This window comes from Rhodopirellula sp. SH410 (assembly GCF_055811895.1).
Genome location: NZ_CM147949.1, coordinates 4,955,686 through 5,013,356 on the forward strand (window position 1 = coordinate 4,955,686; position 57,671 = coordinate 5,013,356).

Below are 57,671 nucleotides of genomic sequence, written 5' to 3' on the forward strand. Positions count from 1 at the left end.
GTTTGAAAAAGAGTTGCTCGAGTTTGTTCACAACAAGCACGAGTCGCTGATTACCGATATGACTCAGAAGCCTGAACTGACGGACGATATCGTCAAACGAATTGTCACGGCAGTGAAGGAATTTAAAACGATCTACCAAGTCGGCGAAAGGTAATCGGCCATGGCCAACGCACGTGCTCTCGACAAGCGACGTAAATCGATTCGCAATATCCGCAAGATCACGCGGACCATGGAATTGATTGCCACAGCTCGCTACAAGAAGGCGATGGATCGGGCAGCGGCTGCGACCGCGTACACCGATCAAATCACCAAGATCGTCAAACGCCTCGCTGATGCGGGTACTGACGTACAGCATCCGCTGCTCGAACAACGCGACCAAATCAACGCGTCACGAGTGTTGGTGCTCGCCAGTAACCGTGGTTTGTGCGGCGGATACAACGCTTCGATCTTGCGAACGGCCATGCCCCACATCCGTTCCCTCGGTGAGGAAATTGGACAGGTTACGGTGGACGCATCAGGCAAGCGTGGTGTGAACGGACTGAAATTTCGTGGCATTGATACCGACAAGCGGTTCCTGCAGTTTGAAGATCAGCCAGCATACGACGAAGTTGAAAAGATCGCTGAGGACTACTTGGCACAGTACATCACTGGAAAAATCGACCGGCTCGATGTGATTTACACGAAGTTCATCAGCACATCGAAACAGGTTGCGATGATCGAAACGCTGCTACCGCTCGGTTCGCTCGCGAGCGACGCGCCGAGCGACGCATCGGATTCGGGAGCATCCGCAGGAACCAACTCGCAGTACGAATTCCTACCTTCGGCTGAGAGTATTCTCGAAGAAGTTGTGCCCACGAGCTTTAAAGTCAAGCTGTTCAAATGCTTCCTGGATTCCGCGGTGTCCGAGCAAGTCGCTCGAATGATTGCGATGAAGGGAGCCACCGAGAGTGCGGGTGACATGATCAAGCAACTCTCAAGGACCTACAACCGTGCACGTCAAAGTCAAATCACGGGCGAAATCATGGAAATCATCGGCGGCGTCGAAGCTCTCGAAGGCTAACGCCGGGTGGCTATGGGCTTCGAGCTTCTAGCTTTTTTGAACTCCGACTTCAGTCCGATTGAACCAAACACTTAGCGCTCCTTCGGGAGCCGAAACATTCCTTATTTTCCGAGCTAGAAGCTAGCGGCTAATAGCTAATAGCTAATTACGAAGAGTTTTTCCCATGTCCAGTGCAACTGAAACCCAAGCTGTCGGTCGTGTCTCTCAGATCATCGGATCGACGTTCGATGCCGAGTTCCCCGAGGGTCAATTACCGAAAATCTACAACGCCTTGACGATTCGTAGCGAACACAAGGGCGTCACGATTGATCTCGTTGGCGAAGTCCAGCAGCACCTCGGTGGCAGCCGCGTGCGAGCGATCGCCCTGGGTAGCACCGAAGGCATGATGCGGGGAATGGACGTGGTCGATACCGGCAAACCGGTAACGGTGCCCGTCGGTCAAAAGACGCTCGGACGCGTGTTCAACGTACTCGGCGAACCGATCGACAAACGCGGCCCCGTCGAAGCCGACGATTTCTGGCCCATTCACCGTCAAGCTCCACCGCTCAACGAGCTGTCGACGAACACCGAACTGTTCGAGACAGGCATCAAGGTCATCGACTTGCTGACGCCGTTCGTTCGCGGTGGGAAAGCAGGGTTGTTCGGCGGTGCGGGACTTGGCAAGACAGTGATTCTGACCGAGTTGATCGCTCGGATCGCTAGCAGCCACGGTGGTTACTCGGTGTTCGCCGGAGTCGGCGAACGAACCCGCGAAGGCACCGACCTGTGGTTGGAAATGCAGGACACCGACATCGGCTCGACCGGCCGCAAGGTGATCGAGCAAACCTGCATGGTGTTCGGACAGATGAATGAGCCACCAGGCTCGCGGCTCCGTGTCGCTCTCTCCGCCCTGACCATGGCTGAGTATTTCCGCGACACGACGGGCAAGGACACACTGTTGTTCGTCGATAATATTTTCCGGTTCTCGCAAGCGGGTTCGGAAGTGTCGGCACTCCTCGGCCGGATGCCTTCGGCAGTGGGTTATCAGCCAACGTTGGCAACGGAAATGGGTGCTCTCCAAGAACGCATCACATCGACCAAGCAGGGTGCCATCACGTCCGTGCAAGCCGTTTACGTTCCTGCGGACGATCCAACGGACCCTGCCCCCGCAACGGCATTCGGCCAGCTCGACGCGTTCATTTACCTCGAACGCTCGATTTCGGAAAAGGGAATTTATCCCGCAATCGATCCGTTGGCATCGAACTCGCGGATCCTTGACCCGCAATACGTCGGCGACCGTCACTACACGATCGCCCGCCGCGTCCAAACGATCTTGCAGCGCTATCGCGAACTGCAAGACATCATCGCAATTCTCGGTGTTGATGAACTCAGCGAAGAAGACAAGACAATCGTTCACCGAGCACGTCGGATCGAACGATTCCTGTCCCAGCCCTTCTTGGTTGCCGAAGTCTTCATCGGCAAGCCAGGGGAGATCACATCGCTGGCCGATACCATTCGCAGCTTCGAAGAAATCTGCGACGGCAAGTGGGATCACCTTCCCGAGCAAGCCTTCATGTATGTTGGTGCGATCGAGCAAGCCGAAGCGCAAGCCAAGAAGATGGAGTCGAAATAAACGATGACTATTCGATGTGTCGTGGTCACGCCCGAACGAACGGAACTGGACCGGGAAGCCGAGTTTGTCGCTTTGCCTATGCATGACGGTGAACTCGGCGTACAGACCGGCCGTGCTCCCATGATCGGGCGACTTGGCTATGGTGTGCTGCGATTGCAGACCAGTGAGGGGATGAAACGATTTTTCGTCGACGGCGGTTTTGCTCAAGTCGAAGGGGACGTCGTCAGTGTGTTGACCGCGCGAGCGATCGCAGTGGATTCGCTCAGTGCGGAAGAGGCTGGCAAGACCCTCAGCGATGCGTTGGAATTGCCCAGTGAAACGCCCGCGTTGGCGAAGATTAAAGACACCGCTGTCCACCGCGCCCGTGGCCAATTGCGGGCGGCCCGGTAAACGGACGTCCGTCGAGACCCAAGACAGCACATAGCCCTGGGACATCCGTCCGGGGCTAGAAACCATAGACTGCGAATTTGAAACGTTGAATGATCGGAATTGCGTTTCGAGCCTGTACCGCGAGGTCAGCCAGGCTGCGCTTTTGGGCTTGGTCATCAACCTGCTGCTGGGCGTGGTGAAGCTTGTCGGTGGCATCGCGGGCAGTTCATTTGCCCTCGTTGCTGACGCAGTCAATTCCATTGGCGATGTTGTGACCACTCTCGCCGTGCTGTTCGCCTTGCGTGTTGCGCAGCGTCCAGCAGATGCCGAGCATCCCTACGGTCACTCGCGAGCCGAGGGCATCGCCGCGTCGAACGTGGCACTCCTGATCATCGTCTCGGCCCTGTTGGTCGGCTGGGAGGCATTGCATCACTTCGGGACCCCACACACCGTCCCTCCTGCGTGGACGCTGTGGATTGCCGGCGCGAATGTGATCATCATGGAGAGCCTGTATCGATACAAAGTGCGTGTGGGCAAGCGAACCGGCTCGGCATCAATCATCGCAAACGCCTGGGATCATCGCAGTGATGCGTTATGCGCTCTGGCTGTGCTAGTCGGCCTGGCCGCGGTTCGCATCGGTGGCCCTCGCTTCATGTGGGCAGACGAAGCCGCCTCGCTGGTCGTCGTGATGGCGATCATCTGGACCGGGGTCCAACTGTTTCGAGCCAGCGCCAGTGAATTGATGGACGTGCAGGCTGACTCCGAATTCGTGGATCGGATCCGTGATGCGGCAGTCTCCGTCGACGGTGTCGAAGATGTCGAGACCCTGTGGGTGCGGAAGTCGGGACTCGAATATTTCGCCGATATTCACATCGAAGTCGACCAGGACATGACCGTCGCGGACGGGCATCGCATCGGCCACCGCGTCAAGGACCACTTGCTCGCGGAGTTCATCAGCCTGCGAGACGTCCTTGTCCACTTAGAACCCTATCCGGGAGAGTCCAATACTCCGGGCTGACACTCGTTCTCTGTTTTTTGCATTTTCATTCCACGCGAAGCAACGCAGCTATTGGAATCAAGATGCGTTGCACCAGTCAAGCAACTTCTGCCAGTCATCGCTCGCCGAGAGGATGTCCTTTGGAATGGCAATCATGCTGACTTCGCCGGTGAACCAGATCACGTTTTGATCGGGGATCGGCTGGATGAGAAAACACGAAAGGGGGCACCGTGACGCGTTGCCCTCAGATTCAATCAATAGCTCACCCTTGCTGACCCATCCGGACTGGGTGATCGTCTGCAACCTCACGCCTTGACGAATCAGTCGCCACGTTGCAAAGACGGCCCACGAATAGAGGATCGTTGCGATGAGCGTCGTCAGCATGAAGCCATTCAGACGACCGGGCTCGGAAGCACATGCACCGATCAAAATGATGATCGCGATAGCCAGTTGAACCGTCAGCGACCATGCTTGTTTACGGTTGGCAGGCGTGTCCGTGGGCACTTGCAAACTCACTTGGCCGGAAAAGCCGACGGCATCGGCCGGCGGCATGCCGAGTTTGGTAGTGCAGAGGATTGGATGCTCCGCAGGGGGCATCGACGCGGCTTGGCGTCGCCACTGTTGTACCCATGACTTCAGTCGCTGTGCATCAAAGTCATCGAAGAGTCGCATAGAAAGTGCGAGGTAGTGATAGGGGTCCTGGGCCAGTTGAACGCGAATGCCGGACGTCAATACGCATGACTGTCGCATCGCGCTGGCGGCAAACCAGTGTCTCCGTAACCCATCGTCGAGCAGCATTCCCTCATCACTGATGCTGCCCTGGACCGTCCCCAACAAATCAGGACGCCGCCGCAGAATTCTCCCCGACCGCTTACCTGCGAGCAATTGGTAGATGCCGATCGGCATCCCCAGCAGCACCGCCCCACTGGCGAGAAACACCGGGAGTGTCCAGGCATTGCCGTTGAACTCGCGCAACGCCGCTGCAATGGCCGCCAGAGCGCAGATCACACACACTGGGGTAACGAACACGAGGAGCACGCGGACAAAATTGCGGTGCGGAATCATCGCTGCGAAGTCCTGCGGGGTGATCACTCCACCAAACGCAATCTCATCGGCTGCGCCCCGATCGCCATTGGCCACCATTTCGGTGCCCGAGCGACTCGGCTGATAGGGATTCACGGGCAACGCCATTGGCGTCGAACCGATCGCCTAGGCATCTGATTCCGTTGTCGAAGTCGTTTTCGTACGATCCCAAAAGGCGACTGCGAAGAGGACAAAGATGACAGACGCCATGATCGCCGGCGACAACCAAAAATTTCGCCACTGAGCCATGGTTTCCGCCAAGATTGCCGGGTCGAGAGATTCCGGCAAATGGCGTGAGAACATCTGCGTGAAGGATTCTAAAAATGACACCGGCTCTGGTTTTCCCCGAGCCGCACTGAGCGTCTCAACATACAGTGGCGCCGCGGTGACTTGATCGCCGTACGTTCCGAAGGTGAGATTGAGCGGGATGAATCCAAATAGATTCCCACCTGCCATGATCCGATACCCAAAAAACATGCCCACTCCCTGGGTCAGGAAGACAAGCAAACCCTGGGCTTGGCCGCGGATCTCTTTGGACGCCTTGGCATCGGTGTACATGAATCCGGTGACGAAGAAAAAGTCGTAACAGAGCCCATGAAGTGCCACGGCGAGCAGTAACATCCAGGTCGTTTGATCGGTAGCGCCGTACGCGAATAACAGATAACGGGCCACCCAGCACGCCATTCCGATCAAGATCATCTTCTTGACGCCCAAGCGGCGGAAGAAAAACGGGATCAGCAACATGAAGAAGATCTCGGACATCTGGCCAAGCGTCATCGTGGCCCCGGGTTCAATGAACCCCGTCTGATTGAGATACGTCGCCGTCATGCCGTAGTAATAGGCCAGCGGAATGCAGATCAGTGTCGAGCACACCGCAAAGACAAAGAAATTCCAGTTGCCGAGCAATTTGAACGCGTCCACCATCAACAGGCTCCGCAGGTTCATCGCTTGGCCCCGTAGCGGTGGCGGAGTATTTGGCAAAAAGAAGCACAGCACCCCGAGCGTCAATGAACTGGCGGCCCCTAACCAGAAAATATTGTAGGAGGCCGACCAGCCGAGGATGCCGAGTGTCAGTCCCGCGGCGATCCAGCCGATTGTGCCCCACACACGGATTTTGGGAAATTGATCCTGGCTGGGAATGTGCGTGAATGCGATTGTATTGCCCAGACCAAGCGTCGGCATGTAACACAGCAGGTGCGCTAGAATCAACCATACCAACGCCTTGCCCGACGTGTTCTCAGCTGACTGCATCTCCAAAAACGCCTGGGCTTCGAAACTGCCGTCGGCACGCATCTTCGCAGCGGACTCGGCCGCGAACGTCGACGCCGATTCAGCGAGTCCCGGGATGAACAACATGATCACCCCCCCTAACAGCATCAACGCTCCCATCACCTTTTCAGAGGCGAAGAACCGGTCGGCGACCAAACCGAGGAACAAGGGCGCGAAAATGGCGGCGATCGGCGCGGCCTCGTAGGCGCCGCCAATGAAAGCACCGAGCAGATGCGTGTCCATCGCGGCACTGAGGGTCGCAAACCACGACCCCCACGCGAAAAACTGCAGGAACATCATTGCGGATAGCAGCATCACAATCGTTGACGGTGAAAGCGAGCTCAGGGGAGCTGTGGTCTCATTGCCATTCGATGAAGTGGCCGAATCATTCGGAGCGTTGGGCATGGATCGATCGCGTGGAGGGAAGGAGGGAGCAGGTCACCAATCCAAAAGCGACCGGGCCGCTATTGTAGCAAGTCGATCCGATGCGCTGGTTGTCGTGCCGATCGTCTAAGCCGCCTTTTTTCCTAATGGAAACTCGATGGCTCCTGTCGCAACGCTGCGGCCGATTGGGGTGCCTCGATCGGTCCCTTGAGTGGTCTCTTGAGCGATTCCGTCATCCACTTGCAGGAATTCGAGGATTCGAATGTCCGACGTGGATTGCCGCTCGGCACGCAATCGATTGTATTGACGCTCTCGGGTGTAGATTTGGCAGACCTTTTCGATCACCCGTTGCTCACTCGCTAGATTTCGCACCACGTGTCCGGTCGCGGCGAACTCGTCGATGATGGAGAGCACTTTTTTTCGTTCGAGACGGTGTTCGATGCGCCGCACCAAACACTGCATCGGCATGCGCAGTCCAGCGGAGAACGTGGCGAGTTTGATCCCCGGACGAGGCAGCTCCTGATCACGGGCTCGTTCGGCATCTTCGGCGGCACGTTCCAAAACACGCGCCCAACCGGTAATGCAAAGGCCGATGAGTTGCGACAAACAGTCTCGCGAGACTTCATCCAAGCCCGCCGCTGGGTTCGACCGAGCGGCCTTCAGGTTGTAGTGTGCCAATAGCGTGCGGTAGTTATCGTGAGCCACACCCGCGGCAGTCAAAATGGCCTCCCCCAGCCATCCGGGGCTGTTCGATAGCTGAAACACGGTGCGATCACAGTCCTCCTGCCACTGCGTCAGCAGTGATGCGTAGGACTTCGTCACGCTCCATTCCATCGGCCGGTGCAACACCCGCTCGACGGGCGACTGCACGGTATGCAGCGGTTGGATGGGGTCCGTGAAATAATGGCTGAGCACGCCGGCTGCGTGTGCGGCGTCACTCCAGCGATCCGTCCGCAGGTAGCGCTGCAGTCGCTCATACCATTGATGGGCAACTCGCGGAGCCCCGCCCCAATAGCCATCATCGACGTGGATCACGTGATTATGAAAGTCGCGAAACCGGAGATCCGGATCCTTCGCGCCCGCCAGATAGCGGCGATGATGGCGCAACAGATGGCCAACCAAGCGCTCACCCGCAGGCGTGCGGACGAGCGGAATTGCGTCGATGGCGAATCGATGATGCGTGCTGCGGCAATGCGCGGCGCGGAGGATCGAAAGCATCCGATTTGTTGGCCCATATAACATCACTTAGCACTCCTTCGCGTCATGCCGCACGACGCTGCTCCAGGTGCGCCGCCTGGTACGTCACTCCGTAGGCGGCCGCTTGGCGAGCCAGGCGTTCGCGAAGTGATCGTCCGATCTGGCCGCTGTCGAGCAAATCGTAGTGACGAACACGCTGCGTGAAAGATTCACGGCACAGGGGTCGGAATTCACAGTGTCCTGCCGGTGGGGCGTCCGCGCCGTAGAGCGATTGCAGCCGAAAGGCATGATCTTTTTCAGCAATCGCATAGTACAGGTCGTAGATCTCGTCGACGGTGAACGACGAAACGTCCATGAGAGGTCCAATGGCCACGGGAGCATCCTTGCTTGTAGCGGGTTGCGGGAGAGGGAAGAGTCTTGGCGTTGGCTCCAAACAGCCGACCCACGACTCGATTGGGCATCCGGTACAGCCGAGTATCTCAAACCGGCCGGAGCGGCGGCAAGAGGGAAAATGCCGGCGCTGCTCGCGGGTTCGCGGGATTTGCGATCCAATCGACTTGCCTTGTGATGGCCCGTTCGATTTGTTAACGATGGCCGCGAGCGGCTCGCTCACAGCTAAGCACCTGTGGCCCAGTAATCGAGCGAAAACGTCGTTGAACCGACTGCCCAGCGGGCTGCGAAATCAACGATGCCAGCGTGGGGCGATCGCCCCCGCGGTGAAACGAAAACTCTTCCGCCGGGGTGCTTACCGGACACCAAACTACCCACCAGCCCTGTAGACAACATGAAGATCGCTCTCGCATTCTCGGGCGGTGGAGTTCGCGCAACGGTGTTCCATCTGGGCGTGCTGGCTCGACTTGCGCGGCAAGACTTGCTGGGGAATGTCAAAATCATCTCCAGTGTTTCGGGCGGCAGTTTGGCCGCGGGGCTGGTATTTGCCTCGGCGGGTTACCGCTGGCCGGGCAGCTCGGAATACCTGCATGATGTGGTGCCGCGGGTGCTCTCGCTGCTGACGACTCGGAATCTGCAGTGGTCGTTTGCCCTGCAGTCTCTGCTCCTGCCGTGGCGGCTCGCCTCGGGGCGAGCGTCCGTTTTAGGAGACGCGATTGAACGTCAGTGGGGCATTCAAGGCTCCTTAGCCGATCTGCCGGAAGCCCCGAACTGGATCATCAATGCCACGTGTTACCAAACCGGCAAGAATTGGCGATTCCAACGCGACCTGATGGGCGATTACCAAACCAAATACATTACCCAACCGGATTTTCGCTTGTCCCACGCCCTGGCCGCTTCCGCGGCCGTTCCAGGTTTGATCGGACCACTGGTCGTTCGCTCGAGACGATATCAATGGAGTGAATATCGCGACAACGAGTGGCAATCGATTGCACCGAAGTACAAACGTCTGCATCTTTGGGACGGAGGGGTGTACGACAACCTGGGTGTCGAATCACTATTCAAACCGGGCGAGGGACTTCGCGAGGGGACCGATTTCTTAATCGTTTGCGATGCCTCACGGCCGCTGTCCAGTGATCTGCGGCAATCGCGTTGGAGCCCCGCCTATCTACGAGCTTCGCTGCGACTGGTGGACGTTGCGACCGATCAAGTTCGAAGTTTGCGGACGCGTATGCTGATTCAGCATTTCAAACAGAATCCGGGAAGTGGAGCCTATCTCCGTTTGGGACTCGCGACCAAAAAAGTCTACGCTCGCAATCAGCTCGACGGCAAACCAGCCCTCACCGACGATGAAGTCAAGCGAGTTGCCCTGATTGAAACGACGTTGCGGCGGTTGACCCACAGCGAATTCAGCATGCTGTTTCGCCACGGCTACGAAGTCGCCGATGCAACCCTATCGACCTACGGCAGCGAAGTCATCAAATCGGTTCCTCACAGACGTGTCCTGTTCAAGGCAGCTTGAACAGACACTTCGAAATCAAATCCCGTTGAAGTCCTCGTTCTAGGCTGCTCCGCAAGCACGGCGTGCCACATCCATGCGCCGTCCCCAGGGGAACGTCGGGGGCGCGAGCCGTCGATTTTGCCGAAAAATGGGATCACGTTAGACCAGCGTGGAGGGATTGTTCCATCCAGTCCATGGTGTCGCACTGCGGCCCATGTGTCGCCTGCGGCCCATGGTGTCGCCTGCGGCCCATGTGTCGCACTTGCGGCCCAGGGTGTCGCACTTGCGGCCCAGGCCAACCCTGCTAACGCGTCGCTGGATGACTTTCGATGTGGCTGCCGCTACGATAGATAGCTCGACGAGTTCTGCAGCGCTGATTTCCGGGCGTTGAACCGTTCCCGCCTCCGTGAGTTTTGTTGATGCCGAAATTTTTGTTTGTGCTGCTGCTGTTCCTGCCCACTCCTTGTGTTCTCGGTGCGGAGACACTTCGCCAAGCGGTGCCCTTGGTCAAACAGCTCGAGGCGGCGCGGCCCGAGTACCTGGCAGAGCAAGCGAAACAGCGAGGCGACGCGAAACGCGGGGCACTTGTGTTTTTTAAGTCGGCGGCAAATTGCGTGGGGTGCCACGCCAGTGGCTCGGACGAGTCACCTTTGGGCCCGAACCTCGCAAGCCTCGGCTCCCAGGTCACGGGCGTGGATGTTGTCGACGCGTTGCTACGCCCTTCCCAGCACCTCCAGCCCGGCTACGAGACTTACTCGGTCATCACGACCAGCGGCCAGGTGCACGTCGGACTGCTCTCACAACAAGCGGAGGAGTCCGTCACGCTGCGATTGGCACAGTCGCTCGACCAAGATTTCGTGCTCAGCAAAGATGACATCGAGGTGATGCAGAAGAACTCGAAATCCATGATGCCCGATGGCTTGATGGGCGCGTTGAAATCTCAGGCCGAGTTCCTGGATCTGGTGGCCTACGTGCTCGAAGTTGCCAACGGCGGCACCGAGGCAGCCAATCGCTTGCGTCCCTCGGCGGAACAATTGGCGGTCCGGGACGACTCAGCCAACCTCGATCATGCCGGTATTTTGGGACGCATGAGAAAGAGTGATTTTGAAGCGGGCGAAAGGTTGTTTCAGGGTGACTGTGCAAGTTGCCATGGCGCCAGCGGCGACACCCCTTCGCTGGCGACCGCCCGCGCCTTTGGAAATCAAAAACTGAAGTTCGGCTCGGATCCCTACCGAATGTTCATGACCTTGACTCACGGTAATGGACTGATGGCACCGATGACGTACCTCACGCCGTTCGAACGCTACCAGGTCGTGCACTACATCCGCGAAGCGTTTATGAAGGATCGCAACCCGGATTATTTTAACGTCGACCAGGAATACCTCGCGTCATTGCCCACGGGCACCGAGGATGGCCAACAGATTGAGGTGGTGGAGCGAGACTTTGGCCCCGCATTGGGATCCCAACTGCGCACGGACTTCCCCAGTGTGCTGAACATTGCTCTGGATGACATGACCGTTGCGTTTGACTTGCACACGATGGGCCTGGCCGACGTTTGGACAGGCGGCTTCTTGGACTTGAGCGAGACCCAACATATTCGGCCGCGGGGCGAAGGGACTGCCAACCCGGTGGGCGAATCGTTGCCGTCATTGGCGGCCTGGAAATGGGGACATCAGGGCGTACTCGATTACTCGCGTGAAGGCCTGCTGCCCAGAGGACCGCTGCCGCCGCGTTGGATGGACTATCACGGATATTATCTGTTTGGCCAGGACGCCGTCCTGAGCTACAGCATCGATGGACGTGAGATCCTGCACCGAGTGGAATCGGGCGGCCCGAACTCGTTGATCCATCACTTGGAAATCGCCCCTGGTCCGCCCTTAGTTCTGCGTGCATGCGAAGCCGCCGATGACACCGAGACAGAAATAACGAAATCGCTCGCAGTCGCCCGCTCCGATCCCTCACAGGATCAAGACCGTAGCCCCTTCACGGTCGCTGAATTTTCGGGTGATGTCGATGGGGTCGCGTGGCAGACCGATGGGCGCGCACCGTTTCAGCTGACGATTCCCGCTGGAGTCAACAAGCGAACGATTCACGTTGCCGTGGGGGTCGGCACGGGCGACTCTGAACTCGAACGCTGGCAACACGAAACCCTCGCGGCGACCCAGGCCAGCGACGCCACACCGCTGAGTGACCTCGTGCACGGTGGCGATCTGCGTTGGAGCCAAGAGCTGCATACCGTCGGTTATCCAGGACTGGAACAGACCGGCTATGCGTTGGACACACTGACACGTCCCTCATCAACACCGTGGAACACATGGTTTCGCACATCCGCCCTCGACTTCTTTCCCGATGGCCGCATGGTGGTGGCAACCTATGGTGGGGACATTTGGGTCGTTTCGGGAGTGGACGAACAACTGCTCGACCTGACCTGGAAACGCTATGCGAGCGGGCTATACGAGCCCTTTGGTGTGAAAGTCGTCGCTGGCGATATTTTCGTTACCTGCAAAGACCGACTCGTGCGATTGCATGATCTCAATGCCGACGGGGAAGCTGATTTCTATGAAAGCTTTAGTGCCGACACTGATGTTTCGGCAAACTTCCACGCATTCAATTTCGATTTACAGACCGATGATGAAGGCAACTTCTACTACGCCAAGAGCGGTCACGGCGCAAACTTTGCCCTGCCGGGGGCGGTGTGGAAGATCTCACCCGACGGAAAAAAACGCGAAGTCGTCTGCACCGGTTTTCGTTCACCCAATGGCATGGGCAGCATGCCAGGCTCCCGGATCACGGTCAGCGACAATCAGGGCCAATGGATCCCGGCTTCGAAGATCTGCTTGATCAAGCCTGGGGCATTCTTCGGCTGGGTGCCCACCTATTCGGCTCCGCCGAGATGGGCGCCCGACGGTGGCCAGATTGATATCACCAAAGTGGTGCCGCCTGAGACCTCAGACCAGCCTCTGGTGTGGATGCCGCAATCTTTCGACAACTCCTCAGGAGGGCAATTATGGGCCGGTGATCCACGCTTCGGTCCGCTTTCGAACCATTTGCTGCACATGAGTTTCGGCAAGGGCTGGATGTCGTACTTGATGATTCAAGATGTGGGTGAAACATCACAAGCGGCGATTGTTAAACTGCCGTTCGATTTCTCGACTGGGATCATGCGTGGGAGCGTCAATCCTGTCGATGGCCAGGTCTACGTTGCGGGCCTACAGGGCTGGAACGGCGGCGGGCGAGCGGGACTGGCCGATGGCGGTGTGCAGCGACTTCGCTATACCGGAATTCCCTCGCACATGATCACCGACGCGCGAGTCACTCCAGGCGGCCTGGAACTCGATGTCAATTTTAAAGTTGACGCGGATTCAGCGAACGAGGTTTCGTCCTTCGTCACCGAGCAGTGGAACTATCACTGGTCACGTGCCTACGGTTCGGACCAATACAAGCCCAGCACAGACGAAAAGGGAACCGAACCACTCGAGGTTACCAATGTGCGACTGGAACCACTGAGTCAAGGCTCAGTGGAGGGCACACGCATCCATTTGAGCACTCCCGCGATCCGCCCCGTCGACCAATTGCGAATTGTGATGCAACTGCGAGATGAGGACGGTGAGTCGTTTGAGGAGGAAGTTTACTGGACAATCCACGCGATTCCAGCAAGCGAATAGCGATCGGCGAGGGAGCGACAGTTCCAACGCACGATTGATTTGCGAGCGATGCTATTTCTCTGATTCGTCGTCGTTTGTCGTCAGCTCGACGGGAGCTGCCACCTGCCAATGGGCGGGCTCTCCCTTGCGTTGCATGGCAAGCCAGTTCAACGCAGCGGGAGCGACCATTTCATGGCCGCCTTGGAAGATCGTCACGCGTGTGTTGCCCGAGGTCTTGCGAAAGACCACCGGCCTCGTTCGGTACAACGGATCCGGCTGGGCAGGTTTGTATCCTGCGGGCAGTTTTTGATGCTCGTAAAATTCCTCGATAAACGCGGGTTCTAAACGGTCGGCCTCAGGCACCACTCGATTGAACGCATGGAGTGAATGCGTGAAGGGAACGCTGCCGCCTTGGTGACCGTCAGCGACACCAGCGTTGATGTCCAGATTCACATGCGCGGCGTTTTGGAGATAGGTGATCGCTGAGCGTTGGACACACTCGTCGGCGGCCTGTTCATCTTGATCGGGTTGTCCGCCCACGGACCGCTCGATATCGACTGCGTACTTTGCTTTTCGACCAACGCTTTTCTGCTGCCACCAGGCACGCAAATCAGAGATGGGTACCCATGCAGAGACTCCTGCCCAACGCTCGGGCGCACGTCCCGCCATCAGCAACGCCGCGTACCCGCCACCGGATTCGCCGACCAAGTAAATCCGATCGGGATCGACTTGGTAATGCGTCGTCATGAAATCCACGGCATCGAGGATGTCCTGGACCGCTTTTTCAGAACCACATGCATCGGGAGTCCAATTGGGGCCTCGGAAGTCCGGATGAATGAAGTGCCAGTCATTCTGGATGCACCAACGCGCATAGACCGGCTCACCGGCGACTTGGTCGTACCCTCCTGACCAGGTATGAAGTCCAACAAGCAGCGGACGTTTTTCCGTGCTCTTGGCGGTGCTCATCAGCATCGGTTGCTGTGTACCATCGATACTCGCGGTATAGCGAACGGTTTGGACGGCGTCGGGCCAGCCTGCGGGCGCCGGGCTCTGCGTCGAAGGTTGATCAACCGTCTGCGTCGAAGGTTGATCAACCGATGGTTTCTCAGCAAACGTCGAGTTGATGCTGAGGACGAGGCATGAAACAGCGGCACCCAAAAACAGCTTCAAACCAGTGAATTTCATCTTCATGACGCTTCTTTTTCAGATGGGTAAGCGGAAGAACGTGGGATCACGGTGAATGGGAATCGCGACCGAAAACGAGTTGATTTCGATTCGAATCGGTGCCGACGAGCAACCATTGCCCGGTCTTCCACACAGGCGGGGTGCATCGCCACGATTGGGACTACGCCAGGTCGTATACCACGGCGTAGCGCTGCCGCAGGCTGGTGATGAGCGGCTTGGCGGATAGCGGTTTCCCCGTCGCGTTCTGGACCAACTCGTCGGCGGTGTACTTGCGACCGTGGGCGTGGACGTTCTCACGCAGCCAATTCAGCAACGGTGCGAAATCACCTTGTTCGATGGATGTATCGAGACCACCGAGGGCCGTGTCGGCGGATTCGTAGAGCTGGGCGGCGATCAGGTTGCCCAGCGTATAGGTGGGGAAATAACCAAACAGGCCTGCGCTCCAGTGAACGTCTTGCAGCACGCCGTCGGCGGCCGAGGGGGGGCTGATGCCGATGACGCTGGTGTACCGCTCATTCCAAGCAAATGGCAGGTCGCTGGTCGACAACTCGCCCGAGATCAATGCCTGCTCGAGTTCGAAGCGGACGATGATATGCAGGTTGTAGGTCGCCTCGTCGGCTTCGACTCGAATCAACGAAGGCTGCACGCGACTGAAACAGGCGTGCCATTGCTCAGGCGTGGCCGTTTCAGAAAAAGTCTGGTTGATCAGTGGCGTGAAGCACTTCCAAAAGGCAAGTGATCGACCGACCAGGTTTTCCCACAGTCGTGACTGCGACTCATGCATCCCGAGAGAAACATAATTGCCCGGCGGCAGCCCGTACCAATCCTGGGGCAAGCCCTGCTCGTACATCCCATGGCCCGCTTCGTGCAACGTTCCGAACACGCTGCCGGGGAGCCAATCCTCATCGTAGCGAGTCAGGATCCGGCAGTCGGAAGGCCCCAAGGTGGTGCAAAATGGATGCGATGTCTCATCGAGTCGTCCGCGTTGGAAATCGAATCCAATTGCGGCTGCCAATCTCTGGGACAGCTTGCGTTGGCCGTCGACGCTGTACTTTTGTTTCAGCAATCGATCGTCGACTTGGCGTGGCGAGGCCGTAATTTCGCCGAGCAGTTTGACGAGTTCCTCGCGGAGCCCGGCAAACACGCGCGTCAAATCGTCCACTCGGGCATCGGGTTCGTACTGGTCCAGCAGGGCGCCGTAGGCGGATTGGCCGGGGTCCGCGAGCAGTTCACCGGCGCGACGCTGGAGCGTGATCATTTCGTCGAGCGTGGGCTGGAACTGGGCGTAGTCGTCGTTGCGACGGGCATCGTCCCAGCGAGCTTGGCCGCGGACGGTCGCGCTGGCGATCGCCTCCACGAGTTGCCCCGGCAAGCGCCGCTGCTTCTCGTAGTCCTTCCGCGTCAAGCGGAGGGTGGCTCCGATATCACTGTGTGGATCCGCCGCGGCGGACCACCCCTCCAGCTCATCGAGCCAACGTTCGATTTGGTCACTCGTCCGCATCGCGTGCGCCCGACCGCTAAGGTAGGCGACTTGCTCGGCGCGAAACGCTGTCGCCTGGGGTGGCATCATCGTCCGCTCATCCCACTGCAGCAACTCGGCGGCCGAGGCAACGAGGGCCGTTTGATGTAGATGATTACGAAGGGCGGCAAACGTTTGTGCGTGATCGGTCATGGGTGTTCGTTCGTTGCTGATTGGAAGGTGGCTGCTTCACTCTCCCCCAAGTGTCTCGTTGTCTGAGGGCAGCCCTTGGTCCTAAAATAAATGATGCCGGTGAGCGGCCCGGCGACTGCTGGGGGCGACTCACGCGGTGACGTTTTGAGCGCGCCGCCGCCACCCCGCGATCATGGCCACCACAAAGGCGACCGCTGCCAAGGCGGCAAAGCCGATCGTCTTGTGTTTCCAGGCTTCCTTTTTGAGTTCCAGAGTGCGGTAGTGCAGCGGGTTGGGGATGTCGACGCCAAATTCGATAATGTCCTCATACTCCCGAATCAATTGAGCTGAACTCGCCGTCTCATAATGTTCGGCGAAGGCATCGAGATGCCCTTGGGTGGTGATGGGAACCTCGGTAGTGGCCCAGTTCACGCCGCAGAAACCGGCCCCGAGGAGGCTAAGGAGGCATACCAGGCTTAGCGTGACGAACACCAGGGAGCGGCCGCCCGAGAGGCCCACGGCCGCGTTGGCCGCGGCGATCGCTTCACTGCTCTGGCCCGTCGTTGGCAGCTGGCGGAGCTCGCCAAGCTTCGGCACGCGGATGGATGCGTGGCAGGCGTGGCAAGCAATCTCGCCACCTGCCTTCGCAGTGGATACCTCGTTGGTTGCCTCGCAGTGCGGGCACGTAAGTTTGTACATCGTCGAACCTGAGCCAATTGGAAAAAAACACGCCGCCGGAAAAGGTCTACTTTTGGAAAATATTCTCGTCTACGTCCAGAAATTAGACGCAGCTTGGGTAGACCCGCCGTGCGGACAGACTACCATTGCTATGTGCTGAGGTTAACACACGACCAGTCGCTCCCGTCAGGTGGACTCACCCGACCGGACATTTGCAAATGATTCGCGACACTTAACACAACGAACTGTTGTTCGTCTTCGCGGCCCAAAGGGATTGGGTTCGCGCCACCCACCGGTACGTGGTTCCTCAGAGCAGCCAGGACGGCCCGCCGGAATAACCTGCGCCGACATCGCAGGTTGCGACGTGAACTGTATTTTTGGGGAATGTATCCTTTGAAAGTGGACTCGCGCCGGAAATTTTCCCGAGACTGCAAGTTCCCCGTAATCGGGAAGTCCAGCTAACCGGAATGTTTTTCCATTTCGCAAGGTACTTGGGATAGGCTAGTAAGCGGGTGGTAGATTGACATTACAAGAAGATGCTGTCGTCGGCAATCCGATCGGAAACTTTCGCTTGCACCCCCCCGCAGGATCAACCGACAGGACTCGCCAGGCACAAAGGTGAGCATAAGGGGCATTTTTTTGACGTTGGCCAGAATCACTCCTCGCTTACGACTAAACTCTCGCAACTTGACTCGTTTTACCGCTGCGGCCAACTAAACTCGCCACAACATCGCGAAATAAAATAGACATTTATACTTTGAAGGAGTTACTACTTTGTTCGATCCGATGATGGATGATTTTGACGATGTATCGGCGCAAAACACCGAAGTCGTCTCGCAAGGCTTTCGCAAACTTCCCGTTGATGACAATGAGGATGATAACGGCGTCAACGTCGCCGACCTCAGCGACGGCCAAGTTCAGCTGGAGAGCCCGGATGAACTGATCACGATTGATGAGTCGGAAACCTGGTCGGATGACCCCGTCCGCATGTATCTGACGCAGATGGGAGAAATCCCGTTGCTGACCCGTCGTGAAGAAATTGAACTGGCCAAGCGGATTGAAGAGACCCGCCGTCGCTTCCGCACCAAACTGCTCGAAAACCATTACGTTCTCGTCGAAGCCTACAAGACACTCAAGAAGGTCTACCGGGGGCAACTGCCGTTCGACCGGACAGTCCAGGTCAGTGTCACAGATCGTCTGGAGAAAGAGCAAATCGTAGGTCGGTTGCCGCACAACCTCCGCACCCTGCAGACGTTGCTTAGCCGCAACCGGCATGATTGGAAGGTGGCGATGAGCAAGAGCACCCCAGGCCGTCGTCGCGCCGAAGCATGGCGGGCACTCGCCCACCGTCGTCGCCGCGCCGTGAGGCTAATCGAAGAACTCGGTCTGCGGACCCAGCGAATCGAAACTCGAATCGGGATGCTGGAAAAATTCTCCTGCCGACTCGATGAGATCGATGCTCAGATCAGAGACCAGAAACGCACCAAGCATGGCCGCGAAGTTCGCGATCAATTGCTCCACGAACGTCGCCAAATCCTGACCGCCTGTCAAGAAACACCGACTTCGCTCCGCAATCGCTGCACCATGCTCGGCCGTGTCTACAGCGAGTACCAGCAAGCCAAGCGTGAACTCAGCGAAGGTAACCTGCGGTTGGTCGTTTCGATTGCCAAGAAATATCGCAACCGGGGATTGTCGTTCCTCGACCTGATCCAAGAAGGCAACGCCGGTCTGATGCGAGCGGTTGACAAGTTCGAGTATCGCCGCGGATTCAAATTCTGCACGTACGCAACCTGGTGGATTCGCCAAGCGATCACGCGTGCGGTTGCCGATCAAAGCCGCACGATCCGGATCCCCGTCCACATGGTCGAGACGATGAGCCGCGTACGCAACGTCGCTCGCACCCTGCTGCAAGAACTCGGGCGTGAACCTTCGATCGAAGAAACCGCACGCCGTGCCGATGTCACAATCGAAGAAGCACGCCGGGTGCTCACAATGAGCCGCTTCCCAATCTCGTTGGACCGGCCCGTCGGAAACAGCGAAGATAGCCAATTCGGTGACTTGCTACCCGACGGAACCGCCGAAAGCCCTCAAATTGGGGCCACCCAGGAGATGCTTCGGCAACGGATCACCGGTGTGCTGAAATCATTGTCCTACCGGGAACGTGAAATCATCAAGCTGCGTTACGGGCTGGGCGATGGCTACAGCTACACGCTCGAAGAAGTCGGACATATTTTCAAGGTGACCCGTGAACGGATTCGTCAAATCGAAGCCAAAGCGGTTCGAAAACTGCAGCAACCCAGCCGCAGCCAAGACCTCGTTGGGTTCCTAGATTGATGCCGTCCGTTGGCGAAGTTCTGCAGCAGGGCTGGCAGGTTCACCAAAGTGGAAACGTTGACGCCGCGATGCAATTGTATCGCGGCGTTTTGCGTCAGGTGCCTCATTCAGCCGAAGCGTGGGTGTATCTGGGCATCGGCCAGTTCGATGTGCGAGATTTCGAGGGCTCGGTTCAATCCTATCGGAAGGCCTTGAAACTCAAAGATCACTTCCCGATCGCATGGAATAATTTAGGCAATTCCCTGCGGATGCTCGGCCGGGTCGACGAAGCTGAACGCTGCTTCAAGAAATCGCTGATGCAGCAGCCCGGCTATCTTTCGGCGCTGAAGAATCGTGGCACCCTGTGGGTGTGGAACGGTGACGTCGAGCGCGGGCTGAAATGGTATGAACGCGGACTAGAGGTCGACCCCAACAACGCGGAATTACACCGTAACCTCGGCGTGATCTCGCTGCTGATGGGCGACTACCGAAAAGGGTTTGACGAGTTTCGGTGGCGCTGGCGGATGCCTGGCCTGAACCGATCCGCTCTGACGGCTGCCTGGCAGGCGGCCGGTATCAACGTTCCCATTTGGTCGGGCCAATCGCTCACCGGCCAAACCATCGTCATCTATCCCGAGCAAGGACTCGGTGATGCAATCCATTTCATTCGCGTGGCGGCGGCGTTGAAGTCCAGCGGCGCACACGTCATTTTCGCATGTCCCCCGAACCTCATCCCGCTATTCCGCACGGCTCCCGGAATTGACGAGATCGTGGCCGAGGTGCTCCCGAGCGAAACCGGCGGCGACGGCGTGGCCGCCGGCATGTCGATGCTCCAGGGCAGCCTCACGCAAGCGAGCTTCCAGGGTTCGCTATTAGAGATCCTCGACGGTCTATATCAACGTGACGGCCAGATGTACTTTGGCGACGACCTGTTTGCTGACGGGCAAACGGCCGAGAACCAAGGCTACCTCAGTGTTCCCGATGAAGTGATCCAACGCTGGAGATTGTGGCTGGCGGAGAATCGCAATCCATCGAGTGCAAATAAAAAACTGATTGGAATCAATTGGCAAGGCAATCGCCAGCACCATGCGGATGTGTACCGCAGCGTGCCTCTCGAGGTCCTTCGTCCCATCGTCGAAGCGGACGATCTTCAGATTGTTAACATGCAGTTCGGCCATGGCATCGAACAACTCGACGCGGCAAACTTCGCCGATTCGGTGCTGCGACTGCCTGCGTCCCTGGATCAGACGACGGGCAAGTTCATCGATACCGCTGCGGTTTTAAGCCACCTCGATGCCTTGGTGACGACGGACACCGCGATCGCGCACCTGGCCGGTGCGTTGGGCGTCCGGACTCACCTTTTACTTGGCCGCGTGCCGGATTGGCGATGGCTGACCGAAGGCGAGAGTACCGCCTGGTATCCAAACACGATCATCAGCCGCCAGACCGAGTTTGGCCATTGGCGGGAACCGGTTGAGCAGATTCTGCAGCAGCTCAAGTAGACCCCGATCCATCTTGTTCCCCAACTGCTTGAGTCGCACTGTCTTGGAGGCTCCGCCTCCCCATAAAAGTGGCAGCAGGCAGAGCCTGCGGCGAAGTGCGTTTCCAGGCTGAGCCTGGGCATGAAGTGATCTGCACGGCCAACGGGCCCAAGTGGTGCTGCCGTGCCTACGTTACGAGGGAAACGGGACAGCCCCTCAAATATTCAGTTCGATATGGTTGGGACCGCTCGCCGACACCTCAGCACTGAGTCCTTCGACTGTTTTCGGGCCACCCGAACTGCGTCGGCCCTTCTTCGGTCCACCGATTGGTTGCAGCGTTCCTTCGGCGGCCTCGGCACCTGCCAGTGCTGGGGGCGTGACAGTCGTTCCACCACGCTCACCCTCGACCCGGCCCCCAATCACCGTCACCTTGTGCTTATCGACGGCCGCACCAGGTTTCCCGGTGGAATATCGGAGTACAAAGTTTCCTTCCTGATCGGTCGTCCCATAGGATGCCGCACCCATCGTCGTCGGATAGAACTCGACCTGAGCATCGGCAACCGGTTTGCCTGCTTTCATCAGAGTTCCCGTTACTTCACTAAGGTTGGGGGTGTCGTCGTGCGAGCAACCTACACTCAGACAACTTACCAGCATCATCACGAAACTCGTGCTGGTCTTGAAAAGCGGGTTTCGATCAGACTTAGTAGGAACATTCATGTTTGGATCTTTCGGTTGGTGAAGGTCAATTTGCGTGCGTGAGTCCCACGCGGGATATGCGAATGGTGTCATGACTAGAAGTCTCCTGAGATCACTTCTTGGTCGGCGCGGTTTGTCAACAAACTCAAGATGTCAAACCGAACGTTTTCCGTCACGAATCGAACGGCTCCGTCGCCCATCACAAACTGGGCACCACCAATGTGAGCGGAGTTAATGATCGAGTGTCGACCGGGGCGACCGTACCAGTACGGACCGATACCGTGTGGGACGTAGCGACTTTCTGGCGGTGCGAAATTGATTCCCACACGAGTCGAGGTAACGTTCATCCAGTACCCTTCGGATGTGTTGCTCAGGTCGCCACCGCCACCGGACCAAGCACCACCCCACCAGTTACTTGCTCGTTGGTCGTAAAAATCAACTGTCCCATCGGCTTGTAACAGACGGATATTCATGCCTTGCTCGCCGACCGCAAAGGTATTGGATGTGCCATCGAGGATCGAAGCAAACTTGACTGCACCACGGTTATGGTTGTCGACAGCGACGATGACACCGTTGTAGTCACTCATGCCGTGGTATCCATTCCACTCCGAATTGGCTTCGTTGAAATCGCCGTTGATACCAACGTAGTTTGCCATTTGCACTTCGATCTGATCGGGTGCGCCCAAAGCTCGGGTAGCAGCACTCGTGTCGTCCACTCGCGTCGTCGGCAGCGGACTTGAAGGGCAATTGAACCCCGGAACGACTAGGCCGTCGTACACCTCCCAGTTCCGATTGATCCCCGGGTCTCGGTTCGAAAAATCGGTGCCCGAAAAGGTCGTTTTGCTGTACGCCGCATTTTGCTCAAGAAACGGCAAAATTCGCACCATCCAGGATGCGGGCCGATCATCGGGGCTCGTTTTGAGCATCGTTGCCGGCGGCATCGCATTGTACGAATCATGATACATGTGGATTGCCAATCCGATCTGTTTCATGTTGTTGGAACATTGCATTCGGCGGGCCGCTTCTCGAGCGGATTGGACTGCCGGCAACAGCAATCCAACCAACACCCCAATAATCGCGATCACCACCAATAACTCGACGAGTGTAAATGCGTTGCGACGCATACTTACCCCATGACGTACCATAACCATTTTCCTGAATTTTCAAAAAGCAATTTTCTTACGACGGCTGTCGAGCTGCTGCTCATCAAGGTGCCGTCCTTCGGAAAGTGAGATCGCAAAGCAGATGCCAGAGAAGCCGATAATGGCGTAGGCGACCGACCGAGACTCCTCAAACATACGTCAAAACGGGACTCAACCAAACAGACACGAGCAGATAGCGTGACTATCCACTCCTTAAGTGAACTTGCATTTTTTATTGAATTTCAGCTTTAAAAAAGCCGAGGCCGACGTGGGAGATGATCAACCGGGGCGGATGCCTCGCTGATGTGCACGTCCTGCTTAAGTTTCAGGCAGTATCTGGCCACCATTCGAGCCATTAGCCGAATCAAGGATGAGGGACAGAGCTTGACCGTGAGGTATTTGATTTATCCCAACAGGAGGTATATCCTGAATTAGGTGAGTTTGCCGGTTCTCTTCCCTCGAGAGGTGTGAGATGGTTCGCTTGGCGCGGAGTGAAGTGTTTGATCCTGATGAGGTGGTCATCGGGCATGTCATTTCAAGGACATGCCGTCGCTGCTACCTCCTCGGAAACGATGAGTTTTCCGGGAAAAACTTCGATCACCGCAAGGTCTGGATCGAAGAGTACTTGCAGCAATTTGCCGCCTGTTTTGGGATCGACCTGCTGGCGTTCTCGATTCTTTCGAACCATTTTCATCTGATTTTAAGATCCCGGCCCGATGTGGTGGCGACTTGGAACGATGAAGAGGTGGCGCGGCGGTGGTTGATGCTCTGTCCCCATCGCCGGAAAGCGGATGGTTCCCCGATGACGCCATCGCAGCCCGAGGTCCAATCGATTGCAGGGTGTCCTATTCGACGTGCCGAAATTCGCAAACGTTTGAGCAGTTTCAGTTGGTGGATGCGGTTGCTGTGCCAGCGTGTGGCAATGCGGGCAAATAGGGAGGAAGAGGAAAACGGGAGGTTTTTCCAAGATCGGTACCGGGCGACCCGGTTGGCCGATGAGGCCTCGCTGCTGGCCTGCGCTGCCTATGTGGACTTGAACCCGATCCGGGCAGCGATCTGCGAGACGATCGAGCAGAGCGATCACACATCGGTACAAAGACGAATCGGTGCGTTGGCGGAAGCGGTACCCGAGGAGAATCCGGGGCGGGTAGAAGACGGTGGCGGTGGGGAGACTCGGGACGGGCGGAGTCGTCGGCCGACAATGCTGGGCGATGAGTTTCTGTCGCCGCTAACGATCGACGAGGCATCGGATCCAATCGGTCCGTGTGCGAGCGAGTCGGGCAAACGGTGTAGCGACAAGGGATTCTTGGCGATGCCGCTGGAGAGATACCTGGAGCTGCTGGACTGGACGGCGAGACAGGTGGCCCCTGGCAAGAGTGGTTGCACGCCGAAGACGCTCTCACCGGTGCTGGTCCGCCTGGGGCTCGATGCGGAGACCTGGTGTGAAGTGGTCCGAGATTTCGGGAAGTTGTTCTGTAGCGTGGCCGGACGGCCTGAGTGCGTCGATTCGATGCGCTGTCATCGGACGCAGCGGCGGTATCATCTGCGCCGCCGAGCCCGCGAGTTGCTGACGGCCGCGGATTAGTCGCGACCCTCGATGCCTCCGAAGTGGTGGTTGCGATGGCCCAGCGATGAAGGTGCGCACCCGGTGGGCTGTTTGGGCACCTATTCGACGTCAATGGCGATTTGAGAACGAAAAAAGCACGTCTACCCAGCTGCTGGGAAGCTAGATCCGGCAGGATGCACCAAGCAAAATCGAATTCGATGCGTTAAAGAAATGCTCTGTCCCCAAATTTGCCAGATTTGGTTTCCAGATTTGTTTTTTAAAAATGCTCTGTCCCCATATTTGTTTCCTCCTGCTGAGTTCGGGTTGACCGGGGGCGGCGCGGAATTTGCTTTATGGAATGCGGGGGCGGTGAATTGGGGGGCCCAAGTTTTGCTGCAAATTGTGTTGCAGGGGGCGTTTGCCAAGATTCACTACCGCTGATTCGAATTTCAGCTGTGCCGATGGGCTCGCCGGCCAATCGACGTTTCACGATCTGTGGCGAAAAAACCACCGCGTGGTGACAAATTTCCGCCGTGGCCGGCGTCAACTTTCCGTTTTTCTACTCCGAACCTTTCAACGAACATGAACATGCGATTTCACCCGATGTCTCCTCTCCTGCTTGCCCTCTGGATGCCAGTGCTAGCCGTCATTCCTGTGGCGCACGCGGATTCCCCGGCCGCGGCTGCCACGGCGAATCCGCAAACCGCCGCGAGCCTGGATGCGAGAATTGACCGGATGGCCGATCGCGGAATTGAATTTTTGCGGACTCGTGGTCAAAGCGATACAGGAGCCTTCAGCGGAGCAACGGGTGCCGCCGTGACGGGCCTGTGTGTTCGTGCGATCCTTGAGCATCGTCCCGCCGCAGTGAAGACCGATCCCGTCGTCAAGGACGCGTTGAAGTTTGTCGAGTCGAAGGTCCAGCCCGATGGCGGTATTTATGAAATCGGTTCCAAGCACCGTAACTATGAGACATCGACATCTGTGCTGGCACTCGTTGCCGCGAAAGAAGCCGGCGATCAGGCCGACCGCGAATCGCAGCAGAGATACGACAGCATCCTGAGCCGGGCTGAGGTATTCCTCAAGGACATTCAGTGGGACGAAGGCGAAGGCCTCACGCCCGCGGACGCTGCCTATGGCGGTGCGGGCTACGGCAGTCATTCGCGGCCTGATCTTTCGAATACCTCGTTCATGCTCGATGCACTGCATGAACTGGGAAACGATGCTGAAGACGAGTCGATCCAGAAGGCGCTGCGTTTTATTGCCCGGACGCAAAATCTCGTTCCACCGCAAGGAATTGAAGACGTCAACGACACCCAGTATGCCGACGACGTGAATGATGGTGGTTTCTACTACACGCCTGCTGCGGGCGGGCAGAGCCAAGCTGGCGACGCTGCGGGCGGTGGGCTGCGGAGCTACGGGTCGATGACCTATGCCGGGCTGAAAAGCATGATCTACGCTGGCCTGACCCCCGAAGATCCCCGTGTCGAGGCGGCACTGAAGTTCATCCGCAAAAATTACGCTCTGGACACCAACCCCGGCATGGGCCCGCAGGGGCTGTACTACTACTACCACACGTTTGCCAAGGCACTCGATGTGGCGGGCATCGAAGTCATCGATGTCGAAGGTGGTACGGTCCATGATTGGCGGGAGGATCTCGTCAACACGCTCGAGGCATCGCAGCAAGACGACGGTTCGTGGGTGAACCGTCAGAGCGATCGCTGGATGGAAGGCGACCGGCAGCTGGTCACTGCGTATTGCTTGCTGGCCCTTGCCCATGCCAAGAAATAGTCAAATCCGACTTGAGGAAAAATTCGGATTTCTCTAAAGTTCGCGTGATATAGCCGCGATTGCGTCACGGTGGGCTGAGATTCGCCCATCGCCACGGACAGCAACCGGCTCGATCCATCGCACCGCACGGATAAAGGAGTGTCCGCATATGTCGACCTTGCTCGAATTCTATACACGATCATCGCAACTGTTCTCTCGACCGAGCTGCAGCTTTCGTCGATCGATCGGAACGGTCGTGTTGGCAGTTACCGTCGCCGGCAGCTTCCTCCCCCGAGTCGACGCGGCGGAGTCTTCTGTCGTCGCCGTCGTCAACGCTGACCCGATCAGCCGCGATGCGTTGGCCACCGCTACGCTTGAGCGATACGGGGCCGACGTGCTCGACAGTCTCGTCAACCGACACTTGATCATGCAGGAATGCAAACGTCGCGAGATCATCGTGACGACTGAGGAGGTGCGTGCCGAAATCATCCGCGTCGCCAAAAAATTTGCCCTTTCGGTTGACAGCTATCTGCAGCTGCTAAGAGAAGAACGCGACATCACGCCGGACCAATACAGCAACGAAATCATCTGGCCGATGCTGGCACTCCGCGCCCTCGTCAATGACCAAGTCGAAGTCAGCCAAGACGAATTCAACCGAGCGTTCGTTTCCCAATATGGTGAAGCGGTCAAGTGCCGGATGATCATGATTGGCGACCAAGGCAAAGCAAACCAAGTGTACTCGCAAGCCAAGGCGAACCCGAACAGCTTCGTGCGACTGGCCAAGGAATACAGTGAAGACGAAACGAGTGCCAGCGTCGGTGGACTGATCCCACCGATCCGCCGGTATATGGGTGACTCGCGATTGGAAGAGGCTGCATTTGCGCTCGGCGACGGTGAGATCTCGCCTATCATTCAAATTGGTGACCAATGGGTCTTCATGCAATCCGTTCGACGAATGCCCGCGAGCCAGCCGAGCCCGCAGGCCCTCCCGATCATCAAAGAGCAGATTAACGATCGGATTCGCGATGAAAAAATGAAGGGTGCCGCTTCGGCGTTGTTTGCCAAACTGCAAAAGGAGTCCCAAGTTGTCAAAGTGCTGGGAGATCCGGCCGCGGAAAAACAATATCCGGGCGTCGCTGCCATCATCAACGGACAGCAAGTCACAATCGCATCGGTTGCTGCGGAGTGTGTTAAGCGCCACGGCGAAGCGGTCCTCGACGGCGAAATTAATCGCAAACTGCTGGCGCAAGCACTCAAGAAATCTGGCAAAACGGTTTCGCGGCAAGATATTGACGAAGAAATCAGCCGTGCCGCGACCAGTTATGGATACGTCCGCGAAAATGGCGCCGCAGATGTGGAGGCATGGTTAGAGGCCGTCCTATCTCAGGGCCAAACCACTCGTGAACTCTACGTGGAAGACTCGGTTTGGCCGAGCGTCGCACTCAAAACGCTGGTTGAAGACAATGTGAAACTGACCCCGCAAGACGTCGAGCACGGGTTTGCATCCGCGTTCGGCCCGCGTGCCGAAGTCCTGGCCGTTGTGCTTTCGGACCAACGCACCGCGCAGAAGGTGTGGGAGTTGGCACGGGACAACCCTACGGATGAGTTTTTCGGCCAGCTTGCTGAGCAATACAGTATTGAACCAACCTCGGCGAGCAATTTTGGCAAGGTACCACCGATCCGCAAGTTCGGCGGTCAAGCGGCCATCGAAAAGGAAGCTTTTGCGATGAAGCAAGGCGAGCTCAGTGGAATCATCGCCACCGGCGACAAGTACATCGTGATGCGGTCCCAAGGATTCACGAGCCCTGTCGTGGATGATATCGATGCCGTCCGGGGAGAACTGGAACGTGACCTACTGGAAAAGAAGATCAATATCGCCATGGGGCTGAAGTTTGATGAACTCAAACAATCCGCGGAAATCGATAACTTTTTCGCCGCCACAAAAGAACAGCCTCGCGTCGCCACGCGACCTGATGCCCGCCAGTAGACGGTCGATGCCGTCGCCCAGGACGATGCTTCCAAGCGACGCGTCCCATCTATTCTGTTAAGTCTCCCCGGTTCTGAGTGGGAGGCTGGGTGGCCACTCGGAGACGAGTGGTTTGTCTGTTCAGAGGTTTCCGTAGGCGGCTTTGAAAACGCGAAGGGGGCAAAACTCTTTTGCCCGGGCCTGCGTATCAGCCCGGTGAGGACCACTTTGGCCTCTCCTGCTGCCCCTCGAACCCTGAATTGCCAGTGTTTACGTCGTCCTTCCGTCAAGCTTCCACTGTCCTTGATTTCCGCAGCTTCTCTCTCGCAAAAATATCACCTGCGGCCTTGATGCAGTGCGTTGTTCTTGCCTGCGTCTTCGTTTTGGCTCCTGTGGGGGCGGCGCAAGAAACCAATGCGACCGCGGAATCCGATCCCTCGGCAGCAGCGACGGTTGAGCAGACGGCAGGCGGCGCGTCGGCGGGCAACCAGCAGGACAGCGACGCCGCATCGTCCGACGATATCCGCGACGACCCCCAGGAACTCAAGAAGGCGATGGAGACATTGCCGGAGGATGTTCGCAAAGAAGCTCAGGCCGCGTTGGATCGCTTCCAGGAAACTGGAAAAACACTCGCATCGGCAATGCTGGCGCTGCGAAGTGATCAGCTTCGATATCGCAATGGGTTAGATCAATCGCACGAGGCAACGGTGCGTTTTCGCGAGCAACGCACGCGAACATGGCAGTTGATGCAGCAACAGTTCACCAACGCGCTCGAGGTGATCCGGTTCTTGCCTAGCCTCGAGGCAGCGCGGTACCTCGTCACGATGGTGCAGCATCGTTTGCAAAATGACATCTATGATGCGGAAACCTACGAGGCGGCCGCTCGCATGCTGGACCTGGGGCAGAACTATGAGTTTCTGTTTATCGCAGCGGCGCGTTCCGCGATCGTTACGGGAGAGTTCGAAGCAGCCAAGAAACTCTACGACGTCTTGAAAGACGAGGGGCTGGAGGATGGCGATCTGCGTCTGAAGTACCAGCTCGAGGTTCTGGAAAAGCAGTACGATCAAGAACAGGCGGCGATCGAACGCACGGATCCTGATTCGTTGCCCCACATCCGAGTCGAAACAACCCAGGGCGATGTTCTCATTGAGCTGTTCCCTGACGCGGCTCCCTCGGCCGTCGCCCACTTTCGGAAACTCGTCAAAGAGGGCTTTTACGATGGCTTGGATTTCTCGGTCGTCTCGCAAAACCTGTTGGCGCTGACTGGAGATAATAGCGGCGATGGACGTGGAAATTCCGGTGAGTTCCTCATTGATGAACATGGCGGAGAGGAATCCCGACATGGCGTTCGCGGGTCCGTCGTGATGGCGAAGCTGCCGATTGGCGAGGGGAAATTCATCGAAAATTCGGGCAGCTCGCAGATCGCCTTCCTCTATCTTCCCATTCCTGCGATCTCAGAGTCGCAATCGGTGATCGGTCGGGTGATCGACGGCATGGACGTTATCTCAAAGCTCCGGCGAGTCGATCCCACCGAAAAGACAGAACAGAACCAAATTCAATTGCCACCCGACGCGGTGTTGCGAGCGGAGATCGTCCGCTATGGCGACGAGCTACCCGATCCCAAGTACGTCGACATGCAAGCCGAAATTGACAAAGCGATCAAGGCAGGCCTGCTGAAGCCACGGAACCCTGACGCCCAGCAGCAGTGACACGATGACGCCCGTTCGATTAAACCAATCGCACGACCACACGGGTGCCTTGCTTGGCGATCACCCGTACATGCTGGCCTGACTCGATGTAATCGCCTTCGCTGGCGACGTCGACGAGCATGTCATCAACCTGAATTCGTCCGCCGGGATTCAGTGGCGAGACGGTCGTGCCGGTTTGCCCAATTTCGACGCGTTGCCATGCGGGAGCCGATTCGGTGAGGAAGCCATCCTCGGGCGCGATGTCAGCCTGGAGTGTTAAACGGCTCAAGCCAGGGATCTGGCCCATGTAACTGGTGATGAAAAAGATTGCGACCAGAAACGCGAGGAAAGCACCGAGCACCGTCAGCAAATCATCACCCAACGCCACCCAGTTAACTTCGCCACCAGGCATCACAACGTGCCCCGACGCCATCACCAGCGACCCGACAGTCAACGCGAGACCCAAGATTCCAGCAACCCCAAACCCGGGGATCACAAATACTTCGGCGGCAATACATAGCAGTCCGATGACGAACAGCAAGACTTCCAGCCAGCCCGACGTGCCACCTAAAAAGCGGCTCCAGAAGAACAGCCCAAAGCACAGGAGACTGATCAAGCCGCCCGCCCCTAGCCCCGGTGCACTGAGTTCGACTGCCACTGCGATCAGGCCTGCGAGTAGCAGCAGGAACGTGAAGAATTTCATGTTGAGTAACAATACAAACGCGTCGACCCAACTGCGATGCTCCTCCGGGATGGGCGACTGCACGTTGAGCACGCGTGCCAGATCTTCTTTACCGGAGACGAGCTGGTCGGCGATCCCCAGTTCCACGGCGCGACGACCGTTGGCAATGAAAAACATGTCTTTACCAGCTTCGCGTATGGGCTTGCCGACCTCCCAGTCGCCGGCGTTCTTCAACGCTGCGAGTTCTTTATCAGAGAAGAATTTCTTTTCTCCGGTGATCTTATTGGTAACGCGGTAGACGATCATGTCCTTGTCCGTCATCTTTTCTGCGAGCGCCACGGAACGCCCGGTCGCCTCGGCAGTGTCTCGCGCCCTCTGAGCCAAGACGCTGCGACTCTTGGCCTCGGTGTAACGAAAAGCACCGTCTTTGCCCATCACGATCTCGCCGGCGTCTCCGATCCGCGCATCGGGCTTCATCAAGATCGTATCCATTGACAGCGCCAGCAACGCCGCACCGCTGATCGCGTCTTTTCCAATGTAGGCGACCGTCTCAACGTTCTTGGCGCCGCGTACCATATCCATCAACTCAAACGTCACCATCGTGGATCCACCAAGTGAGTGAATGTCAAAGATGATGACATCGACACCGGACTCTACGGCGGCCTTGAATTTGCGTTTGAGCAACTCACCGCTGCGCGGATTGATGCCTTCTTTAAAGGGCAGAATCACGGCGGTGCGCTTTGTCGTGGCGTCTGCGTCGGCCGGCTTAGGAATCTCCGCTTGGACCGTCCCCCGCATGAGACACGCCAGCAAAACGAGCGTCACGGGAATCGACATCCATCGGAAATTCTGAATTAACATCTCACGCCCTTCGCCAAAACGACGGTACGAATAATAATAGCACACTAAAAATCTCAACCCGTCCGAGCACCATCAGCCACACGAACAGCAACTTCGCCCCCTGGCTGAACCCGGCGTAGTTGCGGGTCGCCCCGACCACCCCCAACCCGGGGCCGATGTTATTGAGCGTCGCGGCGACCGCGCTCGCACAATCCACTAGTTTGTCATCGAGTGTGCCTTTGAGCAACTCTTTGCCCTGTTCGGATTGGTTCGCCACGCTACTCTCGACCACGCCCCAAGTCGAATTGGGCTCAAACGTGACCAACGCGAGCCAAGAGACCACGAAGATCGCCAATACTAAACAAAAGTACAGAAGAATATTGTGGGCGAGCGTCGGATCATCGACGGCTTGACCGCTAATCCTTAAAGGCCGGATTACCCTCGGGCGGTGGGCGCGCTCCATCTCCAATCGCAGGATTTTGCAGAACAAAACGATCCGAATTACTTTCAGACCGCCCCCCGTGCTGCCCGCACAACCACCGACAAACATCAGTAGCAGCAGAATTCCCCGTCCAAAGTTATTCCAATGGTCAAAATCCGCGGTCCCGTACCCAGTCGTCGTGATCACCGAGACGACTTGAAACAGCCCATTGCGAATCGCCGAGGCGAGTGTGCTGAAACCCTCGTCGTGAGCTCGCATGCCAAAGAAAACCACGCCGGCGGTGACGATCGCGATGATACCGATATAGGCACGAAATTCGGCGTCACGCAGCATCCGCCGCGGTCGCCCGATCAGGCTTAGGTACAGCAGCGTGAAGTTGGTACCGGCGAGCACCATGAAGGCGATCGTGGTCGATTCAATCAACGGACTGTCGAATCCGCCGAGGGACCGGTTGTACGTACTGAAGCCACCCGTCGCCATCGTGCCGAATGCGTGGCAGAGCGAGTCGAATGCGCTCATCCCTTCGAGAAAATAGATAATCGTCAGCACGATATTCAGTCCGACGTAAATGGCGGCAAACACCAGTGCGGTGTGCTGCATCCGGGGCATGCTGCCGTCTTTGGTCGGTCCCGGCATCTCCGCCCGCATCATCGCCTTGCCAGCGGACCCCTGGCCGAGGATAGCGACGAACAACACAACAATCCCCAGTCCGCCAAGGAAGTGCGTCCACGACCGCCAGAACAAAATGCAGTGAGGGACCACCCCGGGAGTTTCGAGGTCGGTCAACACGGTCGCCCCCGTGGTACTGAATCCAGACTGTGATTCGAACATCGCCTCAATGAATGTGATCGGCATCCCAATGGCTGTCTGAGTGCCGCTGAGGTAATACGGCAGAGCTCCCAGGATCGTCGCACAGACCCATGACAAGCCCACAATGGCCATGGCCTCCTTGCGAAACAGGTGACTGCCCTGGCGGTGGCTGCGACCGAGAAAACGGAACAGGAAACCGACGCCGAAGCACACCGCCATGCTGGCCAAGAGACCGTAGGTCGCCCGTTGCTCGAATGCGGTAGCCGGCGGCACGTGGGTGCGTTCGGCCATCGACGGGAATGCAAAAGGAAAGCTAAAACTCATCGAGGCACCGATGAGCAAACAGATCGTTCCGAGAAATCGCAGCAGCAGTGGGAAGTTCAAGAGGGGCGCCACCCATACGTCTCGGCCAACGAGCCGCAGACGATGTTCCTCAGGTCTTGCAATCGGATCGGTTTGCGTAAAATCCGGTAGGCTCGCATCCGCGCCGCTTCTCGCTCGATTGCCTCATCCATCATCGCGCTCATCAAAATGGCGGGAATTCGCAGGGGGCGGCCCGCGAGTTCTCGGATGACCTCGATGCCGGTCAACCGAGGCATGTGAACGTCCACCAAAACCAGATGAATCGACTTTCGATCAATGACGGCAAGTGCCTCCTCACCATCACCGGCCTGATGCAGATTCAAGCCGCGGTCGGACAATGCATCACACAGGGTTCGGCGAAACCCGGCGTCGTCATCAGTGATCAGAATGTTTGGAACCATGGATCATACGTTGGTCAGCTCACGGACTTCGTCGCTCGTGAACGGGGTTGCCAGCCGGGCACCGAGTTGTCCGACGATCCGAGCGGCGGCATGCGAAGCGAGGTGCCCGGACTGCTTCCATGATAGTCCATTGGTGATGCCATATAAAACACCACCGGCGTACATATCTCCCGCTCCTGTCGTGTCGACGGCCTTGACACTGACCCCCTCGATCGGAATCGCCTCGCCCCCGTGCATCAGCAGCGATCCCTGGGCACCGAGCGTCATGGCGACATTTTCAGCGGATTCATGGATTTTGCTCGCGCACGCAATGGGATCCGTCAGTCCCGTCAGGCTCATCGCCTCCTCTTCGTTGCAGAAGAACAGGTCAACGGGGCCACGAATCAGGTCCCAGATTTCGTCGCGGATCATGTTGACCAAGAAGGGGTCCGATGCCGTGAAGGCGACTTTGACGTTGTTTTTCTTTGCCAGTTCCATCGCCCGGTAGGCGGCCGCCTTCGTCGTTTCACCGGTGAACAGGTAACCTTCGATGTAAACGTACCGCGCCGCTGCGATGGCTGCTTCGTCGATATCGTCAGCCGATAATTGCGATGACGCACCGAGATTCGTCAGCATCGTCCGCTCAGCATCGTCGGTGATCAAGATGGCGCAGGTGCCCGTGGGCGAGCCTGGCAGCGGTGCCACGTCGATTGTCACGCCCAAAGCCCGCAGATCCTGCAGGAAGAACTCACCGGTCTCGTCATCGCCAATTTTGCCAACGAACGAGGCCCGGCCTCCAAAATCCGCCACTGCTGCAATCGTATTGGCTGCCGAGCCGCCGGCACAGCGATTCAACGAGGGGACATCAAAGTTGGCCAAGACACTGGCTTGCCGCTCGTCGTCGACCAGTGTCATGATGCCTTTCTCGAAGGCGAGTCGCACGAGCAGCTCATCATTGACTTGGGCTTGGATGTCGACGAGGGCATTGCCGACGGCGTAAACGTCGTGGGTCATGGTGGGTGACTGAGAACAGAGGAAAATCGCAGGTAACTCGATCGTGAGATCGATGACTGCGGCACAGAATGCGGTCTCAGCCCCGTCAGGGCAAGTGGGGCTAGTTCGAGGCCGGCTTCGACACCAACATTTCGCGAATCCGAACACCGAATTTGTCACCGACCTTGACCGGTTCAACCGCTCCTATCGGCTGGCCACCGATCGACAACCGCAGCGGTTGGTCACAGCGGGTTTCCAAGAGCAGGATTTCCCCGGGAACCAGCGACAGCAGGTTGCCAAGGGATTGCTTGCATTCGGCCAACGTCACGGTCACCGGCGCTGTCACGCTCAGCAATCGCCTCTGATAGTCGGATGGTGACGGTTTTTCGGATTGTGTCATTTTTTCAGGCCATGCCTCCTCGATCAGGTATCGAACCGAGAAGCCTCATCGCTTGAGTCAAACCAAGCAAACCCAAGTCGCCTTTCGAAGGTGAATTCACCAATCATTTCGAATCGCTGGAACGCTCGCCAGTGCGTGAGTTGTCGCTCGACGCGTTCAGAATTGTCGACCGCGGAGCGTTTGACGACAAACTCAGACCGTCATTTCCCGCTCGTTCTTGCCCGGGCATTTACGCATCCGCGAGCCTGGTGGCGAATCGGTCCTCTGATCGGCTCACCGGCGACCTCTCAACATCATCGCCCCCATTGGCAGGCAACGTATCGGTCCGGGGATGCATTGACCGAGGGACTCCGGACTCGATGGTGTGCTAGTTGGTACACTGAACTCGACCACAGGACGTCGAGCAAACACGAGCTGATGGAGGCATCTGGCGAGGTATGTGAACCGCAGGGGAACTTTACCGATCGAGAGGAACTTGAGAAATGTTGAAACACAAATTAATTTTGCCCGAAGGCATCCTGCTGCTTGAACCCGTCGAACCGCTCGAAGTCAGCGACTTCGAAGCGATCGTCGCGGAGATCGATCCGTACATTGCCGAACGCGGGAAATTGCCGGGAGTGTTGATTCATGCACAGTCGTTTCCCGGTTGGGCAAGTTTCGCTGCGACGATGGCACACATGCGTTTTGTGGCAAGTCATCATGACAAAATCAGCAAGTTAGCTGTCGTCACCGATAACTTGCTGTTGGCAGAGTTGCCGACTTTCATCGCTCATCTAATCGATGTTGATGTCCGGCATTTTCCCGAATCGGCTTACGACGAAGCTTCCACCTGGCTGGAGGAACAAGATGCATGAGACGCTCGGCCAACACACACTGTTTAACTGCGTAGTACCAGTACCGGACAATGAGCAAAGCGCACGACGCGTTCAGCGGTCGAACCGATCAGCAATCGTTTCATTCCAGTGCGTCCATGTGACGGCAGGATGATCAGATCAAAAGCGTTTTGCTCTGCGTAATCCGTGATTCCATGGGTTGGGTCGTTAACGACGGTGTCGTAGTTGAGGCCATGGTGACGAGTGTCATTGAACTCAGACTGCATCGTCTTCAAGGCCCGCTGCACATGGTCATCGTCAATCTGGGCGGCCATTCCAATGTCCGGCAATCCCCAGTCGGCACCCCCGCCCATCGCTAGTCCGGTGTCACCAGAGTAGCCGTATAGCGGCACGGGATCGACGACGTGCAGCACCGTGATGTTCTCGTTCTTACCCGCAATTTTTATCGCCGTTTCGACGGCGTCGAGAGAGAACTTCGAGAAATCGTAGGGGGCAAGTATCTTGGAGTTTTCAAAGTGGTTCATGGAAGGGCCTCGTTGGATGAGCTGTCCGACAACGCTACGTCGGCGGACTGTCGATTGAGTAAGCCGAGACGCGTGAGGTGCGACCGGGCCCGCGATGCTGCCCGGTGTGATGCCGGGCAGTTGATTTCGTGAGCCGAGGCGAGTGCGGGTGCCCGCGGCGTCGGCTCACGAATGAGGTATCAAGGTCGACTGAGGAACGAGCCGGGAGGTTGTGGTCGAACGCTCTGAGGTCGACCGTTCCGACCGCGGAGCGTTCGGCCACTCATTCCTAACTCGACTGCCTGATGTCACCTTGGGACAACTTCACACGATTCAAGAGATCTTAGGATGCGAGATCTTAGGACGCGGCGGGCATGTCAGCGTGAATCCATTGCCGGGCCGCTTCCAGGTCCGCGATGTCGAAATACTCGATTTTGGCGGAGGTGAAGGGTTTGCAGAAAGTGGACATCCCCTTCTCCCACTTCGATTCACCGACGATGGCGAGCCGCTCGATGTGGCTATGGTGCTTGATATCAAATTTGATGTCTTCCCAGAGTGCCCCGGCCTCCCAGCCGTGAAAATCGTGCAGGACAACCAGCATGCGCACCTTGCCAAATTCCTTGATCTTGGCCTCGGTCGCGGGCACGAAAGCTTCATACGCTTCTTTTGATAGTTTCCCGCTCAGTTGAACCTCAATGACCTTACCTTCAGCGTGTTCAATGATATTGAATGACATTCGCGGATACCTCTCAGAGAAATGGGGGAAATGCAGTGTCGTGTCGACGTGCGAATGGACAATCCTAACGCACACCGAGTACCAAATGCAATCAGCGGAAAATCGATACGTCTGAGTGAAGCGATGCGGTTAGAGATTGCCCGCTGCGGTTAGAAAATGAGCGTTCTCTGGCACGATGTCATCGACCAACCCCGCTTCGACGTGGCACGGATCCGTTAACCTGCCGGTCGAAAACAACCCCAGTGGCCGGGAGTGCGTGTTCACGTTTCCCTAGAATGATGGGGATCGATGGGAAGGCGCGAATGATGCAATGACGCTTCGTTCATAGACGTCGTGCACACCTGGGGGACAAACCAAGAATCGATGAAGAATCTATCAAACCGAATCGTAGTTCTCGGTGGGGGTTCGCCGGGGCCTATTGCGTCAAGCAGTTAGAAAAGTCGCTGCGCGGAGTCGATACTGAAATCACACTTGTGAACAAGCAGAATTACTTGGTGTTCACACCGATGCTGGTCGAAGCAGCCACCTCCGCGTTCGAACCGCGACATGTTGTCCCACTACGGGGCTTCCTCCGATCGAGCGAGTTTGTGATGGCCGGCATCGACTTGATTGACATTTCCGGCAAAACGGTGAGCACCCAACCAAAGTTTGGCGATCCGCTGGTGCTCTCATTCGATCATTGGGTGTTGGCTCTCGGTAGCGTGACCAAAATGCCAGCGGCTCCCGGTGTTCATGAATTTGCATGCACCGGTCGGTCGAATGGGGCAAACTTTCTAGCGAAGGTGCGTAGCTGATCCGTTTTCGGATAGTTTATAAAGAACGTTCAATTTCTGTTGCATTTTCCAATCCCTCTCCAGGCATCTTTTATGGAAACTCCCACGGTCACTCACGACGTCGCTGTCGGTACGTTTGCATCTCACGTCGAAGCCGAAGCAGCCATCCAACAGATCCACCAAGCTGGCGTGGACCTGAAACGTCTTTCCATCGCTGGGAGGGATGATCATACCGAAGAGCATGCAGTGGGCTATTACAACGCCGGCGATCGGATGAAGTACTGGGGTGCGATTGGTGCCTTCTGGGGCGGAATGTGGGGTGTTCTGGTGGGCTCCGGTTTATTCTGGTTGCCAGGAATAGGACCATTGGTCGTTGCCGGGCCGCTGGTGGGCGCCATCGTCGGTGGGCTCGAAAATGCAGTCGTTTCCGGCGCCATGGGTGCTCTCGGCGGAGCGATCTACAGTATCGGAATCCCGAAGGACAGTATCGTCCAATATGAATCGACGTTGGCCGAGGGCAGGTTCCTGGTGATCTATCACGGGCCGGCGGACGAAGTTGCTAAGGTGCGAGAGATTCTCGGCGAAACCGCGGCGTTGGCGGTCGATCATCATGTGAACCAGAAACCGTCGACCTAGAACGGGAACTTCGCTCCCTTGCCAGATCTCAGCGAGAGCACACGCCAATGAATCTTCTCCCGGTCGTCCTCGCGTTTTTGCCCACATTGGTTTGGGTGTTGGTCTGGGCGTGGATTCGGCCACACCAACGATCACTCACGCTATTGATTGTCGGGCTTGCAGTTGGTGCGAGTGCGGCGGTACCGGTCTGGTTCGCTGAAACCCTTGTCGATGATTTGGCGGATGCTCACGACCGATGGTCGCGTGATTTTCTGGAACAGGTGATCGGCGCGGCGTGCTGTGAGGAATTGCTCAAACTCGCCGGTGTGATTGGCGTGTGGAAGTGGTTTGATAGGTCTCAGTCTCACCCCTGGCATGCGGTTCCAGTCGCACTTGCCGTCGCAATTGGGTTCATGACGGTGGAAAATATGATCGCGATTGCGGCCGCTCCGTCACCGATGTCCATGGCTTTCTCACGCCAAATGACCCTACTCGCCGGACATCCAACCTATCAGCTGGTGATGGGGTATTGCCTGGCACAGTGGGGTACCCGGCGCAGCAAAGGGTGGGCGATTGCTGCAATCGTGTTACCCATTCTCCTGCACGGATGGGGCGATTTTTCAGAGCAGCTATTTCAAGACGAACCGAACCATGGATCAACAGAAGACACCCTTGAGTTCACTGCCTGGATCGGATCCATCGCAGCTTCCTTGATCGCCAGTTTGACAATTCTCACGAATGTTGCCAAGCGTCTACGCGCCTGAGGATGCGGGCCTGCTCGTTATGAGGGTGCCGCAAACTTTGCCTTCAGTTCTTTCAGCGTCTCGCGTTCGTTTGCTGTCAGACCGGTTGGATCGAGCTTCTCCAGATCCAGATCTTTCCAGTTTTTTGCTGCTTGAGGCTCCTTCTCTTGATTGATTTGAGCCAGGATGACGTGGAAGAGATGGCGTGGTTCGAGTGACGCCGCGTAGGCTTCGGCAAAAGTCGCTTCGGCTTCAGCTAAACGCCCCGACGCCATCAGCACCACCCCCTTGGTATCGAGCAACTCAGGATTTTGATCGGTCAACTGCAACGCCGAATTGATCGGCCCAAGCCCCTCCGAGGCACGCTCAGGAATCTCGGCATACGACATCGCCAAATTATTCATCGCGCGAATTGACTTGGGACTGACTTTGAGAACACTGACAAAGCATTTCACGGCTTCGTCGTACTTTCCTTCGCTCATTTTGAGCGTTCCGAGGCCCTCAAGGAATCCAGCGTTCTCTTCAAAGCGTTTGCTTGCATCAACCAGCGCGTCTTCGTTGGCGCGCATCAGATTCGCCTGCTGCTCGCTATCCTTGAAATTCAGCAGTACTTCGACGAGCAGCGTCGCGGACTGAACATCGTGATACTCCGAGTAGTGCTCCGCACATACCTTCACGGCTTCATCGAGTTTGCCGACCTGCCCGAGAGCAACAACGTAGGGGCCCAATGCTTGCGTGGGATGCTCCTGATAAGCACGCTCAAACCACTGAACCGCATCTCCAGCAAATCCGAGTTTCTGCAATGACCCCCCTGCTGCCGCCATCACCCGGAGCGATTGTAACGCCGCGGCATCGTTTGATTCAGATGAGTCTTCGGAAGACAAGTTGCCCAGTGCGCGGTCGGCCCAGTCCGCAACCACCGCTGGCATTTGATCACGTTGGCCCTGACGGTCGGCAAACCGAGCGGCGACCTCGAGGGCCTGCAGTGAGCTGCCCGCGAGCGAATCGAGTTGTTTGCTCAAGTTCTTGATTTTCGCGTTATCTTTGGATTCCTGTTGATTGAGCAGGTAGCTGGCATATTGATAAACATCACTCGCCTCGACCGTACCGCTGTCCATCAAAGTTTGATAGAGCTCGCGAATTTCGGTAGCGAGTCGCGCCTGTTCAGCTGCGACCAGGTCTTCAAAAAGACTCGGTTCTTGCTCGAGGAGCGACGCGAGGTACCGAGTTGGTGTCTTCCAGTCAGCACTTTGCTTCTTGACCAAGCCTCGCAAGATGGTTTTGGACTGATTCAATCGCAAGCGAGCTTCCTTTGAGTCAGCATCCACTCTCAATTCTCGCACCGCTTCGCTGCCGAGCAAAATAGCGTGCATCATCTGGTTGCTCGTCGCACCGCCCCCGGCCAACAGGTCACCGATTGCCTGCCAGTTCACGGGTTGTCCATCCGCACTGCGAGCGACCAGTTTCTGTGCAAGCAGGTTGCGTAAGCGATCGTTGCTTTGGTCTCGCTGAAGTGCTCGTCGCAATGCGGTGATCTCATCGCTAGGACGCTTTAGTAGCCGGTAAATTTCGGCTAGCTTGAGTTGTGAGTTTGAGGTGGGATCGAGTTCGTCCGCTCGGAGGAGGAGCTTCAATGCCTGCTCCAAGTCTTCCTTGGCAAGATACGCTTGGCTGAGCAATTGGTTTTGAGCAGGCTCGGGGAGATCGCTGGACTCGATTTGTTGAATCAGTGCATCGACTTTTTCATCTTCACCGAGCGTGATTGCCAGGCGCAGGTTGGCCGCGATCACACGCCCATCGTCAGCACCGGCCAGCTTGACGGCGCGGGCAATGGCATCCAGGGTCTGCTCGGTGAGCTCTTCACGACGGCTTGCGTCGCGTACGTTCGCCAACGCGGTCGTGCCGGTCGCGGCCACCGCCAGTTGAGCGTTGACGTCATCGGGATGCCGCGCCGCTGATTCTTGGGCGACGTCCATACTCTTGGTGTAGTCACCTTGCCTCATCGCCAGGCCCAGTAAGGTGGCGGAGAAACGGTCGGATTGACCGGCGGAATTCAATTCCGCGAGCTCGATTTCTTGCTCGGCTTCTTCCATCCGCCCGAGAGCAATGAGTTGTTGCCACAGCATTTGCCGGGTTTGCAGATTAGTGCTCCCCGCCTCCATGGCGCGGCGCAAATGGCTGACCGCTTCATTCGCATTGCCTGCGAGCGCTGAAATCCGCCCTTGCAACGCGATCGCATCACCCCATCGAGACCGGCGCAACAAGATCGCGTCGGACAACTCGCGAGCTTCGACCAATCTGGGGTCATCCTGCTCGATGCTACGGGAACTCTGACGTAGCTCCGCCAATAGTTGACTCGCTCGCAGATAACGCCAATGCGTGCCCTGCTCGCCCTCACGCTCTCTCAGTTCATGGAACCAATGCTCGTACAGGCGACTTGACGAGACCGCTTTCCCATCAAGCATCAGCAACGGTGAATCGGCCGGCAGACTCCCCGCCAGTTGCGTGATGACCAACAGCGTTTGCAAGCTCAGTTGATCGTCGGGGATCGCGGTCAACGCTTGGTAAGCGAGTTCGTTGTCCTGTCCGCGAGAGGCGAACATGGAAGCATCCTGCAGAATGCTCCTGACGGATAACTGCGACGAGGCAGGAGCCATCGATTCGTCAAACCCCTCGGCCGTGTCGATCAGCAACTTCGCTGCCTCGACATGATGCCCCAGCGACGACAGCGTCCGGGCGCGAACGAGCGGTTCAAAAACACCAGCGTCGTCGGCAAGCTTCGACAGTCGCTCAAGGGCCGCCATCGCGTCAGGCTCCAGCTTCGCTTGCGCTAAACGCTCGGCAGCCAATGCTTGTAGATTGCCCTCGGAGGGATATTTTTTGGCCAGCTCATCGATTTGGTGGGCCACGTCTGCCGAGCGGAGATGCGTCTCTGCTGACACATTCTCCGGTGGGATGGTTATTTCGAAGGCTTCCACGTAGTGCAAGCTTGCTCCCAGTGCTTCCAGGTCCGACTCGGATAAATCGCCAGGCGACTGCAATCGCTCTTGAAGCTGCTGTTTTAAACGCCTCGCCGCATCGCGAATCGAACGAAAGTTTTGTTGCTGCGGCTGCAACTGGGTCTGGGCAATGAAACGAGATTCCATCTCTGAAATGGTGTGGCGTAGCGAGAAATCCGAATCAATCAAATCCAATTGACGTAGCGAATTGGTTTGATTGCCCGATCGGCTCCAAGCATCCGATGCCAGCTTGCGCAGCGGGGTGTTGCCTGGGTCCAGGGCGACGGCTTTTTCGAGTGTCGCCGCTGACGCATCCCAGATGCCTTGGTTGGCATAGTAACCAGCCAGATGCATCAAAGCATCCACGCGATCTTTGGGGGAAATATCGGCATCGGAATCGACGACGTTTTGGAGCAGATTGATGGCACCGATCTCATCACCTCGCCCGGCCGAAAGGTAACCCTTGAGTACATCGAGCTGCCAGCGCGCGGCAGCGAGTTGGCGACCTTGGACGATACGCTCGGAGCGGTCTAGTTCCGCTTCGGTGACCCGGGACAACTGCGTTTCGGATGCATCAATGGCATCTGAGAGCTGCTGTGTTGCCTCATCAGCAGCCTTCCAATTGCCTTGGCCTGCATAGACAGCCGCAACGGCGCGTGGCAGCAGAATACTGTTGCCGCCGACCATCTCGATCGCGTTGTTCCAGATGGCCAATGCCTCGTCAGGGCGGCCGAGGCTCACCAGCAATCTGCCATACTCAAAGTACAAGCTCTCCAGCAGTTTCCTAGGTATCGATGGCAACTTGAGCTCGCTGAGCAACTGGAACTGCGCAAGAGCCTGCTCGGGATCACTCTCTTGGTCCAACCTCGCAGCCTCATAGACGGCTAGGAAATCCCAATACGCTACAGGCTTCGGATTGGCGGTCATCAATGAAGAGTCTTCATCCGCCGATGGCTCGGTGGCCACGTCAAACTCCGATTTGCTCGTCGCCAGAGATGGGGACAACTCCTTGAGACGTTGCCGAGCTGAATCGGCGGCGCTACGTAACACGGCATCAGCCTCGTCGGTATCGCCTTGGGTCTGCAGATAGCGATGGAGCATCAATTGCGCATGACTGGTTTGCGACTCGCGAAGCGTTCTTGTTGCCAGCTGCTCAGTCGCGGTGAGCTGGTCGGCGGGTAGTGTCGCGCCCCCTCGCGAACCGGTGAACAGTTCTGGGTTCTCGATCCGTGTGAAAAGAAAGTGGGTGATCAGATCCAGATTCCGCGAATTTTGTCTCAATGCGGAGGCGACGACAAACGTCGCCGGCTGATTGGCGAGCCAGCCCCAATAGTCGTCTATCTTTGGAATGGACTGAGGATTGCGCGTCGAATAGCTGCCGTCGGAAATTTGGCCCGCAAGTGCGAGGGCTAACGACGTCATCGCCTGCGGATCGTTTTCGACCGCATCGAGCTCTGCAATCTGCCGTTCGGCTTCGCGATTCCAGGGGCCGCCCAGTTGGACGAGTCGAGCAATCAGACGCAGACGCAGCTCGGTGACTTTGTCTGGGTCCTTGCTGCCGATTTGACCAATCGCCCTGCTCAATGCGCGGCGGGCAGCATCGATTTTCTGGCCTCGTGATTGCTGGTCCGCCTCGTCCGCAGCCATGTCCGCAGCCGTTGCCATTTGATAGATGGCATTCACGTCATCAGGAACGAGCAATGCGTAGCGTCGCAGCCATTTGGCTTGATCCTCAAAGTCCTGTTTTTGCTCCGCCATACGGGCAAGTTCGAGGAACGTCGAGGCCGTCGTTGCCGAGTGATAGTAGTACGACCCCATCGCCGCAGTCAGTCCGGCCAACGCCACCACACCTGAGATCAGCAGGAGCTTTCCATTCCATTTCCAACGGTAGCGACGGGCTACCGAGTCGGGGGAGCGAGGCGGCACCGTCTGAGTACCAGCTCGACTCTTGACCACAGCAGCATCGGAAGCTGCCGAGGATGGCTCACGATTCGAAGGAACGCCATTGCCTTCTTCGACGCTGCGATTCGTCTCAGATTTTGTCATGAAAGATATTGCGATTCAGCGGTGCTGATGTGGAAGGAAGGCCGCCTGAGGCATCGGCGGAGAACGATGAGAATGCAGCGGGCGACCACAAACGCGATCACAACACGTGATCGGCATGGCCCGCGGATTGCCGAAGCAAGCGCAATCGGCATGGAAGCTGAGTGACTCGCAGTTCGCGTGAACACGAGTCCCCTGAAACGTTATGTCGCCATCGTGTCAGGCAACGCGTAGTGGTAGTTGCCGTAGCGATACCCGTACTGACGGGCCGAAACACCGGAGAAGACGGTACCGGCGACTGACGCACCGGACGCTTCGAGTCGGCGTGTGGTGCGAATGACATTTTCTTTCAAACTCACATCGCGCATCACGCAGATCAACGTCGCGTCGACTGCCGATGCGATGGCGAGTGATTCACCAGCAGCCAGCACAGGGGCGGTGTCGATCACCACATACCGATACGTCAGCAGAGCGTCATCGACGAACGATTTGATGCTTGCAGGACTGACCAATCGATGCGGACTGGCCGACAATTGCCCCGCCGGCAGGATATGGATCAGATGCCCTAACGATGAATTGACGGCCTCTGCGAGGGTTGCCTTCCCAGCGAGGACACCGGTCAAACCTGAACCCATTTCGATCCCAAAGATTTCATGTTGATCCGGGCGACGCAAATCGCCATCGACCAACAGTACGGTTTCTCCCGTGGACTTGGCCATCGAGAGAGCAAGTTGAGAGGCGACACTGCTCTTGCCCTCACCCGACATGCTACTGACAACGGCAATCGAGCGTGTGTTGCGAGTATCGAGCGACAGGAACAAATTCGAGCGGAGAGAATCGATGCTCTCCTCGAAGACTCGTCTTGCTTTTTGGGAACCGGAGCCCGCAGGCAAACGCGAGATCTCACCTAAAACGGGTGCCAAAAGGCCGGTTTTATCATGTGCCTCGGCGTCGGTGAGGCGCTGCACTTTGAACTCCCACAGCAACCCGACGAGGAAGGGGATGATAAACGCCCCGGCCGAAGCCAACGCCAACTTCTTGTACGGGACCGCCTCGACGGGCGCCTTCGGAGGCGTCGCTGCTGCGAGCGTGCGAACGGCTCCGTCTTGACGACGTTCAGTACGTATGGCCGCCACACGACCACGCAGTTTGGTCAAGACATCCGAGGCGACCAACAACTCATCGTTGGCGAACTGGAGTTCGGCTGTCATCCCACCGTACTGCTCCAGTCGCGTCCGCTCTTCGTCATATTGCCCTTGCAGGATCCCCAATTTGGCAACCAGTGCTTTACGGGAATTCTCGCGATCTTTCGCCTGCGCTTCTTGATTTTTAGTTTGTGCAAGTTTCCGCTCTTGCTCGGTGAGTGCGAGTTGCTGTTTTCGCTGCTCTTGCTGCCACGCCAGGGTCCGCTCAGCGACTGCCTTACGCTGCTGATAGTCTTCTTCAACGATGCGTTCGAGCTCTTTTTTGACGCGGATGCGAGCGGTGTCTCGCTCCTGCTTCAACGTCTCTTTGGCATCATCCAAGTTTTTTGTCATGTCGTTGTAATAGTCACGACTGATCCGAACCATGTCATTGATTTCGATATCCATAACGACAGCGGCATAGCGATCGACCACCGCCTTGGCCGCATTGACCTTGGCGTCACCATCGATGGCGTTCTCAATGTCCCGCTCACTGATCGTCTTCTTCTGGATTTCCGAAACCGCCAGATGCGGTGGATCAGGCGGAGAATCGGTGTCTGCAACGTATGGTGTGGGAGTTGCCGCGATCGCGTCGAAGAGCGCCAGTTCAATCTTCAACTCGCCGATCTGCGAGCGAAGATCTGACATGCGAGTTAATTGCGACTCCGAGTCATTGCGATCGAGGGATTGTCCGGGAGCGTACCCCAACGTTTTCTGGCTCAATGACTGGACACGTTTGCGATGGACGTCAACATGCTGCTCCCACCGCTGTATCTCAGGATCGAGCACGCGTTCGAGATTGTTCACGCGTGTGTTGTCAAATGAGTCTCGTTGGCGAAGATACGAATCGACAATGGCATTGCAGACCTGAGCAGCCGCTACTTGATTTGTATCGGTATAACTAACCACTAACCGAGAATCAGTACCACCACTTCCGATGGACAGGTTTTTGCGTAAGTTCGCTTCGGCCGTGTCAGGGTTGGATAAGCTGGGAGCCGTCCGGAGGGTCGGGTCCGCCAACACCGGATCGAGCACGATTGGATTGGTGAATAGGTTCTTTTCGGTGCGTGCCATGTTCTCCATGACCGGCATCACCCCTTTGAATACCACGAAATCTTCGTTGGCTTCGAGCAGGTAAGATGCCGTATACCGGGGAACAAAACTTTGCATGACCAGGAACGCTGCAACGCCTGCTAACGCCGCTCCCAACGGAATGGCCCATGGCCAGCAACGACGAAACGTCACCCACAAGATCCATGGATCGAACGCTTTTGCTGCGGCCTCCCCGGGAGGTGCTGGCAACGCTTTACCCTGCCTAGGTATCACGCTGCCGGTGAGAACACCCAAATGGTTATGATTTTGTGACATATGCAATGGCTTCCTTCGCACTCCTGCCAGTGGGCGGATATCGACCAAAAGGAAAGGTAAGATAAACAGTTGGTGTTATACCCGATTAGCTCAATCCGTGTACAAAATCTTTCGCGGTGACTTGCTCGACGGGGCGGTAGATCGCCTGCCAGTAACACTTCAGCAACCAGAGCAATCCGAACGCGGCGGGGATCATGAAGTAGCCCGTCCAGTCATGGATCAATGCCCGCTTGGATTCGCTACCGAACCACTGGTACAGCAGTCCCACAGCCACGATTCGCATCGCATTGACGAAAATCGCCAGCGGGATCACCGACGCCAACAGCACAATCCGATCCCACCAAGATCGTTGGATGCTGGCGGCCCAGAAACACGCCAATGCCGCAACGCCAATGAAGATACGCAGCCCCGAGCAAGCCTGTTCCACCATCAACCGCTGATCAGCGATCCAAATCACGTGCGATTCCGACACCGCGGGCTGGCCAAGGACGCGCAGGATGGACGTGCTCAGACCTGTCGCGATCCCCTGCAATTTCCAGCTCAGCAGGGTTTCCGCTTGATAGGGCAATGGAATCATGAAGAACAGAAAACCAACAGCAGGCAGGCTCCAACGCATCGCCGCGGGGCCGAGCATCACCCACACGACGCCCGCAGTCAGCGGCAAAATCGCGTAGCCATCGAGGAAATCCATGTAGAGCAACCGACCGGCGAAACGCATCAAAACAGCCAGCAGCACCAGCGACAAACCCCAGTAACTCGGTCGACTACGGACGCCCGGGAACGTCTCGCTGCGATTTGCCAGCAGCAGCGCGGCTAGCAACGGCACCAAATAGCCGTGCGAATAGTCGGGTTCATTCCGCCACGTCGACTCCGCCCAGACGAGCGTCGGCCAGAACGCATAAATCATCACCAGCAGAATTGGGACGAATCGAACAAGCCACCACCCAATGCCGCCGAGAGATGCCATCGGCACCAACTTCTCCGGCGGGGCCGCGTTTGTCGACGACTCCCGAGCAGCGTTTACTGCCGACGGTGTGACCAATCGAGCAGGGTGTCGTTTGCGGTTTTTTCGTCTCGTTTGCGCCACGTGCAGAAATCCAAGTCCCGGTCTGAAAAACCGGTTCCAAATTGCAAAAAGGAGGGAGTTTAGGTAAGTAAATCATTGCCCAGGAAACTGACGTTCACTAGATTGCAAAATCTCAGCGAAACGCCTCCCTGCCGAACTAAATGATAGCCGCTCGTTTGGCGGGGGCAACCATGATGCTCTACAGCAACTTCAAACGCGACAGGAGTCACTGTGTATCCAAAAATCCACTCAAAAGGTCCGGAATAACTGCAGTTTTTAGAAACCACTCGCGCAATGTCAGAAAAGCCAACCTAGGACCCTAGCGAATGTGTATTCTGTAGCAGATCAATGCCGAATCCGATCAGATGCCCGATGCGATTCACACGCCAACAGATGCGATTCACACACCCATGGGTGATTTTTACAATACTGACTTTGGAAGATTGGGTCGCCTGCGCGGAATGGGGGGGCACTGAGGTATGGCGTTCTGGACAGAGTCAGGCTGGACAGTCTTCGCGAGCTCGGCCAAGGAAAACCTGCAGTTCAAGCAGGAATTGCCATTCGCCCTGATCGGGTCGGGTGCGCACTGCCATCCGCGTTTGCCGGTGCAACACGAACTTGAGACCGCATATTTTGCCTGTCGTTTTGAGGATCGAATTGAGTTGTGGCCGCTCTGTTCGATTGCCTTTCCGGCGTGGGGCATTATTCCGCCCGACGTCGAAGTTTTACTTGGACACTACCGCTTGCGATTCGAGACACACACCGAATCCGATCAGCCAAATACCGAGCGGGGATTGCCAACGGAGGTGAGCTTGTCCGGCTCGCCCGAACCAGTCTCTAGCGGTGTCAAGTTAACGATGGCGTGGGAGCAAAAGTCCGTGACAAAACCGATTGCCCGGTCCGTAACGATTCTTGGTTCTCAACATCCAAGTGTCTGGCGCACACGCGGGCGGCAAATGCTGCCGTGCGATCACGCTTTGGTCTGCGTTGAAAACCGACTCTGGCTGGTAGACCTGCATCCGCCGGAAAAATCGTTGACCAACCCGCCCATTTTCGAGCTCCTGGCGAACCAAGAATTCTATCAGATCGGTGATATGCGACTCTCTCTGGGCCCCGCCAGCGTGGAGTGTGAGGCGTCGATCGCGCGTCGCAAGCAGATACCGTCTCGATCCGGTGGTGCGCATATTTGCACGCCCAGCGGTCCGGAAACTGCCAATTTGGTCGAAAAGAGAGCGGTCGTTGGCGGGCAAACTGCCACTCCAACGCCAGCGAAATCACACGCATGCTCCCTGCTTGGGGGTAACGTAGCAACTCACGTGCTTGAGGGGCTCGATTGCCCCGAAATGCTCACCTCCCGTCTAACGGGCCGTTTGGTATCCATCAATCAAAGCCGCTTCACGCGTCTGAAGATGATGCGAATCGCGGTGAGCGCCGTCACATTCGTTGCTGCGATTGCCTTTCTCATGTGGCTGTTTCAATGAAGTTTGCTGGCCACCGGCACGCCATTCGCGTTCCATCATCGCACTGCCGTGTTGGCGGTAGGTGAATATCTCTCCGTCACCAATTTTGCCAATATGACGGGTTCGAACGACCGATAGGGATTGATAGAGAGAAACGCTGATGAGTACGAATTGATTGGATTGCGAATTGTTTGCGATAAAAGGTTAGGTTGGTGATGACCGTTTTCTGGACCGTAATGCTCTGCGCTGCGTTATTTTTCGCAGTATCCACGGTGGTTGCCATCGTGCTGATTGGCTCGGCTCCCAGAATCGAGGACGACGAATCGGCAAAACGCTACGCATCCCGCCATCGTCAGCGGAGTCAGAAACGCGTTTACTGGACGCAGTCAGACAAGCCCCCATCGCGGCGTGAGGAGCGGAACCAGCCGACGGTGACTCCGCGGAAATTTTAAATCACTATTTCTGGGCACGCTCAAGAACTCGAACCCGCGCTTCGAGCGACTCGATTTTGGCGTGCAAGCGAAGCACGAGCTGCCGCAGATCGTTGTCATTCATCTCCGCGTGCCCTGGATCGGGACGCTTCTCTTGCATGGGACTTGGCGGCGGGGAATCGAGATTTTTGAACGGATTTTCGTTTTCCCGTTCGTCCGGTAACCATGCTCGCAGCTGTTGCTCGGTCTCAGAAATGGCCTGTTCAATGACCGGTAGGGTCGGGTGCTTCGGGCCGAGGTTTGCTCGGGTACGACGCAGGTTTTTCAGGCTCTCGGCGAGTTCTCGTCCGCGGTCAGTCAACATCGCTGCCGGCGGAATGCCTTGGTTGCCCCTTAGCCGCGAGGCATCTCCTGTTTCCTGAGCCAGCACGCTCGGGGTTTCCGTCCGCTGCGTCACTGCCAGACCCACACCGATGCAGAGAAATAGCAGGAGCAGTCGAGGTGAGCGTTTCATCATCGTTTCCCAATGGCTGTTCAAAGCTGAGGCTGCTTCAATGCCGGTAAGTTCAAACGAGCAGCCAGTAGATCGTTAGTTTGACGTATTCGATCCAGATCGGTAAGTGCGTTTCGCTACTCTCCGATGGCAGCGCGGCAGAATAAACGGCGATCTCTGTCTCTGGCGGGTACGTGCGTTCAAAGCAGAGCAGGCTGCGTCGGGTGTGCGGTGGCGATGTGATGATGACGAGTCGTTTGACATCGGGCAATTTGCGGTAGAGTCCCACCGCTTCGCTCCGTGAGCTAAACCAATCGTCGCGATCGGCATCAATCGCAAGGACTTTCTCGCTGGGGACGCCGAGCATGTCGAGGAAATCGATTTCGCGCTGCAAGCGTGTATCGCTACGGTGACGAACAAAGTTGTAGCCCGCCATCCCTTGCTCGTTGAGCAGAACGATCTGTCCGATCCGGTGCATGTGGTAGAGATCAGCAGCGGCACGAAGCCGCTCCCACATGGCTGGCCCGTCAGCCATCACGTACGCCATCTCACCCTCAGCCTGCTCGTCATGAACGCATAAGGGCGTGATCATCCACCCGCGTACGGTGGCAGATGACGAGGCAAAAAACATCGCTGTGCCGAGCACACACAATCCCCAGAATCGACGTCGCCATGTTGTCGCAGGCGATGCCGAATCGGGGAGATTCAATGAGCCGGAATCACGATTGGGCACAGCAGGAAGCACCAGTAGCAAGAAGTCGAGAGAGCGGATGACTGGATGGTAAAGCGGACAACGGAACAGTAACGAGGACAGGAAGTCGAGCCTCCATTTTCGTCAACAACGCCGCATGCCGATCATGCTCACAACGTGACCGGTGGGCTTCCACCCGTAGGAGAAAAAAAATGGCGAAACCACATTTTGGTGTTTCTTCAGTGGCCACAGCCCCCTGCGTTTTTGCTGGCGGCGGTCGCTGCCCTTGCCGCCGGTCTACAGTTGCGATGAATTACATTTTTTTCGTCGGAGACTGTAGAGATGAAGCTGATCTTTTCGTTGGTTCTGTTGTCACTTGTTTTTGGGTTGAATGTTGGATGCAGCGGCCGCGACACGCCTACGGTGGTGGAGTCGGGGTTATCCGAAGCGGAGCAACAGGCAGAGCTGGAAGCGTATGACAAGCAGCTCGAGGAGTCCAACGCAAATTATGAGTCTCAGTAAAAATCACCTGTAAATTGCCAGCAACTCGGAATCATACCCCGAGTTAGAAACCCGCGTGGAAGCCTGTTGCTTCCGCTGATCTGCCATGGCGTTGAACAGCGTGCCCCCTGAACAGCGCGGTGGCCTTGAACAACCGTACGCTCCCCGGGTGCTGCGGTTCAGCTGAGATAGATTTTTTAATGCCACCGTTCTGATAGCTGTCGGCATCGTAGTCACTGTGTTTTCTAGCGAGCGACGCTTTCGTTCGCATCCATTCTTAATTGGAGGTTTAGGTTGTCCAGAGATTCACGCAGAGCTTTCACGCTCGTTGAACTGTTAGTGGTGATCGCCATTATTGGAGTGCTTGTCGGTCTGTTGTTGCCTGCGGTCCAAGCGGCGCGGGAAGCTGCCCGACGGATGAGTTGCAGCAATAACTTCAAGCAAATTGGCCTATCGCTTCACAACTATCACGCAGCGTTCAATCAATTGCCGATGGACGCTGGTGGCACGTACAGTCCCGGTCGTTTCAACGCGGGGGGCAGCGACTCCGGCGGCACGGGTCGTGGCACGGCTGGGAATAACCGATTCCGACTGTCTTGGCTGGTCGGACTGATGCCGTTTATGGAGCAACAAGCGTTGTGGCAGCAGATCAGCAACCGCTTTGCCGACGGTCAGCCGACCAACCCGTGGCCCGCCATGGGACCCGCCGCGTGGCAGGGCCAGTATGATCCCTGGGCCAGTGATATCCCGGCACTACGCTGCCCGAGTGATCCCGGCATCGGCGCCCCCGCTTTAGGGCGTACGAACTATGCATGCTCGCTCGGCGATGGGACCGACTACCTCTATAGCGGTGGAATCTATTTCACTGGTGGCAGCTGGGTAGCCAAGTACATACAGCAGTCCCGCGCTGGCAGTCGCGGGATGTTCTGGCCCCGGCACGCTACGAAGTTCCGGGATGTCCTCGATGGGCTCGCCAACACCATGGCAGCCGGCGAGATTTGCACGGACTTGGGTGATCGTGACATTCGCACCAGCGCGAAAGTCAACGCGGGGTGGTCCATGCACACAGGTGGGATGCCGTGCAAGGCGAGTATCGATCCCACCCGACCGCAGTTCTGGCTCACGACCGCTACCAATATCGCGGGCGGCAACCAGACCCGTGGTGCTCGCTGGGCCGATGGTGGGCCACTATACACCGGTGTGGGCAATATTTTAGGACCCAACACTCAGATTTGTTTAGGTAGTAGCGATAACACCAACGGGCATAACTCTGCGTCGAGTCGACACCAGGGCGGATGTCATATCTTGATGGGCGATGGCGCGGTGAGGTTCATCACGAACTCCATTAATGCGGGCAACCCCAACGCCGCTACGGTGAAATATGGCCAGACGGGAGCGAGTGCCCCCGGATCAAAAAGCCCCTTCGGATTGTGGGGAGCACTCAGCACCCGGGCATCGCATGAAGTGCTCGAGGGCGACTTTTAGACGCGGCGATGAAATCGATGGGTCATGCATGACAAACTCCGGGTCATGCATGACAAACTCCCTGCCTGCCATTGATTCAGCCCCGCGGCTAAGTTCCAGTTTGGCACTTTTGCTAAGGAATCCCGCGGACAATGCTTGGCCCGATACACTTGGTCAGCCACACAGGCAGTCGCTGCCACGCCTGAATAAGGCGTTGGTTGCCACCAGCATCTGGCCGCATGTCGTTGGGATCGCCCTTACGCACGTAATACTGCCAGCAGGCTGGGTAGGGAGCAGCTCCCCACTGCGTTTTGAACTTGTATGTGCCACTACCTTCGCTCGAACGCCCAAAGTCAAACGTGTGGCTGCCTTGATGGATGGCTCGCCGCAACAGATGTCGGTACATCAGCATGTTGGCATTGGTGCGGTTGAACGCCCGCAGGCAACTCGCGCTGGGGATCTCGGTACATCCCTCGCAGTGGATTAGTAATCCGCCGGCAATCGCACGACCCTCCTGGCGGACGATACAAAACTCGGCATCGCCATCAAACTCCTCGATGATCGCCCGAAACAAACGCTTGGAAAATACGGGTGTGCCGAGGTCACGCATGTTGTGCGCAAAGACCGCGTAGAAATCATTGAGCACGGGCAGTCCGGCGAAGGAAACCTCGAGGCCGTGTCCGCCGGATTTTTTGATCTGGCTGCGCACTTTCGATTTCAACGATTTTTCGAATTCCTCGTCCGTACCAGGCAGCGTTAATCTCAGGTGCGCCTTATCTGTCCGCTGAAAGTTAAACCTCGAGTGCTCGATCGGTTTCTCGTGTCGTAGCTCGAGGTATTTGACGTCCAGTTCGTCTGCTAACTCGCAAGCGCGATCGATCAACTCGCTGGCGGCAGAGTGCGTGGCGGCCCAGACGCCGCCGGTGTTGAGGTAGGGAAGGCTGACCAGGAACTTGCCAAAGAGGGGCCCCTTCACTAACACGAGCGGCAGCAGGCCGACGACCTCGCCAGCGTCACGGGCCTCGAGCAGGTAAACGGTGTGGCCGAATCCGCGTGCCAGACTCGCCAGCCAATGCACATCGTGCCCAGCCAGACGCGGAGCGTCGGGCTGTTGAGTCATTGACGCGTGGGTGGGTGGCCATTCGAACGGCCAAGTGCTGCATTGGATGTCCAAGAAACTCTCCGGTGGAGGGGCGGCTCCCGGATGACAATCACACTGAACCGAGGGCCAGCTTACCGAATTTTGTGATGGCTCACTAGCATGACAGGCTGAGCTAGGTTGATTGTTTCCGTCGTTTTCGACATGCTGTGCGCAAACATCTCATGATCAGGATCGCGAATGGTAAGTGTTGAAACAGGCATCCTCATCACGGGTGTTCTACTGCTGCTGGGGATCGCGTCGAACAAGTTTTCGTCGCGAATGGGTGTGCCCGTCCTCGTTCTATTTCTGCTCGTCGGCATGCTGGCGGGATCCGAAGGGATCGGGGGGATCGAATTTGAGAATTACACGATTGCCAATGGCATCGGCACGATTGCGCTGTGTGTGATCCTGTTTGACGGTGGGCTTCGCACCCCCTTTCATACGATTCGCTCGGCGTGGAAGCCTGCGGGCATGCTGGCGACGCTGGGCGTGTTCATCACGGCACTGATCACGGGACTGGCGGCCGCATGGATCCTAAAGCTCTCGATCTTAGAAGGGTTGCTGCTGGGCAGCATCGTCGGTTCGACTGACGCGGCAGTTGTCTTTGCGGTGTTGCGGGGTGGGGGTGTGAACATCCGCCGCAGGTTGGCTGAGACCCTGGAGGTTGAGAGCGGGTCCAACGACCCGATGGCGATCTTCCTGACCGTCGGGCTGATCCAGGTGCTTTCGGGATCCGTCCCGTTTGGGCTCGGATTGCTGAATTTGTTCCTCAGCCAGATTGCGTTTGGTACGCTCGCGGGTGTCGTCGTCGGTGGGGCGGGTGTTTGGATGCTGCAGCGCATCCGCCTGGACGCTGCGGGACTGTACCCGGTCATGGCAACGGCTCTGGGGCTGGTTTCGTTTGGCGCTGCAGCGGCGCTGGGAGGCAGCGGTTTTCTCGCGGTGTACCTTACCGGGATTGTGATCGGCAATCGGCGACCTGTATTCTTTCGCGGGATTTTGCTGTTCCACGACGCTGCCGCGTGGATCTGCCAAATACTGATGTTTATCGCGTTGGGGATTTTGTCGTTCCCAAGTCGGTTGCTGGACGTGGCCCCTCAGGCCCTGATGATCTCAGCAGTATTGATTTTCATCGCGCGACCGATCGCCGTTTTCGTGTGTGCGTTTCCGTTTCGGTTTGCCGCTCGCGAGCTGTTGTTTTTGTCGTGGGTCGGTCTCAAGGGGGCTGTCCCCATTACACTGGCGACGTTCCCGATGCTGGCCGATCTTCCGGGGGCCCCGCTGATATTTGATACGGTGTTCTTCGTGGTTCTCGTTTCGGCCGTTGTGCAAGGCTGGTCGCTGCCCACTGTGGCGAGATATCTCAAACTGGTCGTTCCCACACGCCGTCCGCCGCCGGTCACGTTGGAGATCAGTTCGCTGCGAAACGTCGAAGCGGATATCGTCGAATATTTTGTCGACGAGTCGTGCCATGCCGCCAACTGCATGATCAAAGATCTGGCGTTGCCCGCGGGAGTGGTGGTCGCGTTGATCGTACGCACTGAAAAAATCATCCCGCCGCAGGGCCGCACCCAGATTGAATACGGCGATCACGTCATCGTCGTGTTGAGTCCTGAGGTCCGGGTGATGGTCGATCGCGTTTTCGCTCACGGACAACAACCATTGACGTCGCTGCCGACGGCATTGGAGTTCCCGTTGCGAGGTTCGGTTACCGTCGGCGAAGTGGAACGATTCTACGGATTCAGCTTGCATGACAGTCCCGGCAAAACGCTTGACGAGCTGATGCGTGATCGACTGGGCGCCGACGGTGTCCGCTTGGCGGCATCGGTGCGTTTCGAGCAGATCGAGTTGTTCATTCGAGAACTATCGAAATCGGGAATCATTGAACACGTCGGGATGGTCATCCTGCCGGACGCGACCCCAGAAATCTCGGAAGCGAGTTCGCCAGAAGCACCACCCGTTGAGCCTCGCAGCGAATCCAACTCGGGATAAACACACCCTCATGCAACGAGCGGCGGTTGATCAACGGCTCTCATGTCGCACCGGCTAAGTCACCCCGGCGAGCCGGTACGTCGGTCCCATTTGATGCCTGATTCTGTTACGATACGGGCGCAACTGCCCGTCCTTTCGGAACAGCAACTTACGAATGACGAATAAGCGATTTCACCTGCGTCGCAAGTCGAAGGAAACCCCATGAGTCTGTGGCTAATCCGTCCCCTATTCTGTGCGTGCGTGTCAGCGTTGTTGCTGCCAGGAAGTGCGTGGCCCGCTGAGGCCCGGCGGTATGCCAGCAGTGATTCCGACTCTGGATATGTTCACCGGATCGATCTCTACGATACATCGAACCGGAAGATTACGGCCGAGTCGACGCTGCCATACTCGCCACGAAATACGTGTGGGCGATGCCACGACGACCAATCGATCTCGCATGGTTGGCACTTCAACGCGTTTGCGATTGGAAGCGAACAGGGACGCCCGAGTGAACCATGGATCTGGACCGATGCCCGGACGGGCACGCAGCTGCCGATGTCGTATCGACGCCAAGAGGAGACACAAACCCGTACGTTCGACCCACGCCGGATCGGCCTCACGCCCTGGCAGGTAACGCATCAGTTTGGCGCCCGCTTTCCGGGTGGTGGATTTGGCGCGCCCGAGCAAACGATCCAGACGACCGAGAAGGCGGGAGCGTCTGAAGACTCAGAGGCGGCGGAATCGGCCCGTCCGCTCTCACCCCGTTGGGCCCATGCGGGCTCGCTGGAAGTTGACTGCATGGTCTGTCACGCGACGCCAGGGCAATACGATTTCGAGTCCCGCCGCCATCAGATCGAAGACGAGAACTATGCCTGGGCGCCCACTGCGGCGATGCATCTCGCAACTGTTGACGGCAGGGTCTCTCGGATCAAAGACGACGCAGACCCGCAAGACGAAAAAACACAGGCGGCATTGCCGAAGGTGAGCTACGACGCCGCTCGATTCTCGCCGGACGGGACGGTTTTCTTTGACCTCGTCCGCGAGCCCGACAACAACGCTTGTTACCAGTGCCACAGTACGGTACAGGTCAACGAAGGCGGCATAGAACCTCGCTGGATTCACGATGACGACGTGCACCTGCGAGCTGGTATGCAGTGCGTCGATTGCCATCGAAATGGAATCGACCATCACACCGTCCGCGGATTCGAAGGCGAGACGCGGGCGGACGGTCTCGCCGTCAGCACGCTGTCATGCCGAGGATGTCATCTCGGGGAGGATGGTTCCGCGTCCGGTCAATCCGCTGGCGGGATCGCCTCGAACGCAGGGCGTCTCGGGTCACCCAAACCGCTCCACGCGGGTCTGCCCCCGGTGCATTTCGAACGGCTTTCCTGCACCGCGTGTCACTCGGGACCGGTGCCAGGTGATGAAGCGAGTCGCCTCATGACGTCGCTATCGCATGCACTGGGCGCGAAAGAACGCCGAACCGGACTGGAGCCTCCACAGATTCAAGGCCCCATTTTCAGTAAACTTGCCGACGGCAAAATCTATCCACAACGCGTGATGTGGCCCGCATTCTGGGGCATCCGCGATGGCGATTCGATCACGCCGCTCGATCCCGATGACGTTTTCGATTGGACTCGCAGGCCATTGCGAGTGCGCAAAAGTTTTGTCGAGGAACTCGCCAGTGATCCGGAGAAGTTTGACGAAAAGGTGAGCGCAGCCTTGGCGGCAATTGAAGAGGAAACCGGAGCAACGCAAGCGGTGTATGTCTCCTCGGGAGCAGTCTACGGTCGTGTCGAGGACGAAGACGGCAACCTGTCTCTGGAGGTGTTGCCTGGCGATTTTGACGGAGCCCAAGCGGTGGCGTGGCCGATTGCTCACAACGTTCGCCCGGCGGGCTGGGCGTTGGGCGCGGACGGATGCGTCGAGTGCCACTCCGATGACGGAAAAATTTTCGCATCCGTCGTGACGCCGTTGGGACCGGCGCCGATACAAGCCGAGCCGATCACCATGGCCAGCCTGCAGGGCGTTGACGAGACCACGCGATTGCGCTGGAATCAGCTCTTCGCTGGGCGTTCGAGGTTCAAGGTGTTCGTGGCGATCTCGCTGGCGATCGTCTTTGTCGTG

The 57,671-nt window shown here is 57.2% G+C and carries 45 protein-coding genes (2 of these 45 only partly in view); 23 read left to right on the forward strand and 22 right to left on the reverse strand.

Annotation, left to right across the window (positions count from 1 at the left end):
• The 5 genes from atpA to SH410x_RS18090 all read left to right on the forward strand — a co-directional run.
• Positions 1-154, forward strand: partial view of a F0F1 ATP synthase subunit alpha gene (atpA, locus tag SH410x_RS18070; RefSeq protein WP_473669564.1) — the final stretch only. 1,364 nt of this gene lie to the left of the window's left edge; the window shows 154 of its 1,518 coding nt (coding positions 1,365-1,518); its start codon lies beyond the left edge, outside the window; the stop codon is at positions 152-154.
• A gap of 6 nt (positions 155-160) precedes the next feature.
• On the forward strand, positions 161-1,060 hold the full coding sequence (gene atpG, locus SH410x_RS18075; protein WP_473669566.1) for an ATP synthase F1 subunit gamma: 900 nt from the start codon (positions 161-163) through the stop codon (positions 1,058-1,060).
• A gap of 163 nt (positions 1,061-1,223) precedes the next feature.
• Positions 1,224-2,672: a F0F1 ATP synthase subunit beta gene (gene atpD, locus SH410x_RS18080; RefSeq protein ID WP_473669568.1), complete on the forward strand. Its 1,449-nt coding sequence runs from the start codon at positions 1,224-1,226 to the stop codon at positions 2,670-2,672.
• Between the two features lie 3 nt (positions 2,673-2,675).
• Positions 2,676-3,062, forward strand: a complete 387-nt coding sequence (locus SH410x_RS18085; RefSeq protein ID WP_473669570.1) for a F0F1 ATP synthase subunit delta/epsilon — start codon at positions 2,676-2,678, stop codon at positions 3,060-3,062.
• Between the two features lie 85 nt (positions 3,063-3,147).
• Positions 3,148-4,059, forward strand: a complete 912-nt coding sequence (locus SH410x_RS18090) for a cation diffusion facilitator family transporter (RefSeq protein ID WP_473669572.1) — start codon at positions 3,148-3,150, stop codon at positions 4,057-4,059.
• Positions 4,060-4,116: 57 nt separating this feature from the next.
• Here SH410x_RS18090 and SH410x_RS18095 read toward each other — a convergent pair whose 3' ends face one another.
• From SH410x_RS18095 to SH410x_RS18110, 4 genes are all read right to left on the reverse strand, one after another.
• Positions 4,117-5,217 carry a hypothetical protein gene (locus tag SH410x_RS18095; RefSeq protein ID WP_473669574.1) on the reverse strand — a complete coding sequence of 367 codons (1,101 nt, stop codon included), beginning with the start codon at positions 5,215-5,217 and terminating at the stop codon, positions 4,117-4,119.
• Between the two features lie 30 nt (positions 5,218-5,247).
• Positions 5,248-6,705 (reverse strand): MFS transporter, encoded by a 1,458-nt coding sequence (locus SH410x_RS18100; protein WP_473677338.1) that lies wholly within the window; start codon positions 6,703-6,705, stop codon positions 5,248-5,250.
• 195 nt (positions 6,706-6,900) lie between these two features.
• Positions 6,901-8,016, reverse strand: a complete 1,116-nt coding sequence (locus tag SH410x_RS18105) for a zinc dependent phospholipase C family protein (RefSeq protein ID WP_473669576.1) — start codon at positions 8,014-8,016, stop codon at positions 6,901-6,903.
• A gap of 19 nt (positions 8,017-8,035) precedes the next feature.
• On the reverse strand, positions 8,036-8,344 hold the full coding sequence (locus SH410x_RS18110; RefSeq protein ID WP_473669578.1) for a hypothetical protein: 309 nt from the start codon (positions 8,342-8,344) through the stop codon (positions 8,036-8,038).
• A 411-nt stretch (positions 8,345-8,755) separates the two neighbouring features.
• On the opposite strand from SH410x_RS18110, the gene SH410x_RS18115 reads away from it, so the two are divergent.
• Positions 8,756-9,883: a patatin-like phospholipase family protein gene (locus SH410x_RS18115; RefSeq protein WP_473669580.1), complete on the forward strand. Its 1,128-nt coding sequence runs from the start codon at positions 8,756-8,758 to the stop codon at positions 9,881-9,883.
• A 398-nt stretch (positions 9,884-10,281) separates the two neighbouring features.
• Positions 10,282-13,527 carry a DUF6797 domain-containing protein gene (locus tag SH410x_RS18120; protein WP_473669582.1) on the forward strand — a complete coding sequence of 1,082 codons (3,246 nt, stop codon included), beginning with the start codon at positions 10,282-10,284 and terminating at the stop codon, positions 13,525-13,527.
• 51 nt (positions 13,528-13,578) lie between these two features.
• On the opposite strand, the gene SH410x_RS18125 is transcribed toward SH410x_RS18120, so the two are convergent.
• The 3 genes from SH410x_RS18125 to SH410x_RS18135 all read right to left on the reverse strand — a co-directional run bounded on the left by SH410x_RS18125 (position 13,579) and on the right by SH410x_RS18135 (position 17,041).
• Complete coding sequence (locus SH410x_RS18125) at positions 13,579-14,697, reverse strand: alpha/beta hydrolase family protein (RefSeq protein WP_473669584.1); 1,119 nt, start codon at positions 14,695-14,697, stop codon at positions 13,579-13,581.
• Between the two features lie 154 nt (positions 14,698-14,851).
• Positions 14,852-16,363 (reverse strand): carboxypeptidase M32, encoded by a 1,512-nt coding sequence (locus SH410x_RS18130; RefSeq protein ID WP_473669586.1) that lies wholly within the window; start codon positions 16,361-16,363, stop codon positions 14,852-14,854.
• A 129-nt stretch (positions 16,364-16,492) separates the two neighbouring features.
• On the reverse strand, positions 16,493-17,041 hold the full coding sequence (locus tag SH410x_RS18135; RefSeq protein WP_473669588.1) for a hypothetical protein: 549 nt from the start codon (positions 17,039-17,041) through the stop codon (positions 16,493-16,495).
• Between the two features lie 753 nt (positions 17,042-17,794).
• On the opposite strand from SH410x_RS18135, the gene SH410x_RS18140 reads away from it, so the two are divergent.
• Both SH410x_RS18140 and SH410x_RS18145 read left to right on the forward strand, forming a co-directional pair.
• The gene (locus SH410x_RS18140; protein ID WP_473669590.1) at positions 17,795-19,354 is read left to right on the forward strand and encodes a sigma-70 family RNA polymerase sigma factor; all 1,560 of its coding nucleotides are present in this window, start codon (positions 17,795-17,797) and stop codon (positions 19,352-19,354) included.
• Positions 19,354-20,835, forward strand: a complete 1,482-nt coding sequence (locus tag SH410x_RS18145) for a tetratricopeptide repeat protein (protein WP_473677339.1) — start codon at positions 19,354-19,356, stop codon at positions 20,833-20,835. The genes SH410x_RS18140 and SH410x_RS18145 overlap by 1 nt, the downstream gene beginning before the upstream one ends.
• 195 nt (positions 20,836-21,030) lie before the next feature.
• Here the strand turns inward: SH410x_RS18145 and SH410x_RS18150 are convergent, their stop codons facing one another.
• Together SH410x_RS18150 and SH410x_RS18155 are read right to left on the reverse strand one after the other, a co-directional pair.
• The gene (locus tag SH410x_RS18150) at positions 21,031-21,531 is read right to left on the reverse strand and encodes a hypothetical protein (protein ID WP_473669592.1); all 501 of its coding nucleotides are present in this window, start codon (positions 21,529-21,531) and stop codon (positions 21,031-21,033) included.
• 74 nt (positions 21,532-21,605) lie between these two features.
• The gene (locus SH410x_RS18155; RefSeq protein ID WP_473669594.1) at positions 21,606-22,634 is read right to left on the reverse strand and encodes a DUF1559 family PulG-like putative transporter; all 1,029 of its coding nucleotides are present in this window, start codon (positions 22,632-22,634) and stop codon (positions 21,606-21,608) included.
• A gap of 490 nt (positions 22,635-23,124) precedes the next feature.
• On the opposite strand from SH410x_RS18155, the gene SH410x_RS18160 reads away from it, so the two are divergent.
• From SH410x_RS18160 to SH410x_RS18175, 4 genes are all read left to right on the forward strand, one after another.
• Positions 23,125-24,237 (forward strand): transposase, encoded by a 1,113-nt coding sequence (locus SH410x_RS18160; RefSeq protein ID WP_473669596.1) that lies wholly within the window; start codon positions 23,125-23,127, stop codon positions 24,235-24,237.
• Positions 24,238-24,801: 564 nt separating this feature from the next.
• The gene (locus tag SH410x_RS18165) at positions 24,802-25,986 is read left to right on the forward strand and encodes a prenyltransferase/squalene oxidase repeat-containing protein (protein WP_473669598.1); all 1,185 of its coding nucleotides are present in this window, start codon (positions 24,802-24,804) and stop codon (positions 25,984-25,986) included.
• A 148-nt stretch (positions 25,987-26,134) separates the two neighbouring features.
• Positions 26,135-27,952 carry a peptidylprolyl isomerase gene (locus tag SH410x_RS18170; RefSeq protein ID WP_473669600.1) on the forward strand — a complete coding sequence of 606 codons (1,818 nt, stop codon included), beginning with the start codon at positions 26,135-26,137 and terminating at the stop codon, positions 27,950-27,952.
• A 245-nt stretch (positions 27,953-28,197) separates the two neighbouring features.
• The gene (locus SH410x_RS18175) at positions 28,198-29,640 is read left to right on the forward strand and encodes a peptidylprolyl isomerase (RefSeq protein WP_473669602.1); all 1,443 of its coding nucleotides are present in this window, start codon (positions 28,198-28,200) and stop codon (positions 29,638-29,640) included.
• 19 nt (positions 29,641-29,659) lie between these two features.
• On the opposite strand, the gene SH410x_RS18180 is transcribed toward SH410x_RS18175, so the two are convergent.
• The 5 genes from SH410x_RS18180 to SH410x_RS18200 all read right to left on the reverse strand — a co-directional run bounded on the left by SH410x_RS18180 (position 29,660) and on the right by SH410x_RS18200 (position 34,529).
• The gene (locus tag SH410x_RS18180) at positions 29,660-31,162 is read right to left on the reverse strand and encodes an NfeD family protein (RefSeq protein WP_473669604.1); all 1,503 of its coding nucleotides are present in this window, start codon (positions 31,160-31,162) and stop codon (positions 29,660-29,662) included.
• Between the two features lies 1 nt (position 31,163).
• Positions 31,164-32,789, reverse strand: a complete 1,626-nt coding sequence (locus SH410x_RS18185) for a TrkH family potassium uptake protein (protein ID WP_473669606.1) — start codon at positions 32,787-32,789, stop codon at positions 31,164-31,166.
• On the reverse strand, positions 32,774-33,157 hold the full coding sequence (locus SH410x_RS18190) for a response regulator (RefSeq protein WP_473669608.1): 384 nt from the start codon (positions 33,155-33,157) through the stop codon (positions 32,774-32,776). The genes SH410x_RS18185 and SH410x_RS18190 overlap by 16 nt, the downstream gene beginning before the upstream one ends.
• Before the next feature lie 3 nt (positions 33,158-33,160).
• A complete protein-coding gene (locus SH410x_RS18195; RefSeq protein ID WP_473669610.1) occupies positions 33,161-34,150 on the reverse strand; it encodes an adenosine kinase in 990 nt (329 codons plus the stop codon).
• Between the two features lie 100 nt (positions 34,151-34,250).
• Positions 34,251-34,529, reverse strand: coding sequence for a FliM/FliN family flagellar motor C-terminal domain-containing protein (locus tag SH410x_RS18200; protein WP_473669612.1), 279 nt, complete (start codon positions 34,527-34,529; stop codon positions 34,251-34,253).
• A 482-nt stretch (positions 34,530-35,011) separates the two neighbouring features.
• On the opposite strand from SH410x_RS18200, the gene SH410x_RS18205 reads away from it, so the two are divergent.
• Positions 35,012-35,383: a SpoIIAA family protein gene (locus tag SH410x_RS18205; protein ID WP_473669614.1), complete on the forward strand. Its 372-nt coding sequence runs from the start codon at positions 35,012-35,014 to the stop codon at positions 35,381-35,383.
• A 23-nt stretch (positions 35,384-35,406) separates the two neighbouring features.
• Here the strand turns inward: SH410x_RS18205 and SH410x_RS18210 are convergent, their stop codons facing one another.
• Complete coding sequence (locus SH410x_RS18210; protein WP_473669616.1) at positions 35,407-35,886, reverse strand: universal stress protein; 480 nt, start codon at positions 35,884-35,886, stop codon at positions 35,407-35,409.
• 337 nt (positions 35,887-36,223) lie between these two features.
• A complete protein-coding gene (locus tag SH410x_RS18215; RefSeq protein ID WP_473669618.1) occupies positions 36,224-36,601 on the reverse strand; it encodes a SpoIIAA family protein in 378 nt (125 codons plus the stop codon).
• 374 nt (positions 36,602-36,975) lie between these two features.
• On the opposite strand from SH410x_RS18215, the gene SH410x_RS18220 reads away from it, so the two are divergent.
• The 3 genes from SH410x_RS18220 to SH410x_RS18230 all read left to right on the forward strand — a co-directional run bounded on the left by SH410x_RS18220 (position 36,976) and on the right by SH410x_RS18230 (position 38,753).
• On the forward strand, positions 36,976-37,395 hold the full coding sequence (locus SH410x_RS18220) for an FAD-dependent oxidoreductase (protein WP_473677340.1): 420 nt from the start codon (positions 36,976-36,978) through the stop codon (positions 37,393-37,395).
• A 72-nt stretch (positions 37,396-37,467) separates the two neighbouring features.
• Positions 37,468-38,010: a hypothetical protein gene (locus SH410x_RS18225; protein ID WP_473669620.1), complete on the forward strand. Its 543-nt coding sequence runs from the start codon at positions 37,468-37,470 to the stop codon at positions 38,008-38,010.
• Between the two features lie 47 nt (positions 38,011-38,057).
• Positions 38,058-38,753 (forward strand): PrsW family glutamic-type intramembrane protease, encoded by a 696-nt coding sequence (locus tag SH410x_RS18230; RefSeq protein WP_473669622.1) that lies wholly within the window; start codon positions 38,058-38,060, stop codon positions 38,751-38,753.
• Positions 38,754-38,770: 17 nt separating this feature from the next.
• Here SH410x_RS18230 and SH410x_RS18235 read toward each other — a convergent pair whose 3' ends face one another.
• From SH410x_RS18235 to SH410x_RS18245, 3 genes are all read right to left on the reverse strand, one after another.
• Positions 38,771-43,777 carry a tetratricopeptide repeat protein gene (locus SH410x_RS18235; protein ID WP_473669624.1) on the reverse strand — a complete coding sequence of 1,669 codons (5,007 nt, stop codon included), beginning with the start codon at positions 43,775-43,777 and terminating at the stop codon, positions 38,771-38,773.
• A 200-nt stretch (positions 43,778-43,977) separates the two neighbouring features.
• A complete protein-coding gene (locus tag SH410x_RS18240) occupies positions 43,978-46,326 on the reverse strand; it encodes a polysaccharide biosynthesis tyrosine autokinase (RefSeq protein ID WP_473669626.1) in 2,349 nt (782 codons plus the stop codon).
• A gap of 85 nt (positions 46,327-46,411) precedes the next feature.
• On the reverse strand, positions 46,412-47,293 hold the full coding sequence (locus tag SH410x_RS18245) for an exosortase/archaeosortase family protein (RefSeq protein WP_473669628.1): 882 nt from the start codon (positions 47,291-47,293) through the stop codon (positions 46,412-46,414).
• 578 nt (positions 47,294-47,871) lie between these two features.
• On the opposite strand from SH410x_RS18245, the gene SH410x_RS18250 reads away from it, so the two are divergent.
• Together SH410x_RS18250 and SH410x_RS18255 are read left to right on the forward strand one after the other, a co-directional pair.
• Positions 47,872-48,873 carry a hypothetical protein gene (locus SH410x_RS18250; protein WP_473669630.1) on the forward strand — a complete coding sequence of 334 codons (1,002 nt, stop codon included), beginning with the start codon at positions 47,872-47,874 and terminating at the stop codon, positions 48,871-48,873.
• Positions 48,874-49,067: 194 nt separating this feature from the next.
• On the forward strand, positions 49,068-49,304 hold the full coding sequence (locus tag SH410x_RS18255) for a hypothetical protein (protein ID WP_473669632.1): 237 nt from the start codon (positions 49,068-49,070) through the stop codon (positions 49,302-49,304).
• A 4-nt stretch (positions 49,305-49,308) separates the two neighbouring features.
• On the opposite strand, the gene SH410x_RS18260 is transcribed toward SH410x_RS18255, so the two are convergent.
• Together SH410x_RS18260 and SH410x_RS18265 are read right to left on the reverse strand one after the other, a co-directional pair.
• Positions 49,309-49,797 carry a hypothetical protein gene (locus tag SH410x_RS18260; protein ID WP_473669634.1) on the reverse strand — a complete coding sequence of 163 codons (489 nt, stop codon included), beginning with the start codon at positions 49,795-49,797 and terminating at the stop codon, positions 49,309-49,311.
• A 52-nt stretch (positions 49,798-49,849) separates the two neighbouring features.
• Positions 49,850-50,485, reverse strand: coding sequence for a YdcF family protein (locus tag SH410x_RS18265; protein WP_473669636.1), 636 nt, complete (start codon positions 50,483-50,485; stop codon positions 49,850-49,852).
• A gap of 324 nt (positions 50,486-50,809) precedes the next feature.
• Between SH410x_RS18265 and SH410x_RS18270 the strand changes: the two genes are divergently transcribed.
• Together SH410x_RS18270 and SH410x_RS18275 are read left to right on the forward strand one after the other, a co-directional pair.
• Positions 50,810-50,989 (forward strand): hypothetical protein, encoded by a 180-nt coding sequence (locus tag SH410x_RS18270; RefSeq protein WP_473669638.1) that lies wholly within the window; start codon positions 50,810-50,812, stop codon positions 50,987-50,989.
• Between the two features lie 273 nt (positions 50,990-51,262).
• A complete protein-coding gene (locus SH410x_RS18275) occupies positions 51,263-52,453 on the forward strand; it encodes a DUF1559 family PulG-like putative transporter (RefSeq protein WP_473669640.1) in 1,191 nt (396 codons plus the stop codon).
• Between the two features lie 112 nt (positions 52,454-52,565).
• Here the strand turns inward: SH410x_RS18275 and SH410x_RS18280 are convergent, their stop codons facing one another.
• Complete coding sequence (locus SH410x_RS18280; RefSeq protein ID WP_473669642.1) at positions 52,566-53,552, reverse strand: FemAB family XrtA/PEP-CTERM system-associated protein; 987 nt, start codon at positions 53,550-53,552, stop codon at positions 52,566-52,568.
• 219 nt (positions 53,553-53,771) lie between these two features.
• Between SH410x_RS18280 and SH410x_RS18285 the strand changes: the two genes are divergently transcribed.
• Both SH410x_RS18285 and SH410x_RS18290 read left to right on the forward strand, forming a co-directional pair.
• A complete protein-coding gene (locus SH410x_RS18285; protein ID WP_473669644.1) occupies positions 53,772-55,565 on the forward strand; it encodes a potassium/proton antiporter in 1,794 nt (597 codons plus the stop codon).
• 201 nt (positions 55,566-55,766) lie between these two features.
• Positions 55,767-57,671 carry the 5' portion of a cytochrome c3 family protein gene (locus SH410x_RS18290; protein WP_473669646.1) on the forward strand. The gene runs 75 nt beyond the window's last position, so the window shows 1,905 of its 1,980 coding nt (coding positions 1-1,905); the start codon lies at positions 55,767-55,769; the stop codon falls past the right edge of the window.

Excerpts from the sequence above, each read along its gene's own strand:
- atpG (WP_473669566.1), top strand. The coding sequence starts at position 161 with ATGGCCAACGCACGTGCTCTCGACAAGCGACGTAAATCGATTCGCAAT.
- atpD (WP_473669568.1), top strand. The coding sequence starts at position 1,224 with ATGTCCAGTGCAACTGAAACCCAAGCTGTCGGTCGTGTCTCTCAGATC.
- SH410x_RS18085 (WP_473669570.1), top strand. The coding sequence starts at position 2,676 with ATGACTATTCGATGTGTCGTGGTCACGCCCGAACGAACGGAACTGGAC.
- SH410x_RS18100 (WP_473677338.1), bottom strand. The coding sequence starts at position 6,705 with ATGCTGCTATCCGCAATGATGTTCCTGCAGTTTTTCGCGTGGGGGTCG.
- SH410x_RS18105 (WP_473669576.1), bottom strand. The coding sequence starts at position 8,016 with ATGTTATATGGGCCAACAAATCGGATGCTTTCGATCCTCCGCGCCGCG.
- SH410x_RS18115 (WP_473669580.1), top strand. The coding sequence starts at position 8,756 with ATGAAGATCGCTCTCGCATTCTCGGGCGGTGGAGTTCGCGCAACGGTG.
- SH410x_RS18120 (WP_473669582.1), top strand. The coding sequence starts at position 10,282 with ATGCCGAAATTTTTGTTTGTGCTGCTGCTGTTCCTGCCCACTCCTTGT.
- SH410x_RS18125 (WP_473669584.1), bottom strand. The coding sequence starts at position 14,697 with ATGAAGATGAAATTCACTGGTTTGAAGCTGTTTTTGGGTGCCGCTGTT.
- SH410x_RS18130 (WP_473669586.1), bottom strand. The coding sequence starts at position 16,363 with ATGACCGATCACGCACAAACGTTTGCCGCCCTTCGTAATCATCTACAT.
- SH410x_RS18135 (WP_473669588.1), bottom strand. The coding sequence starts at position 17,041 with ATGTACAAACTTACGTGCCCGCACTGCGAGGCAACCAACGAGGTATCC.
- SH410x_RS18145 (WP_473677339.1), top strand. The coding sequence starts at position 19,354 with ATGCCGTCCGTTGGCGAAGTTCTGCAGCAGGGCTGGCAGGTTCACCAA.
- SH410x_RS18150 (WP_473669592.1), bottom strand. The coding sequence starts at position 21,531 with ATGAATGTTCCTACTAAGTCTGATCGAAACCCGCTTTTCAAGACCAGC.
- SH410x_RS18155 (WP_473669594.1), bottom strand. The coding sequence starts at position 22,634 with ATGCGTCGCAACGCATTTACACTCGTCGAGTTATTGGTGGTGATCGCG.
- SH410x_RS18160 (WP_473669596.1), top strand. The coding sequence starts at position 23,125 with ATGGTTCGCTTGGCGCGGAGTGAAGTGTTTGATCCTGATGAGGTGGTC.
- SH410x_RS18165 (WP_473669598.1), top strand. The coding sequence starts at position 24,802 with ATGTCTCCTCTCCTGCTTGCCCTCTGGATGCCAGTGCTAGCCGTCATT.
- SH410x_RS18170 (WP_473669600.1), top strand. The coding sequence starts at position 26,135 with ATGTCGACCTTGCTCGAATTCTATACACGATCATCGCAACTGTTCTCT.
- SH410x_RS18180 (WP_473669604.1), bottom strand. The coding sequence starts at position 31,162 with ATGTTAATTCAGAATTTCCGATGGATGTCGATTCCCGTGACGCTCGTT.
- SH410x_RS18190 (WP_473669608.1), bottom strand. The coding sequence starts at position 33,157 with ATGGTTCCAAACATTCTGATCACTGATGACGACGCCGGGTTTCGCCGA.
- SH410x_RS18195 (WP_473669610.1), bottom strand. The coding sequence starts at position 34,150 with ATGACCCACGACGTTTACGCCGTCGGCAATGCCCTCGTCGACATCCAA.
- SH410x_RS18200 (WP_473669612.1), bottom strand. The coding sequence starts at position 34,529 with ATGACACAATCCGAAAAACCGTCACCATCCGACTATCAGAGGCGATTG.
- SH410x_RS18205 (WP_473669614.1), top strand. The coding sequence starts at position 35,012 with ATGTTGAAACACAAATTAATTTTGCCCGAAGGCATCCTGCTGCTTGAA.
- SH410x_RS18210 (WP_473669616.1), bottom strand. The coding sequence starts at position 35,886 with ATGAACCACTTTGAAAACTCCAAGATACTTGCCCCCTACGATTTCTCG.
- SH410x_RS18215 (WP_473669618.1), bottom strand. The coding sequence starts at position 36,601 with ATGTCATTCAATATCATTGAACACGCTGAAGGTAAGGTCATTGAGGTT.
- SH410x_RS18225 (WP_473669620.1), top strand. The coding sequence starts at position 37,468 with ATGGAAACTCCCACGGTCACTCACGACGTCGCTGTCGGTACGTTTGCA.
- SH410x_RS18230 (WP_473669622.1), top strand. The coding sequence starts at position 38,058 with ATGAATCTTCTCCCGGTCGTCCTCGCGTTTTTGCCCACATTGGTTTGG.
- SH410x_RS18235 (WP_473669624.1), bottom strand. The coding sequence starts at position 43,777 with ATGACAAAATCTGAGACGAATCGCAGCGTCGAAGAAGGCAATGGCGTT.
- SH410x_RS18240 (WP_473669626.1), bottom strand. The coding sequence starts at position 46,326 with ATGTCACAAAATCATAACCATTTGGGTGTTCTCACCGGCAGCGTGATA.
- SH410x_RS18245 (WP_473669628.1), bottom strand. The coding sequence starts at position 47,293 with ATGGCATCTCTCGGCGGCATTGGGTGGTGGCTTGTTCGATTCGTCCCA.
- SH410x_RS18250 (WP_473669630.1), top strand. The coding sequence starts at position 47,872 with ATGGCGTTCTGGACAGAGTCAGGCTGGACAGTCTTCGCGAGCTCGGCC.
- SH410x_RS18255 (WP_473669632.1), top strand. The coding sequence starts at position 49,068 with ATGACCGTTTTCTGGACCGTAATGCTCTGCGCTGCGTTATTTTTCGCA.
- SH410x_RS18260 (WP_473669634.1), bottom strand. The coding sequence starts at position 49,797 with ATGAAACGCTCACCTCGACTGCTCCTGCTATTTCTCTGCATCGGTGTG.
- SH410x_RS18270 (WP_473669638.1), top strand. The coding sequence starts at position 50,810 with ATGAAGCTGATCTTTTCGTTGGTTCTGTTGTCACTTGTTTTTGGGTTG.
- SH410x_RS18280 (WP_473669642.1), bottom strand. The coding sequence starts at position 53,552 with ATGACTCAACAGCCCGACGCTCCGCGTCTGGCTGGGCACGATGTGCAT.
- SH410x_RS18285 (WP_473669644.1), top strand. The coding sequence starts at position 53,772 with ATGGTAAGTGTTGAAACAGGCATCCTCATCACGGGTGTTCTACTGCTG.